37 protein-coding genes (1 of these 37 cut by a window edge) are annotated in these 57,671 nt (G+C 72.1%); 24 read left to right on the forward strand and 13 right to left on the reverse strand.

The features are described from left to right. Positions 1-61: 61 nt before the first annotated feature. Entirely contained in the window at positions 62-463 is a 402-nt protein-coding gene (locus tag ACFY1H_RS16460) for a hypothetical protein (RefSeq protein ID WP_366583151.1), read from the forward strand. On the opposite strand, the gene ACFY1H_RS16465 is transcribed toward ACFY1H_RS16460, so the two are convergent. Continuing rightward, entirely contained in the window at positions 464-934 is a 471-nt protein-coding gene (locus ACFY1H_RS16465) for a GNAT family N-acetyltransferase (RefSeq protein ID WP_366583152.1), read from the reverse strand. A gap of 100 nt (positions 935-1,034) precedes the next feature. Here ACFY1H_RS16465 and ACFY1H_RS16470 point away from each other — a divergent pair, with 100 nt between their 5' ends. Both ACFY1H_RS16470 and ACFY1H_RS16475 read left to right on the forward strand, forming a co-directional pair. Continuing rightward, the gene (locus tag ACFY1H_RS16470; protein WP_386947229.1) at positions 1,035-2,750 is read left to right on the forward strand and encodes a DUF6461 domain-containing protein; all 1,716 of its coding nucleotides are present in this window, start codon (positions 1,035-1,037) and stop codon (positions 2,748-2,750) included. A gap of 45 nt (positions 2,751-2,795) precedes the next feature. Then, the gene (locus ACFY1H_RS16475) at positions 2,796-3,740 is read left to right on the forward strand and encodes a LysR family transcriptional regulator (protein WP_366583154.1); all 945 of its coding nucleotides are present in this window, start codon (positions 2,796-2,798) and stop codon (positions 3,738-3,740) included. Here ACFY1H_RS16475 and ACFY1H_RS16480 read toward each other — a convergent pair. Continuing rightward, entirely contained in the window at positions 3,718-4,446 is a 729-nt protein-coding gene (locus ACFY1H_RS16480; RefSeq protein WP_366583155.1) for a VOC family protein, read from the reverse strand. The genes ACFY1H_RS16475 and ACFY1H_RS16480 overlap by 23 nt on opposite strands. 114 nt (positions 4,447-4,560) lie before the next feature. On the opposite strand from ACFY1H_RS16480, the gene ACFY1H_RS16485 reads away from it, so the two are divergent. The 3 genes from ACFY1H_RS16485 to ACFY1H_RS16495 all read left to right on the forward strand — a co-directional run bounded on the left by ACFY1H_RS16485 (position 4,561) and on the right by ACFY1H_RS16495 (position 6,395). Then, positions 4,561-5,040: an SRPBCC family protein gene (locus ACFY1H_RS16485; protein WP_366583156.1), complete on the forward strand. Its 480-nt coding sequence runs from the start codon at positions 4,561-4,563 to the stop codon at positions 5,038-5,040. A gap of 98 nt (positions 5,041-5,138) precedes the next feature. Beyond that, the gene (locus tag ACFY1H_RS16490; RefSeq protein ID WP_366583157.1) at positions 5,139-5,831 is read left to right on the forward strand and encodes a GNAT family N-acetyltransferase; all 693 of its coding nucleotides are present in this window, start codon (positions 5,139-5,141) and stop codon (positions 5,829-5,831) included. 84 nt (positions 5,832-5,915) lie between these two features. Beyond that, complete coding sequence (locus tag ACFY1H_RS16495) at positions 5,916-6,395, forward strand: hypothetical protein (RefSeq protein WP_386947232.1); 480 nt, start codon at positions 5,916-5,918, stop codon at positions 6,393-6,395. Here ACFY1H_RS16495 and ACFY1H_RS16500 read toward each other — a convergent pair. Continuing rightward, on the reverse strand, positions 6,382-7,218 hold the full coding sequence (locus ACFY1H_RS16500; protein WP_386947234.1) for an alpha/beta hydrolase: 837 nt from the start codon (positions 7,216-7,218) through the stop codon (positions 6,382-6,384). The two genes, ACFY1H_RS16495 and ACFY1H_RS16500, sit on opposite strands and share 14 nt — an antisense overlap. Before the next feature lie 62 nt (positions 7,219-7,280). Next, positions 7,281-7,985, reverse strand: a complete 705-nt coding sequence (locus ACFY1H_RS16505) for an SDR family oxidoreductase (RefSeq protein WP_366583160.1) — start codon at positions 7,983-7,985, stop codon at positions 7,281-7,283. Between the two features lie 128 nt (positions 7,986-8,113). On the opposite strand from ACFY1H_RS16505, the gene ACFY1H_RS16510 reads away from it, so the two are divergent. The 4 genes from ACFY1H_RS16510 (at position 8,114) to ACFY1H_RS16525 (ending at position 11,649) form a co-directional block, all read left to right on the forward strand. Beyond that, the gene (locus ACFY1H_RS16510; protein WP_386947912.1) at positions 8,114-8,968 is read left to right on the forward strand and encodes a LysR family transcriptional regulator; all 855 of its coding nucleotides are present in this window, start codon (positions 8,114-8,116) and stop codon (positions 8,966-8,968) included. A gap of 173 nt (positions 8,969-9,141) precedes the next feature. Then, on the forward strand, positions 9,142-9,903 hold the full coding sequence (locus ACFY1H_RS16515; protein WP_366583161.1) for an alpha/beta fold hydrolase: 762 nt from the start codon (positions 9,142-9,144) through the stop codon (positions 9,901-9,903). After that, entirely contained in the window at positions 9,869-11,470 is a 1,602-nt protein-coding gene (locus tag ACFY1H_RS16520; RefSeq protein WP_386947914.1) for an acyl-CoA carboxylase subunit beta, read from the forward strand. Before ACFY1H_RS16515 ends, ACFY1H_RS16520 begins: the two co-directional genes overlap by 35 nt. After that, complete coding sequence (locus tag ACFY1H_RS16525) at positions 11,470-11,649, forward strand: acyl-CoA carboxylase subunit epsilon (RefSeq protein ID WP_386947236.1); 180 nt, start codon at positions 11,470-11,472, stop codon at positions 11,647-11,649. The genes ACFY1H_RS16520 and ACFY1H_RS16525 overlap by 1 nt, the downstream gene beginning before the upstream one ends. Before the next feature lie 461 nt (positions 11,650-12,110). On the opposite strand, the gene ACFY1H_RS16530 is transcribed toward ACFY1H_RS16525, so the two are convergent. Genes ACFY1H_RS16530 through ACFY1H_RS16540 form a run of 3 tightly spaced genes read right to left on the reverse strand, consistent with a single transcriptional unit; the run spans position 12,111 to position 15,138 of the window. Further along, the gene (locus tag ACFY1H_RS16530) at positions 12,111-12,764 is read right to left on the reverse strand and encodes a response regulator transcription factor (RefSeq protein ID WP_366583163.1); all 654 of its coding nucleotides are present in this window, start codon (positions 12,762-12,764) and stop codon (positions 12,111-12,113) included. A gap of 17 nt (positions 12,765-12,781) precedes the next feature. Further along, a complete protein-coding gene (locus ACFY1H_RS16535; RefSeq protein WP_386947238.1) occupies positions 12,782-13,900 on the reverse strand; it encodes a sensor histidine kinase in 1,119 nt (372 codons plus the stop codon). Beyond that, on the reverse strand, positions 13,891-15,138 hold the full coding sequence (locus ACFY1H_RS16540) for a nucleotide disphospho-sugar-binding domain-containing protein (RefSeq protein WP_386947240.1): 1,248 nt from the start codon (positions 15,136-15,138) through the stop codon (positions 13,891-13,893). Before ACFY1H_RS16540 ends, ACFY1H_RS16535 begins: the two co-directional genes overlap by 10 nt. Before the next feature lie 271 nt (positions 15,139-15,409). Between ACFY1H_RS16540 and ACFY1H_RS16545 the strand changes: the two genes are divergently transcribed. Both ACFY1H_RS16545 and ACFY1H_RS16550 read left to right on the forward strand, forming a co-directional pair. Then, the gene (locus tag ACFY1H_RS16545; protein ID WP_386947241.1) at positions 15,410-16,348 is read left to right on the forward strand and encodes a proline iminopeptidase-family hydrolase; all 939 of its coding nucleotides are present in this window, start codon (positions 15,410-15,412) and stop codon (positions 16,346-16,348) included. Further along, positions 16,341-17,294, forward strand: a complete 954-nt coding sequence (locus ACFY1H_RS16550; protein WP_386947243.1) for an ACP S-malonyltransferase — start codon at positions 16,341-16,343, stop codon at positions 17,292-17,294. Before ACFY1H_RS16545 ends, ACFY1H_RS16550 begins: the two co-directional genes overlap by 8 nt. Here the strand turns inward: ACFY1H_RS16550 and ACFY1H_RS16555 are convergent. After that, entirely contained in the window at positions 17,287-17,532 is a 246-nt protein-coding gene (locus ACFY1H_RS16555) for a phosphopantetheine-binding protein (RefSeq protein WP_220243495.1), read from the reverse strand. The two genes, ACFY1H_RS16550 and ACFY1H_RS16555, sit on opposite strands and share 8 nt — an antisense overlap. Positions 17,533-17,663: 131 nt before the next feature. Here ACFY1H_RS16555 and ACFY1H_RS16560 point away from each other — a divergent pair, with 131 nt between their 5' ends. The 9 genes from ACFY1H_RS16560 (at position 17,664) to ACFY1H_RS16600 (ending at position 46,588) form a co-directional block, all read left to right on the forward strand. Beyond that, positions 17,664-19,163, forward strand: coding sequence for an AMP-binding protein (locus ACFY1H_RS16560; RefSeq protein ID WP_386947245.1), 1,500 nt, complete (start codon positions 17,664-17,666; stop codon positions 19,161-19,163). A gap of 5 nt (positions 19,164-19,168) precedes the next feature. Continuing rightward, positions 19,169-19,558 carry a type II toxin-antitoxin system VapC family toxin gene (locus ACFY1H_RS16565; RefSeq protein WP_386947247.1) on the forward strand — a complete coding sequence of 130 codons (390 nt, stop codon included), beginning with the start codon at positions 19,169-19,171 and terminating at the stop codon, positions 19,556-19,558. A 170-nt stretch (positions 19,559-19,728) separates the two neighbouring features. After that, a complete protein-coding gene (locus tag ACFY1H_RS16570; RefSeq protein ID WP_386947249.1) occupies positions 19,729-21,180 on the forward strand; it encodes an AMP-binding protein in 1,452 nt (483 codons plus the stop codon). Then, positions 21,177-22,391, forward strand: coding sequence for a type III PLP-dependent enzyme (locus ACFY1H_RS16575; RefSeq protein ID WP_386947251.1), 1,215 nt, complete (start codon positions 21,177-21,179; stop codon positions 22,389-22,391). The genes ACFY1H_RS16570 and ACFY1H_RS16575 overlap by 4 nt, the downstream gene beginning before the upstream one ends. Continuing rightward, positions 22,388-22,876, forward strand: coding sequence for a cobalamin B12-binding domain-containing protein (locus ACFY1H_RS16580; RefSeq protein ID WP_386947252.1), 489 nt, complete (start codon positions 22,388-22,390; stop codon positions 22,874-22,876). The genes ACFY1H_RS16575 and ACFY1H_RS16580 overlap by 4 nt, the downstream gene beginning before the upstream one ends. After that, a complete protein-coding gene (locus tag ACFY1H_RS16585) occupies positions 22,873-24,141 on the forward strand; it encodes a methylaspartate mutase (protein ID WP_366583173.1) in 1,269 nt (422 codons plus the stop codon). Before ACFY1H_RS16580 ends, ACFY1H_RS16585 begins: the two co-directional genes overlap by 4 nt. After that, a complete protein-coding gene (locus tag ACFY1H_RS16590) occupies positions 24,138-25,334 on the forward strand; it encodes a cytochrome P450 (protein ID WP_386947255.1) in 1,197 nt (398 codons plus the stop codon). Before ACFY1H_RS16585 ends, ACFY1H_RS16590 begins: the two co-directional genes overlap by 4 nt. Before the next feature lie 108 nt (positions 25,335-25,442). Next, positions 25,443-41,294 carry an SDR family NAD(P)-dependent oxidoreductase gene (locus ACFY1H_RS16595; RefSeq protein ID WP_386947257.1) on the forward strand — a complete coding sequence of 5,284 codons (15,852 nt, stop codon included), beginning with the start codon at positions 25,443-25,445 and terminating at the stop codon, positions 41,292-41,294. Beyond that, positions 41,291-46,588, forward strand: a complete 5,298-nt coding sequence (locus ACFY1H_RS16600; protein WP_386947258.1) for a type I polyketide synthase — start codon at positions 41,291-41,293, stop codon at positions 46,586-46,588. The genes ACFY1H_RS16595 and ACFY1H_RS16600 overlap by 4 nt, the downstream gene beginning before the upstream one ends. A gap of 160 nt (positions 46,589-46,748) precedes the next feature. On the opposite strand, the gene ACFY1H_RS16605 is transcribed toward ACFY1H_RS16600, so the two are convergent. Continuing rightward, complete coding sequence (locus ACFY1H_RS16605; RefSeq protein WP_366584097.1) at positions 46,749-47,015, reverse strand: hypothetical protein; 267 nt, start codon at positions 47,013-47,015, stop codon at positions 46,749-46,751. 119 nt (positions 47,016-47,134) lie between these two features. After that, the gene (locus ACFY1H_RS16610) at positions 47,135-47,917 is read right to left on the reverse strand and encodes a thioesterase II family protein (RefSeq protein ID WP_386947261.1); all 783 of its coding nucleotides are present in this window, start codon (positions 47,915-47,917) and stop codon (positions 47,135-47,137) included. Between the two features lie 211 nt (positions 47,918-48,128). Here ACFY1H_RS16610 and ACFY1H_RS16615 point away from each other — a divergent pair, with 211 nt between their 5' ends. Then, positions 48,129-50,726, forward strand: a complete 2,598-nt coding sequence (locus ACFY1H_RS16615) for a LuxR C-terminal-related transcriptional regulator (protein ID WP_386947262.1) — start codon at positions 48,129-48,131, stop codon at positions 50,724-50,726. Between the two features lie 14 nt (positions 50,727-50,740). Then, a complete protein-coding gene (locus ACFY1H_RS16620; RefSeq protein WP_366584100.1) occupies positions 50,741-50,884 on the forward strand; it encodes a LuxR C-terminal-related transcriptional regulator in 144 nt (47 codons plus the stop codon). Positions 50,885-50,961: 77 nt separating this feature from the next. Here the strand turns inward: ACFY1H_RS16620 and ACFY1H_RS16625 are convergent, their stop codons facing one another. Genes ACFY1H_RS16625 through ACFY1H_RS16635 form a run of 3 tightly spaced genes read right to left on the reverse strand, consistent with a single transcriptional unit; the run spans position 50,962 to position 53,960 of the window. Beyond that, positions 50,962-51,918 carry an NAD-dependent epimerase/dehydratase family protein gene (locus ACFY1H_RS16625; RefSeq protein WP_366584101.1) on the reverse strand — a complete coding sequence of 319 codons (957 nt, stop codon included), beginning with the start codon at positions 51,916-51,918 and terminating at the stop codon, positions 50,962-50,964. Positions 51,919-51,931: 13 nt separating this feature from the next. Beyond that, on the reverse strand, positions 51,932-53,224 hold the full coding sequence (locus tag ACFY1H_RS16630; RefSeq protein WP_386947264.1) for a nucleotide sugar dehydrogenase: 1,293 nt from the start codon (positions 53,222-53,224) through the stop codon (positions 51,932-51,934). 52 nt (positions 53,225-53,276) lie between these two features. After that, positions 53,277-53,960 (reverse strand): PIG-L family deacetylase, encoded by a 684-nt coding sequence (locus tag ACFY1H_RS16635; RefSeq protein WP_366584103.1) that lies wholly within the window; start codon positions 53,958-53,960, stop codon positions 53,277-53,279. A 246-nt stretch (positions 53,961-54,206) separates the two neighbouring features. On the opposite strand from ACFY1H_RS16635, the gene ACFY1H_RS16640 reads away from it, so the two are divergent. Further along, positions 54,207-57,671, forward strand: partial view of an SDR family NAD(P)-dependent oxidoreductase gene (locus ACFY1H_RS16640; protein WP_386947267.1) — the 5' portion only. The gene runs 7,428 nt beyond the window's last position; only the first 3,465 of its 10,893 coding nucleotides appear in the window; the start codon lies at positions 54,207-54,209; its stop codon lies off the right edge, out of view.

Genomic DNA, 57,671 nt, shown 5'->3' on the forward strand with positions numbered 1-57,671 from the left:
CAGTCGGGTTCGGCGCGGGCGTGGTTCACTCGGCGCCGGAACTCAGGAAGCGAGTCGAACCATGGTGCGCATCACGGCGCCGGGCTGGAGTGTTGACGTCGGGGACGACGAGGTGGTGTTCGGGCGTGCGCTGCGGCCCGGGGAGGGCGAGCCGGACCTGCCGCGGGTGTGGGCCGGGCGGGGGCTCGGGCTGCGCGACGAGGACGTGCCCGCGTTCGTGGGGGCGCTGGGTGAGGTGATGGCGACGGCGCAGTTCTGGCACGCGCCGCGGTCCGGAGCGGGGCGCGGCAGCGAGCAGATCTGGTCGGTTCCCCTGACGCGTAACGGGTTCACGTACGTCACCGGACCGTGTGGACGGTGGAACAACACCGCGGGGCACCGGCCGGCGGAGACGTTCTCGGTGGCACTGGCCGACGTGCGCGGGCTGCGGATCCGGCTGGCGGCGCACCTGCACACGGGGTGATCACGCCCGGCGTTTGACCAGGAAGACCGCGTGCTGGATGTGGCCGTCGACCGGGCCGGACTGGTCGGTCAAGCGGTAGCCCGCGCGTTCGTACATCGTGATGTTGCGCTTGCTCGCGGCGCCCGTGAAGAGCTCGAAGCGGTCCGCCGACGCGGGCGCCTGGCTCTCCACCTGCTCCAGCAGCCGCCGGCCCAGGCCGTGCCCGGCGAGGTCGGGCGCGACCATCAGCCGCCCGACTTCCCAGGCGCCGTCCTCGAGCCGCCCGCGCACCGCGCCCACCAGGCGCGGACCCTGCCGCAACACCCACACGCGCCACGTGCGGATCCACTCGCGGACCTCGTCGAGCGTCTCGTGGAGCGCGGGGATCTCCAGGGTGTTGTTGAGCAGGGCTTCCTGAACCCAGCAGCACCGCTGCAGCACCATCAGTTCGGCGGCGTCGTCGGCGGTCGCTTCGAGGAGGCGGAGGTTCACGATGCCTGTTTAGCGGTCGGGAGGCCGGCAGCGCAATCGAGTTCGAGCGGCGTTCGGGAACGGTCCCCGCGGCGGACGGTGATCGGGCAGGATGGGTGCCATGGGGGACAACGATTCCGACCGCACGCCCGGGACAGCTCGCGAAGACGAGGTGATGCCGGCTCTGGTCCAAGCCATCATCCGGGAGGCGCCGCGCGTGGCGGCCGCGGTGCCGGTGACGGCCGCGGCCGCGCTCGGCCGGTGGCGTGGCGGGCAGGAACACCGCGCGCGGCCCGGGGAGCCCGAAGCGATCCGGGCCTTGCGGGGGCTGCCGGTCTGGATCGTGGAACGCGTGCACGGGGCGCTGGAGCTCACCGTGCGCGCGTTGCCGCCGGTGGCGGGCGCCGCGGCGGGTCTGGGCGACCGCGCTACCGGGACGTTCGCCTTCGGGTCCTTGAACACCGAGGCCGAGGCGTTGCGCGAAGCCCGATTCTTCGATACTTCCCGGCCGGGTGCGGTGGAGGTGATCGCCGGCCTGGTGTCGCGGCTGGTCGAGCACGAGGCCGTGGCCGGGTCGCTGGGTGCGGACGCAGCGGGCGACGAAGAGGCGGTCGCCGCGGCGCACGGGGCGGCGTACCTCGCGGTGGCCGTGGTGACGGCGGCCGGCGTGCTGGGCGATGCCGCGTACGACAAGGTGGCCGCGCACATCGGGCTCGGGCTGGGCGTGGCGTCGGCTCTTCTGCCGAGCCGGAGCATGCCCGTGGTGTACGAGGAGGCGGTGCTTGCCAAAAAGCGCGCCGGGTACCGGTTGCCGGCCTTCGGCTCTATGCAGGTGGCCGTGCGCGACCACGTGTTCGCACTGGCCGAGGGACCGGTCGCCGAGCCAGGCGAATTCGCGGACAACGGACTGGTCGAAGTCGTCGACGGTGGAGTGCTCGTGCGGACCGGGCGGGAAACCGGCGTGCTGGAAGTCCGGATGCGGGTACTCGCCGAGCCACCGGCGAAGATCGACACGCAGGGCTGGCACGAGGTTGCGGAGGTCAGCTGGCCGGCTCGCCGCGGCGACGCGACCTTCGTGGGACCGAAGCACTACAACCACCGTCGGATCGCGACACCGCCGCGGCCGGGTGACCTGCGGGTGCGGGTGTACGCGTACGGCCGCGACGACGTCGAGACCGAGAACTACGAGCTGGTCGTGTGGGAAGCGCCGCCGGCACCGGCCGTGGTCCACGCGCGAGCCGACCGGCTGGGCCACCGGCTGCGCGGCGAGCCGGAGCCCCCAGGGGTCGACCTACCCGAGGCGGCGTACCGGTGGGTCAGCCAGAGTGCACTGTCGGAGGGGGCGACCGTGACTGTGGTCGTGGGGCTGACGCTGCGGGAGGTCTTGCAGGCGTTCGGCGCGGACATCCGGGAGCCGGAACCGATCGAGGACCTGCTCGACTCGGACCTCGAGTTCGGCCCCTGGGTGACGGCGTCCGAAGTGGACGGAATCGTGCTGGCCATCGAGGAGAACGGGATTCGTGGCGCGCAGCGCGAGGTGCTGGCCGAACTGTCGCGAGAAGGACGCGCCGCGAGCATGTTCTGGAACGTCAACGCCGTCAGCCGGCTCTCCTTCGCTCGCGACGGCGAACTCCTCGCCTCGGACGAACTCGGCCGCTCGCTCGGCGACGATCCGGAAGTGGCCGCCGCCGTCGAGGGGCTGGACTTCCACGATTGGCGGGACCGGTATGAGAAGGGCCTGGTGGCCGTCGAGCGGTTCACCGGCCGGGGGCTCACGGTGGAGGACTTCGACGAGATCCAGGAGGCCGGCATGGGTTATCCCTTGGCGGACCTGTGACGGCCGGGCGGGTCACGCCATCGGGGTGAGGTGACACTGGAGGGCATGAACTTCGAAGCACTCCGTGCCTTCGTCGCGGTCGCCGAGGAGGGGCAGTTCCGGCTGGCGGCCGGGCGGCTGGGGATCAGCCAGCAGGCCGTGTCGAAGCGCGTGGCGGGGCTGGAGGGCGAGCTGGGGGTCGTGCTGTTCGAGCGGGTCGCGGCCGGGGCGTCGCTGACGGCGGACGGGCGGACGTTCCTGCCGCGCGCGAAAGCCGTGCTGAGTGCGGTCGCCGAAGCGGTGGAGTCGGTGCAGCGGGAGACGCGGCCGTTGCGGGTCGACGTGCTCGGGCGGCGGCTGGCGGCGGCCGAGCTGTTCCGGGAGTTCCACCGCGACCACCGTGAGGTGCCGATGGAGATGCTCACGTCCGGCGGCGCGGCCGAGACGCTGCGGGAGCTGCGCGCGGGCGCGGTCGACGCCGGGTTCACGTACCTGCGTGAGCCGCCGGAGGGCCTGAAGCACGTGTACGCGTACCTAGAGCCGTTGCAGATCGTGGTCGGGCCGGAGCACCCGCTGGCCGGGCGGCGGGAGGTGCGCCTGGCCGAGGTCGCCGAGCACCGCGCGTGGGTGCCGGGGATCCGGCGCGGCAGCGAGTGGGAGGGCTTCTACGCCGAGCTGTCGGCGGAGTTCGGCGTGGACGTCGACCCGGCCGGGCCGAACTTCGGGCTCGAAGCGCTGCTCGACACGCTGGCGGAGTCGCGCACGCTGCTGACGTTCGTCGGCGAGAAGATCCGCATCGCGTGGCCCGAGCGGCACGAACTGCAGCGCATTCCGGTGGTCGAGCCGGTGCCGTGTTACCCGTGGTCACTGGTGTGGCGTCCGGGGACCGGTCACCGCGGGCTGGCCGAGCTGGTCGCGTTCGTGCGGCGCGGGTGGGCCGGCCCGGCCGGAGCGAGCTGGGTGCCCGGCCACGTCCGCCGTGATTTGGTCAAGGGCGCGCGATCATCGTGAAGCCGGCGCCGAACGGGTCGGTCACGGTCGCCATCCGCCCGTACGGCGTCCCCTCCACTGAAGCGACTTCGCCGCCCGCGGTGCGGACCTTGGTGGCTGCTGCGTCGGCGTCGGCGACTTCGAACGTGGTGGCCCAGGCCGAAGTGGTGGCGTCCCGGAGGGTGAAGATGCCGCCGACCTCGTGGCCGTCGGGCCGGCGCAGGAAGGTGAAGTCGGCGTCGGGCAGGTCGGCGTTGCCGTCGAGCGTGAAGCCGAAGACGGTGCAGTAGAACTTGCGGGCGTCGGTCGCGTCGGGAGTGACGAGGTCGTTGCGCACGAGGGTGTCGGGCTCGTTGACCAGGCGGGCGCCGGGGAAGGCGTGCCCCTCCCACAGACCGAACGGGGCGCCGGACGGATCCACGGCGAGCGCGGCTCGGCCGCGGTCCCCGACGTCGTGCGGTTCGCGCAGCAGCGTCCCGCCGGCCGCGGTGACGGCTTCGGCGGTGGCGGCGCAGTCGTCCGTCGCGAGGTGGACCTGCCAGCCGGGCAGGGGGTCGGCCGCGTGGTGCAGACCGGCGACGGGGAGGCCGCGCAGGAGGCAGTCGCCGCCGTCGAAGTCCCAGCCGAAGACGGCGCCGTAGAAGGCCCGCGCGCGATCGAGGTCGGGCACGGCCAGGTCGATCCAGGTCGGCGTGCCCAGCGGCTGGTTGGTCTCGACGGGGCTCATCGGAATCCTTTCGACGTCGTGGTTGCGAACGGTAGAACCCCATCCGGCCAGTTTCCGGCCTGATTTGCCCGGTTCGCGGCTACCCTGGCGTCCTCGACGCGGAAGGGGTCCCTCATGGCAGAGCTGGTACGCACCGACGGCGGCTTCGACCTCGTGCTGCGCCGCACGTTCGCGACGTCACCCGAAGACGTCTGGGCCGACGTGACGCAGCCGCACCGCACGGCGCTGTGGTTCGGGCCGTGGGAAGGCGAAGGCGCGCCCGGGAAAACCGTCCGGGTGCAGATGGTGTTCGAGGAGGGCAAGCCGTGGATCGACATGCGCGTCGACGCGTGTGAGGCACCGCGGCGGCTGGCGTTGCTGGGCATGGAGGACGCCGGCGGGTGGCCGATGGAGCTGCTCGTGTCCGAAGTGGAGGACGGGACCGAGCTGCGGCTGGTGCACCACCTGACGAGCACCGACGGGATCGGCGAGATCGGGCCCGGCTGGGAGTACTACCTCGACCTGCTGGTCGCCGCGCGCGACGACTCGGTGCGGCCGTCGTTCGACGAGTACTACCCGGCGCTGAAGGCGTCGTTCGAGGCGTTGCGCGCGTAGTTCGGGGAGTCACACCCCAGCATGTGGGATCGGGTGGCACAACGCCTGGCCGCCACCGCATTCTGGAGTGTCGCTCCGACTACGAAATGGCAGGCAGGATGAGCTCGTCGCCGCTCGACAACCCGGTGTGGGCAGCGCTGACCGGGCCGCACGCGCACTTGGCCGAGCAGAAGGGCCAGGTCCTGCGCTACCCCGCGGACGTCGCGCCCTTCGTCGCCCTGCCGGATCAGCCGGACGACCAAGTCTGGCGTGACATCGCCGACCTCGCCGGACCTGGTGCCACGGCTGTGATCGCCGGCGCGACGGGTCCCGCGCCCGCGGGCTGGACCGTGCTCGGCGAGACGCCGGGCGTGCAGCTCGAGGGCACCGGCCTGACCGTGGCTCCCGACGCGGAAGCCGTCCGCCTGACCGCAGCCGACGTGCCCGAGATGCTCGACCTCGTCGCCCGCACGCAGCCCGGCCCGTTCCTGCCGCGCACCATCGAACTGGGCACCTACCTGGGCATCCGGCGCGACGGCGCCCTCGTCGCGATGGCCGGCGAACGCTTCCACCCGCCGGGCTGGACGGAGATCAGCGCGGTCTGCACCGACCCGGCGTTGCGCGGCCAGGGCTTGGCGGCGCGGCTCATCCGCGCGGTCGCGGCGGGCATCCGCGAACGCGGGGAGCTGCCGTTCCTGCACGCCGCCGCGTCGAACGTCGGCGCGATCCGGCTGTACGAGCACCTGGGCTTCAAGCTGAACCGGACGTTGGTGTTCCTCGCGGTGCGGGTGCCCGAATCGGACAAGCGCTAGTTTCCGGCGACTGGCGTGAATCCGGCGGAAGACGGCGATCCAGCCGGTTCCGGGCGGTGAAACGCGAGGGCTAGCGTCAAGGCCGTGAGCAAAGTCTTCCTGTCGATCCACGTGCTGGCGGCGATCCTCGCCGTCGGGCCCGTGGCCGTGGCCGCCAGTATTTTCCCCGCCGCCCTGAAGCGGGGTGATCGCTCGACGTTGGCGCTGCTGCACCGCATCTGCCGCGTGTACGCGTGGGTGTCGATCGCCGTGCCGGTGTTCGGTTTCGCCGTCGCCGGGACGATGAAGGTGACGGGCCAGACGTGGGTGCTCGTCTCGATCGCCCTGACCGCGGTGGCCGCGGTGGTGCTGCTGGTGTTCGTGCTGCCGGGTCAGCGGGCCGCGCTGGCGGGACCTTCGGGTGACGGCGCGGTGCCGGCCGAGACAGCCGGGTCGTCTGTGGCGACCGCGTTGGACACCCGCGTCGCCGGCCGGCTGGCCATGACGACGGGGGTGTTCAACCTGCTGTGGGCCGTGGTCACGGTGCTGATGATCGTGCGGCCGGGTTCGTCTACCGGAGTGTGAGGCTCGCCAGCACGGAGGCGAGCTCCGCGGAGTGGATGAGCGGCCTGACGTGCGACGCTTCGAGCGAGTGGACGTCGAACGGGTTGTCGGGCGTGCGTGCGTCGGCCTCCTTGATGAAGGTGTCCTGCAGGGCCAACGGCATGCTCTCGTCCCGGGTGAAGCGCACGTAGGTGTGCGGCACCCGGCCCCAGGTGGCGGTGTCGATGACGTCGTCACCGCCGTCCAGGCTCTCGTCCGGATCCATGCCGGCCAGGAACGACAGCAGCTCGGCGTCGGTGCCGTCGGCCAGAATCGCCCGCTTCAACGCGGCGAGCTGCGTCGCGTCGGCGGTGCGCCAGTTCATGCGCAGCACACCGAGCTGCCCCGGATCACCGACCCTGACGGTGGCCGCTTCGAGAAGCGCTGTCGGAACGTGGGCCGGGTCCTGCAGGTAGTGGGCGGGGTTGCCGGTCACGCAGCACCACGCCGTCAGGTACACCGTGCGCGCCAGCAGGTCCGGCACGGCGTTCGCGACGCTCGTGACCGCCATCCCGCCCCGGCTGTGCCCCACGAGGATCACCGGACCGTGCTCGTGCACCCGCCGGACCACGTCCGTCAGCGCCGCCACCACCTCGGCGTGGGTCACGCCCGCCAGCGGCGAGGGCTCGGTGGCGAACGTCTCCAGGTCCTGTGCCTGGTACGCCGCCGAGAACCCCGCCGCGCCGTGGCCGGGCAGGTCGACCGCGAGCGAGCGGTGGCCGAGCAGCGCGAGCTCACGCTGCAGTGAGGTGAAGCAGCGCCCGGGGGCGTTCGAACCGTGGACGAGGACGAAAGTGGGTGCCATCTCGGCGATTCTGCCCGAATCGGGCGGGCCGCCGTGGCGGTTTTGTCGAGTCCGTGGCGGCCTCAGGCCGTGGCGATGCTCCCTCCGCCGTCGACGCGCAGGACCTGGCCGGTGATGAATCCGGCGTCGTCGGAAAGCAGGAAACAGATGGCGTGGGCGATCTCCGCCGGCCGCCCGAGCCGGCCGACCGGCAGCTTCTCCAGGAACCGGGCTTCGCCTTCGGACCCGGCGGGGGTGCCGCGGCGGAACAGCTCGGTCTCCGTCGGCCCGGGCGCGACGGCGTTCACGGTGATGCCGCTGGCCCCGAGCTCCCCGGCCCAGATGGCGGTGGCGGTCTCGAGCGCCGCCTTCGACCCCGCGTAGGTGGTGCGGTTCGCGGTGCCGAGGGTGACCATGCTCGTGACGTTCACGATCCGGCCGCGCCCGGCGGCGAGCATCCCGGGCAGCACGGCCTGGGTCACCTGCACCGCGGTGCGGAAGTTGAGGTCGTAGGCGTGGGCGATGTCGTCGAGGTCGATCGACCCGAGCGGCGCCAGCTTGGCGAAGCCGACGTTGTTCACCACCGCGTCGACGGGACCTTCCGCGAGGACCTTGTCGAGCGTCGCGGCGGTGGCGTCGCGGTCGCCGAGGTCGACGGCGTGGAAGCTGCCGGGGAATTCGGCCGGCGCGGTGCGCGCCAGGCCGATCGGGTGGTGGCCCTCGGCGGCCAGCCGGTCGACGACGGTCCGGCCGATGCCCTTCGACGCCCCGGTGATCAGCACTCGCATGACTAATGACTCCTCTTGTTTTGCTCGGTTGCTCCATGACGGTAATGTTCTGGACGAGCCGTGGGAAATGTCCTTCGCGTTATGACGGTATGCCGCGGCGATCATGGTGGGAGGTCCTCGTGACGACGATGCAGCAGCTCAAGGTGCTCCTGGCCGTGGCCGACCACGGCGGTTTCACGGCGGCGGGCGAGCGCCTCGGCATGGCGCAGCCCGCGGTGAGCCGCTCGATCGCCTCGCTCGAAGCCGAGCTCGGTGCGTCGCTGCTCACCCGCCAGCGCACCGGCGTCACCCTCACCGAAGCCGGCGAACGCGCCGTCCGGCGGGCGCGCGAGGCCGTGCGGCAGGTGGACCTGCTGCGCGCCGAGGTCGCCGAGGTCGCCGGCCAGATCACCGGGACGCTGCGGATCGCCAGCCTGCCCACCGCCACGGGCACGCGGCTGCCCGCCGAGCTGCGGGCGTTCACCGAACGCCACCCGCTCGTCGCGGTGCGCCTGATCGAGGGCAGCGACCAGGAGGTGCGCGACTGGCTCGACCTGGGGGTCGCCGACGCCGCCGTGGTCACGCTGCCCGCGCCCGGCCTGCGGACGGTGCTGCTCGACAGCCACGAGATGTGCGCCGTGCTGCCCGCCGGCCATCGGCTGGCGGAGCGCGAGGCCGTCTCCTACGCGGACCTCGCCGAGGAGCCGTTCGTCCGCCCGACGGGCGGCTGCGCGCAGGTGTTCTCGGCGGCCGCGGAGAAGGCCGGGGTTCACCTGGAGGCGACGTTCGAGGCGCGCGAGATGTCGGCCGTACTGGAGATGGTGCGGGCGCGCCTGGGCGTGAGCATCCTGCCGTCGGTCGGCGTGCCGCGGCTCGACGGCACCGTGCTGCGGCCCTTGGTGCCGCGCACGCCGCGGACCGTCGCGGTGGCCGTGAGCGCGAGCGCTTCGCCGGCCGCGCGGGCGTTCCTGGACCAGCTGCGGGGCGGGGCCGACCAGGTCTGAGGTCCATTGTGGAGGGTCTCATTTCAGGCTGCCTTTAGGGGCGCTTAGGGGTCGTTGGGCGGCTGCCGGGCGGGCTAGCTTGGTGCGTCGGGGGACCCGGTCGGCGTGACCTCGTCCCGTTGTGACAGACGTTCTGACAGACGTTGTGACAGACGGAAAGGCGGTGGGACGACATGGTCGCCCACGCGGAAGACGCCTGGTTTCGGCGGTTCCACGCGGCGCCGGAGGCTCGGGCGCGGTTGGTGTGCCTGCCGCACGCGGGCGGGTCGGCCAGCTTCTACTTCCCGGTTTCGCGAGCCCTGGCGCCGGATGTCGAGGTGCTCGCCGTGCAGTACCCCGGACGGCAGGACCGGCGGCACGAGCCGTTCCTGACCACGATCGACGCCATGGCCGACGCGGTCGCCGAGCTGCTGCGCGACAAGACGGACCGGCCGTTGGCGTTGTTCGGCCACAGCATGGGCGCGATGGTCGCCTACGAGGTGGCGCGGCGGCTGGAATCGTCGGGGGCCCCGGTGGACACGCTGTTCGTGTCCGGCCGGCGCGCGCCCTCGCGGCAGCGCGACGAGTCCGTGCACACGCGCACCGACGAAGGCGTGCTCGACGAGCTGCGCCGCCTGAGCGGGACCGAGATGGACCTGCTCGGCGACGAGGACGTCGTGCGCATGATCCTTCCCGTGGTGCGCAACGACTACCGCGCCGTGGAGACCTACCGGCACGTGCCGGGCCTTCCGCTCGCCACGCCGGTGGTCGCGTTCACCGGCACCGACGACCCGGTCGCCTCCGTGGCCGAGGTCCGCTCGTGGGCCGACCACACGGCGGCGGGCTTCGAGCTGGTGACGCTGCAGGGCGGGCACTTCTTCCTGACCCGCCACCAAGACGTGATTCTCCGGTATCTGGCTGATCGGCTCGTCGACAAGGGGCGTGTACATGTCTGAGGCACTGGCCGTAGAGGGAGCGTTCGGCAACCGGCTCGTGGAGCTGCGCGAGATCAAGGAGGCGGCGCGGCGCGGTCCCGACGACGCGGCGACCGTCCGGCAGCACGAGCGCGGAAAGCTGACCGCCCACGAGCGCATCGAGCTGCTGCTCGACCCCGGCAGCTTCACCGAGCTGGAGGCCCTGCGGCGCCACCGGGCGACGGGCTTCGGGCTCGAACACCGCCGCCCGTACTCGGACGGCGTGGTGTGCGGGTGGGGGACCGTGCACGGGCGCACGGTTTTCGTCTACGCCCACGACTTCCGCATCTTCGGCGGCGCGCTCGGCGAGGCGCACGCGCAGAAGATCCACAAGGTGATGGACCTCGCCGCGGCCGCGGGCGCGCCGCTCGTGTCGCTGAACGACGGCGCCGGCGCGCGGATCCAGGAGGGCGTGACCGCGCTCGCCGGCTACGGCGGCATCTTCCAGCGCAACACCCGGTGTTCGGGGGTGATCCCGCAGATCTCGGTGATGCTCGGCCCGTGTGCCGGTGGTGCGGCGTACTCGCCGGCCTTGACGGACTTCGTGTTCATGGTCCGCGAGACGTCGCAGATGTTCATCACCGGCCCCGACGTGGTGCAGGCCGTGACGGGCGAGGAGATCACGCAGAACGGCCTCGGCGGCGCCGACGTGCACGCCGGCATCTCGGGCGTGGCCGCGTTCGTGTACGACGACGAGCAGTCGTGCCTCGAGGACGTGCGGTACCTGCTGTCCTTGTTGCCCGCCAACAACAATGAGGCCCCGCCGGTCGAGCCGACCACCGACCCGGTCGACCGCCGGACGGACCGCCTGCTCGACCTGGTGCCGACCGACTCGGCGCGCGCGTACGACATGTGCGCCGTGATCGAGGAGATCGTGGACGACGGCGAGTTCCTCCAGGTGCACGCCGGCTGGGCGACGAACGTGGTGTGCGCGTTCGCCCGGCTCGACGGGCACGTGGTCGGCATCGTGGCCAACCAGCCGGCGACGCTCGCGGGCGTGCTCGACATCGAGGCCAGCGAGAAGGCCGCGCGGTTCGTGCAGACGTGCGACGCGTTCAACATCCCGCTCGTGACGCTGGTCGACGTGCCCGGCTTCCTGCCGGGCGTGGACCAGGAACACGGCGGCATCATCCGGCACGGCGCGAAGCTGCTGTATGCCTACTGCAACGCCACGGTGCCGCGCGTGCAGCTCATCCTGCGCAAGGCCTACGGCGGCGCGTACATCGTGATGGACTCGCGCTCGATCGGCACCGACGTGTCGCTCGCGTGGCCGACGAACGAGATCGCCGTGATGGGCGCCGAGGGCGCGGCCAACGTGATCTTCCGCCGCGAGATCAAGGCGGCCGACGACCCGGAGACCGTCCGGCGGCTCAAGATCAAGGAGTACCGGACCGAGCTCATGCACCCGTACTACGCCGCCGAGCGCGGCCTGGTCGACGACGTCATCGAACCCGCCCGGACGCGCGAGGTGCTGATCCGCGCGCTGACCATGCTGCGCACCAAGCACGCCGACATCCCGGCGCGCAAGCACGGAAACCCGCCGGTGTGATGAGCGGGCCAGTGGTGCGGATCGTGCGCGGGAACCCGACGGACGAGGAACTCGCGGCTTTGGTGGCGGTGCTGACCGCGCTTCAGGCGCCGCCCGTGCCGGTGGTCGAGGTGCAGGTGCCACGGCCACGCCGGCCGGTGCGGTTCGTACCGGCGACGAGTTGGCAAGGGGTTCGCTGAGGGTAGTGCTGGGAGCCGCATCTGCGCCACGGATTGGTGGCGCGGGTGCGGCTCTTTTCTTTGCAGCGGATGGGTGTGCGCGCACGGTCGCGGCGACCTGGCGCGAACGGACTGCGTGTTCCCCGGGCGGCGCGGGTGCGGCTCTTCTCTTTGATGCGCGGGAATTCAAGGAACCAAGCGCCCCGCTTCTCTCCCGGCAAGGCGAGGTTTCGTCATTCCCCGCTGACTCACCGGAGGAAAACAGCTGCTGCGAGGCCAGTGCGGTTTTGCGGCTCACTGCACCAAAGCAGCACCGAGCCGCACCCGTCTTCGGGGGCGCGTCGAAGCGACGTGTGCTCTCCACAGCGTGGCGAGCACACCGTCCACAATGGTCGAGATCCGAACCGGGCCGGCAGGCGAAAGCTCCATACCCCCAAGCTACCGACTCCACTCGAACATCCGCACGATATCGATCGAGTGAATCAAGCGCGCACGGCGGTGCTGTCCAAATAGGTCAGCACGGCGCGGATGCGGCGGTTCTCGTCGCGGCTCGCTTCCAGGCCGAGTTTCGCGAAGATGTTGCTGATGTGGTTTTCCACGGCGCCCTGGGTCACCACCAGGGTCTTGGCGATGGCGGCGTTCGACAGACCCTGCGCCATCAGGCCGAGGACCTCGGTTTCGCGCGCGGTCAGGCCCTCCAGGGGATCGCGGCTTCGGGAGAGCATCTGGGCCACCACGTCGGGGTCGATGGCCGAGCCGCCGCCGGCGACGCGGCGGACGGCTTCCAGGAAGTCGGCGACGTCGGCGACGCGCTCCTTCAGCAGGTAGCCCACGCCGGACGTGCCTTCGGCGATGAGGTCGACCGCGTAGCTGCCTTCGACGTACTGCGAGACCACCAGGACCGGCAACCCGGGAATCTCCTGGCGGGCGGCGATCGCCGCGCGGATGCCCTCGTCGGTGAAGGTGGGGGGCATGCGGACGTCGGCGATGACGAGGTCGGGGCGGTGCTCGCGGATGGCGACGAGCATGGCGTCCGGATTGTCGACGGCGGCGGCCGTGGTGATGCCGACGTCGGCGAGCAGGCTTTGCACACCCGCGCGCAGGAGCACGGAATCCTCGGCGATCACGACACGCATGGAACAGCTCCTCAAAATCACCAGCGGACAGGGAGATCGGCACGCACGACGGTCGGCCCGCCCATCGGGCTGACCACCGTGAGCACGCCGTCGATCGTGGCGGCGCGGTCGGCGAGGCCGGCCAGCCCGCCGCCGGGGCGCACCGAGGCGCCGCCGCGGCCGTTGTCCATGATTTCGACGACCACGGTGTCGTCGTCGCGGGTCACGCGCACCGAGGCGCGGTCGGCGCCGGCGTGTTTGGTGATGTTCGTGAGCACCTCGCTCACGATGAAGTACGTCGTGGTCTCCACCGGCGCCGGCGGGCGCGGATCCACGGCGACCTCGACGTCGACCGGGATCGGCATGCGGGCGGTCAGCGACGACAAAGCCGCGTCGAGACCGCGGTCCTGCAGCACCGGCGGGTAGATCCCGCGGGCGAGGTCGCGCAGCTCGGACACGGCCAGCTTGGCGTCGGCGTGCGCGGCGCCGATGAGCTCGCGTACGGCGGCGGAATCGTCGGAGTCGAGCTTCAGCTGCGCGCGCCCCAGGCTCATCGCGACGGCCACCAGCCGTTGCTGCGCACCGTCGTGCAGGTCGCGTTCGATGCGCTTGCGCTCGGCCTCCACGGCGTCGACGCCGCGCGCCCGCGAGTGCTGCAGGTGCTGCGTGCGCTCCTCCAGCTGCGCCGTGCGGTCCGGACCCAGCATCGACAGCGTGAACTCGGCGTGCAGCGCCCCGATCCGCGGCGCCACGAAGATCCCGAACGGCGGCACCGCCACCGAGACGATCCCGGCCACGAACTCGACGATCCCCAGCGGCATCGCCACGAGCACGAACACGAGCTCGCGCCACGTCACCGGGTCCACCAGCCGCGCCTGCCACGCCGCCAGCAGGCCGTTGCCGTTGGGCTGTTTCCGCCGCGGCTGGGCCACTTCGACACCGAGCAACGTCCGCACCGACCGCCGCTCCAAGTCCGCGAAGCCGCGCATCACGCCCGTCGCGATCAGCGACAGGGGGATGCCCACCCACAGCATCGTCGTGGCGACCCCGACGATCATCGACACGAGGACGACCACGAACGCGAAGATCCGGACCGGGAAGTTCCCGATGAGGAACCCGATCGTGCGGATCGCGTGGGGCCGCCGTGTCACCGGCATCGCGCGATCCGTTCGAACTCGGGCACGAGGTCGTCGAGCGTCGGCGTCGTGAGCATCTCGTCGCGGACCTCCAGGGCGCAGCTGCGGAACGACGGTTCCTCCAGGAGTCTCAGCAGTCCTGTTCGGACACTCCCCGGTGTGACGTCCTCCAGGTCCACCAGCAACCCGTTGCCCCGCTTGACCTGCGCGACGGCCGAACCGCGCTCGCTCCACGTGGTGCCGGGGATCACGAGCTGCGGCACGCCGTTGACCACGGCGTTGCCGATCGTCGCACCGCCACCCTGGTGGATGATGGCCGAACAGCTCGCGAGCAGTTCGTTCATGGGCACGAAGTCGACCGCGCGCACGTTGTCCGGCACCTTCCGCACGGACGCCAGCTGGCCGGCGTTGAGCGTCGCGATCACCTCGACGTCGAGGTCGGCGAGGGCGTCGAGCAGGTCGGACACCGACGTCTCCTCGACGCCCAGCACCTGCCGGTTGGAGATCCCCAGCGTCAGCATCACCCGCGGGCGCGCCGGCTTCTCGAGCACCCAGCGCGGGATCGCCATCGGCTTGTTCTGCGGGATGAACCGCGCCGGCAGGTAGTCGACGTCGACGCCGTCGTAGCGCAGATAGGACGGGTGGCAGTCGATGGTCTTCAGGCCGTGGCGCAGGGTTTCGTCGTAGACCGCGCCGAACCGCGCGACCGCGCCCGACATCCAGTCCACGAAGGGATCCGGCGCGTCGGACCGCAGGTCGCGGTACTGCGCGTTGATGCGGGCCGTCTGGTCCATCGCGTACATCATCCGCAGGTGCGGCACCCCGATGGCGTGCGCGACGATCGGCGCGGCGTAGATCATCGGGTCCCACACCACGAGGTCCGGCTGCCACTGCCGCGCGAAGCGCACGAGCTCGTCGAGCAGCGAATCGGGCGTGGTCCAGCGGAACACGTCCACCCAGTGCTCGTAGACGTTGCGCACGTACTCCTCGGTGTACCGCTCGGGCCGGCTCTCGGAGATGCGGAACTCGCCCTGCATGGCGTTGTTGCCCTCGACCTGCAGCTGCCGGTGGCGCGCGATGTCGAGCTCGGTGTCGAACCACATCGCGTCGAGACCGGTCTCGGCGAACGAGGCCACCTCGCGCGGGTTGCACTGGCCGACGAACCGCACCTCGTGGCCGGCGGCCGCGAGCGCCCAGGCGACCGGCGCCATGCTGTAGACGTGCGTCCTCGTCGGGAAGACCATCAACATGACTCGCATGGGACGCACTCTCCGAACTGGCTCGACCTGCTGGCGGGAAAAACGTTAGTGCGGACGCCGCGCGCGGCCGACCCGGCAACGCGCCGCTAGGGGTCGCGCACCCCTACCGCCCTTGCCTCGAAAAGTCCTTGTGGACTAAGGAGAACGAAGACTTAGACCGGCTTTAGACGCCCCTTAGGGGCTGGTGACGACGACGCCGGTGCGGCTAGACATGAACGTGGGTCCGGCGGCAACCACCCGCCGGCCGAGGGAAACGAACGAGGTGATGAGCATGGCCGTGGCGCCCACCGCGAAGGGCTGGGTTCCCTTCGGCGAGCACCGCACGTGGTACCGGGTCACCGGCGTCGTCGGCGGCGAGCTGCCCGCCGTCGTCGTGGTCCACGGGGGACCGGGCAGCACGCACGACTACCTGCTGAACCTCTGCTCGCTCGCCGAGCACGGGTTTCCGGTGGTGCACTACGACCAGCTCGGCAGCGGCGGTTCCACGCGGCTGCCGGACGAGGGCGCGGACTTCTGGACGCCCGAGCTGTTCGGCGACGAGCTCGACAACCTCGTGCACCGGCTGGGCATCGAGGACAACTACGTCCTGTATGGACAATCGTGGGGTGGCCTGGTCGTCGCGCGCCACGCGGCGCAGCGGCCCGACGGGCTGCGCGGGCTCGTGATCGCCAACTCGCCCGCGTCGTACGAACTCTGGCGCTCCGAAATGGACGTGCTCCGGGCGCAGCTCCCGCCCGGCGTCGACGAGCAGCTGCGGGCGCACGAGGCCGCCGGTACCACGGACACGCAGGAGTACTTCGACGCCATGCGCGTGTTCTACGACCGCCACGTCTGCCGCGTGCTGCCGTGGCCGGACGACTACCTGGCCTCGTTCATGGAGATGGCGGACAACAACACCGTCTACTCCGTGATGAACGGGCCGAGCGAGTTCACCGTCACCGGCACGCTGAAGGACCACTCCGTGATCGACGAGCTCGACGACATCGAGGTGCCGACGCTGCTCATCTCCGGCCGGCACGACGAAGCCACCCCCAGGACCGTCCAGCCCTACTTCGACCGGATCCACGACGTGCGCTGGGAGATCTTCGAGGACTCCAGCCACGTTCCCCACCTCGAGGAACCCGGACGGTTCCACGAGGTCCTGCTGAGTTTCCTGCAGGAAGTCCACCCCGCCGCCAACGCCGAAAGTGAGGCAACCAGCCATGGATGAGGCCAGAGGATCGGCGGTGGTCTTCCCCGGGATGAGCCCCTGCCGCTTCGCCGACTTCGGCAAGTTCCTGCTCATCAACCCGTTCGCCCGCCGCCTGATCGGAGAGGCCAACGACCGGCTCGGCTACTCGCTGGTCGACCGGTTCCGCGAGACGGAGGGCGACTACTCCGAATACGCCCAGGTCGGGTTCATGCTCACGTGCCTCGCGCTCGCCGAGTGGGCCGAGCAGGAGTACGACATCAGCCCCGACTACTGCACCGGCCCGAGCTTCGGCGAGAAGCCGGCCAGTGTGTACGCCGGCGCGCTGACGTTCCCCGACGCCGTCTGGATGACCGCGGAGCTCGCGCGTTGCCTCACCGAGTTCTTCGCCACCGAGTACACCGACGTGGTCACGCACTCGTTCGTGCGCACGCCCGAGGAGAAGCTCCTGGACGCGCTCAACGACCTCGACGGGCGCGGCGAGTGGTCCGACATCTCGTGCTACATCGACCACGACTTCTACATGGTCTCGTTGCGCGAGCGGAACCTCGACTGGCTCAAGCAGACCGTGCGCAGCATGGGCGGGTTGTCGTTGTACACCATGCGTCCGCCGTTGCACTCCCGAGCTTTCGCGGCGCTGCGGCGGAAGGCGGAGGACGAGGTCATCGGCGACCTCGACTTCCACGACCCGCTGCTCCCGATCGTCGCCGACCAGGACGGCTCGATCCTGCGGTCGGGGGAGCAGGTGCGCACGATGCTGCTCGACAGCATCGTCAAGCCGTTGCGGTGGCCGCACGTCGTCTCCTCCCTGGAACAGCTGGGCGTGTGCAAGCTCTGGGTGGCCGGCCCGGACACGCTGTTCGGCCGCGTCCGCGCGACCACGAGCCGCTTCGAGGTGGTCACGGTGAACCCGCGCCTGGCCCTGCAACCCCGGAGGCGGGGCGCAGGACCTTCGCGGGTCAGCTAGCCGGCTGCAGCTCGGCGAGCGTGGCCCAGAGCCGGCCCGGGTTCTCGAAGGTCTCGAGGTTGAGGGCGTCGTCCTCGAAGCGCACGTTGTAGTTCTGCTCCAGCACGGCGAGCAGTTCCACGGTCGCGAGCGAGTCGAGGCCGTACTCCCGCAGCGGGGTCTCGGCGGTGAGTGCCTCCTCGGCGGGGAGGAACGGGAGGAACGTGCGAAGGGTCTCGTCGAAAGAGCTGTCCCACATGACTACTCCGGATGGCTAGATCGGTATCTACCAGGCAGGAAAACCGACCGCCCGGTTCGGTTTTGGACTCTACCTCGCGTCGCCGTTCCGGATCGACGCATCGGGACCCCTATTCAACGCGGAGGAAGACGATGGATACGAGCTTCACCGGCGGGCTGCACTCGCGCTTCCTGCGTGGCCTGGCGCTTTCCGAGAACGGCACCGCCGTCCGGGTCGGCGACCAGGAGCTGAGCTACGGCCGGCTCCACGAGCAGGCGCTGCTCTGGGCCGGCGCGCTGGCCGACGCGGGCGCGCGCACCGTAGGGGTGCTGGCGGGCAAGGGAATCAGCGCGTACGCGGGGATCCTGGCCGGGTTGTACGCGGGCGCCACCGTGGTGCCGCTGCGGCCCGACTTCCCGGCGGCCCGCACCGCGCAGATGGTAGAGGCGGCGGGGGTCGACGCGCTGGTGGTCGACGAACGCGGCCAGGCGCTGTCGGCGGACGTGCTCGGCGCGCGGCGGGTTCCCGTGCTCACCCTTCAGACGCGGGCGCAGGGTCTGGCCGCGCCGCGGGAGGTGCGGCCGGAGGATTCCGCGTACATCCTGTTCACGTCCGGCTCCACCGGCCGGCCCAAGGGTGTGCGGATCGGCCACGGTTCGACGGAGCACTACTTCGGCCTGCTCGACGCGCGTTACGACTTCGCCCCCGACGACGTGTTCTCCCAGACCTTCGACCTGAACTTCGACTGCGCGATGTTCGACCTGTTCTGCGCGTGGGGTGCGGGGGCGCCCGCGGTGGTGCTGCCCGGGCGCGCCTACCGCGACCTGCCGGCGTTCGCCGCGGAGAGCGGGCTGACGGTGTGGTTCTCCACGCCGAGTGCGATCGACCTGGTGCGCCGCACCGGTGGGCTCAAGCCGGGTGCGTTGCCCGGCCTGCGGTGGAGCTTCTTCGCCGGCGAAGCGCTCACCGTGCGCGACACGGCCGACTGGCGCGCCGCGGCCGTGAACTCGCTTGCGGAGAACCTCTACGGCCCCACCGAGCTCACCATCACCGTCGCCGGTTACCGCTGGGACGACGTGGAGACGCCGCGCGTCGCGGTCAACGGGGTGGTGCCGATCGGCGCCGTCCACGAGGGCCACGACCACCTGCTGCTCGGCGAGGGTGACGTCGAGGAAGCGGAAGAGGGTGAACTCGCCATCGCGGGTCCGCAGCTGACCCCGGGCTACCTCGACCCGGCCGACGAAAACGGCCGGTTCCTCGACCGCGGCGGCCGCCGCTTCTACCGCACGGGCGATCGCGTCCGGCGGCTCGGCGACGACCTGGCCTACCTCGGCCGCCTCGACTCCCAGGTGCAGGTGCTCGGCTGGCGGATCGAGCTGACGGAGGTCGAACACGCGTTGCGCGCGACCGGCGTCCGCGACGCCGTGGCCCTCGGCGTCTCCGGCGACGCCGGCACGGAACTGTTCGTCTTCTACACCGGCGGCGAGCGGCCGGTGATCGAGCTGGTGCGCGCGTTGCGCGAGGTCCTGCCGGAGGGCGTGATCCCGCGCCACTACCGCCACGTCGCCGAGTTCCCGCTGAACTCGAACCGGAAGATCGACCGGAAAGCCCTGGCAGCGGAGGCGGAAGGGCTGCTCACACCGGTAGCCTGACCGGCGTGGCGAAGTACGTGATCGGGCCGGAGGTCGCGCTGCGGCTGGCCGAGGAGCAGGGTGTGGTGGGGCACCGGTTGCTGGCGCCCACGCTCATCCGTTCGCACGCGTTGTCCGCGCTCTACGCGCAGGTGCGCCGCGGTGAGCTGACGAAGAAGGACGCGGCCGTGTGGCTCGATCGCGTGCGGGCGTTGAAGATCCGGCTGCTCGGTGACCGCGTCTTGCAGGCGACGGCGTGGCAGGTCGCCGAGGAGCTCGGCTGGGCGGACACGTACGTCGCCGAGTACGTCGCGTTGACGCGGTTGCACGGCGACGCGTTCGTGACGCTCGACGAGCAGCTCGCGCGTGACCTCGACGGCGTCGTGCCGGTCGCGGGGTTCGAAGCGCTGAGCTGAAGCCCGTCTGAAACGGCCTGCTACGCCTGGGTTTCCGGGCGCGGCAGGCCGTTTTGGCGTGCGCGCTTAGGGGCGGTTAGGGGTGTGGCCACGCGCGCCGCCGCGGCTAGTTTTCCCGGAGTCGAGGGGCGGATCGAGGCCCCGGTTCTCGAGTTCTGGTGGGAGCAGTCGTGAACGGTACTTCGCTCGTCCATTCCCTGCTCGACGAGGCGGTGGCCGACGCACCCGGGTCGACGGCCGTGCGCGACCGGGCCGGCGCGTGGACCTACGCCGAGCTGGCCGCGTGGAGCCACGCGGTGGAGGTGGTGCTCGCCCGGCGCGGGGTGGGGCGCGGTGACCGGGTGGTCGTGCAGCTGCCCACCACGCGTGAGCTGGTCGCGTTGTTCTTCGGCACCACGCGCCGCGGCGCGGTGTTCGTGCCGGTGAACCCGGCGATGAAGGCGTTCCACTTCGACTCGGTGGTGGCGAACGCCGAACCGGTGCTGACCATCACCAACGACAACTACGGTCCACTGTGGACCGAGGTCGAAGCCGCCTACGGCGAACACGTGGAGGCGACCGACGTCGATCCCGACGACGTCGCCGTGCTCATCTACACCTCCGGCAGCACCGCCGCGCCCAAGGGCGTGATCGGCCCGCATCGCCAGGTCACCTTCGCGGCCGGCGCGATCCAGGCCGTGCTGGGCTACCGCGGCGACGACGTGGTGTTCTGCCGCTTCCCGATGTCCTGGGACTACGGCCTCTACAAGGTCCTGCTCTCGACGCTCGGCCGCAGCGAGATCGTGCTCGCCGACGCGGAGTCCGACCTGCGGCTGCTGCAGCGGATGCGCGAGGTCGGCGCGACGATCGTGCCCATCGTGCCGTCACTCGCCACGATGATCGCCACCCTCGCCGGCCGTGAGACGGAGCCGGCCGCGCCCGTGCGGCTGTTCACCAACACCGGCGCCGCGCTGCCCGAGAGCACGATCGCGCAGCTGCGCGCCGCGTTCCCCGGTGCCCGCGTGGTGCGCCAGTTCGGCCAGACCGAGTGCAAGCGCATCACGATCATGCCGCCTGAGGAGGACGACCAGCGGCCCGGCGCGTCCGGGCTGCCGCTGCCGGGCACGTCCGTGCTCATCCTCGCCGCCGATGGAACGGAGCTGCCCGCCGGAGACATCGGCGAGATCGTGGCCGCCGGACCGCACGTGATGCCGGGTTACTGGCGAGCGCCGGAGCTGTCCGCGCGCGCGTTCCGCCGCGACGAGGCGACCGGCGAGCTGCGCCTGCACACCGGCGACTACGGCCGTCTCGACGCCGACGGTTACCTCTACTTCGAAGGCCGGCGCGACGACATGTTCAAGCGCAAGGGCATCCGGATGTCCACTTTGGAGATCGAGGCGGCCGCCATGGACATCCCGGGCGTCCGGGCGGCCGGCGCGATCCCGCCGAGCGACACGCGTGACCTCGCGATCTGCGTCGAGACCGACCTGCCGCCCACGACCGTGTTGCGGGAGCTGGCGAAGCGCCTCGAACCGCAGAAGGTCCCGTCCCTGTGTCACGTCGTCGACGAGTTCCCGCTCACGGCGCACGGCAAGAACGCCACGAAGGAACTGGCCCTGCTCGTGGAAGGCGCGCGCAAATGACCGAGTCCCTGGCCGAACGCTTCGGCACCCCCACCTACGTCTACGACCTCGACGTGGTCGCCCGATCGCGCGACCAGCTGCTCAGCCTGCTGCCCGAGGGTTTCCAGGTCTTTTACGCGCTGAAGGCCAACCCGCACCCCGAAATCGCGCGAGAGCTGCACGACGGTGGTTGCCGCGCGGAGATCAGCTCCACCGGCGAGCTGGCCAACGCGCTGCAGGCGGGCTTCGCCCCGAGCGAGATCCTCTACACCGGCCCGGGCAAGACCGACGCCGAGCTGGAGCAGGCGATCGCGACCGGCGTGCGGCTGTTCTCCGTGGAGTCTCTCACCGACCTGCAGCACGTCGGCGTGGCAGCCGAGAAGCACGATGTGGTCGCCTCGTGCCTGCTGCGCGTGAACACCACGCAGGGCAGCGCGTCGACCGGCATCCGCATGATGGGCCGGCCCTCGCAGTTCGGCATCGACGCCGAGACGCTGCCGTCGCTGATGCCCGCGTTCAAGGCTGTGCCCGGCACCCGCTTGGCCGGCGCGCACTTCTTCACCATGAGCAACGCCAAGGACGAGGACAGCCTGCTCGGCGAGTACGAGTTCGTGCTGCAGTCGGCCGCGCAGCTGCACCAGGAGGCTGGCCTGCCGCTGGAGCTGCTCGACATCGGCGGCGGCTTCTCCTCGCCGTACGCGGTGCCGGGACCGCGCACCGACTACCCGAAGCTGCGCGCGGGGCTGGAGCAACTGCTTGACCTGTACCTGCCGGAATGGCGGACGGGGGAGGTCGAGCTGGCCTGCGAGTCGGGCCGGTACCTGTCCGGGAGCTGCGGCTCGCTGCTCGCCGGGGTCGTGAACGTCAAGGAGAGCCGCGGCAGCAGGTTCGTGATCCTCGACGCGGGCATCAACGTCGTCGGCGGGCTGTCCGGCATCGGCCGGCTGCTGCCCGCGGCCGTCGGCATCGAGGACACCGATCCGAACGGCGAGACCGGCAGCCTCGTCGGTCCACTGTGTACTCCCGGTGACTCGCTCGCGAAGGCCGCGAAGCTGCCCGAGCTGGCGCCCGGCGACGTGGTGACGGTGCCGAACGTCGGTGCATACGGTGTGACAGCGAGCCTGATCAGCTTCCTCGGCCGGCCCGCGCCGACGGAGGTCGTGGTGCGCGGCGACGAGGTCGTGTCCGTGTCGCGGCTGGACTACCAGCGCGCGTACGAGGTTTCGCCGTGAGCGAGGAGATGAACGCCTACCGCGGCGGCGTGGTCACGGAACCGCCGCGCACGGTGATCGTGAGCAGCATGGCGTCGGACTCGCACACGTGGAACCTCGTGTACCTGGAGCTGCTGGTCGGCGAGCTCGGCTTCGACGTGGTGAACCTCGGCGCGTGCGTGCCCGACGAGCTGCTGGAGTCCGAATGCCTCAGCCGGCTCCCGACGATGCTCGTGCTCAGCAGCGTCAACGGCCACGGCTACCAGGACGGCCTGCGCGTGATCCAGCGCCTGCGGTCCTTCCCCGAGCTGCGGGCCTTGCCCGTGGTGATCGGCGGCAAGCTCGGCGTCGGCGGTCCGCTCACCGAAGAGGAGACGGCGCGGCTGCTGCTCGCCGGCTTCGACGGGGTCTTCGACGACCAGCAGAACAACGCGTCCTTCCGCCGGTTCGCCGCGACGTTGACCGCCGGCTCCGCCCAGTTCCCCGTGCGGGTGGAGGGGGTGTGAGCTTCGAAGAGTTCGTGGCGAGCAGGCACGCGGCCGGGCAGCTGGTCGTGCAACCCCGCATGGGGTTCGCCGACCCGGTGGCGATGCGCGCCGGGCTCGCGGCGACCAGGAACGCGGCCGCCACGACCGTCGGCACCGTCACGCTCGACAGCTACACCCGCGTCGGCGACACCGATTCCGTCGCGCACGCGCTGGCCCACGGCATCGCACTCAACGGTTACCCCATCGTCAACCACCCGGCCGAGGTCACCCGAGCGATGCTCGACGGCCTCGAAGGCCCGGACTTCCCGGTGCAGGTGCGCCACGGCTCGGCCCGCCCGGCGGACATCTTCCGCGCGATGCTCGCCGCCGGCCTGCACGCCACCGAGGGCGGGCCGGTGTCCTACTGCCTGCCCTACAGCCGCACGCCACTGGACGAGTCCGTGCGCAACTGGTCGTACTGCTGTGAACTGCTGGCCGACGCCGAGCTGCCGGGCGGCCGTGCGCACCTGGAGACGTTCGGCGGCTGCATGATGGGCCAGCTCTGCCCGCCGAGCGAGCTCGTGGCACTCAGTGCGCTGGAGGCGTTGTTCTTCTACCGCAAGGGGTTGCGCAGCATCTCGGTGAGCTACGCGCAGCAGACCAACCTGCGCCAGGACCAGGAAGCCGTCGCGGCACTGCGCCGGCTGTGCACCGAGTTGCTCCCCGGCGCGTCGTGGCACGTGGTGATCTACGCGTACATGGGCTTGTTCCCGCGCACGCCGGAAGGCTCGCTGAGCCTGCTCGGCACGGCGGCCGAGCTGGCGCTGAGCACCGGCTCGGAGCGGCTGATCGTGAAGACCGTCGCCGAGGCGCACCGGATCCCGACCGTCGCGGAGAACGTGCAGGCGCTCGAACACGCGGGCGCCGTGCGAGGCACCAGGAAGGTCGCCGTGGAGGCGGACAACCAGGTCTACCGCGAGGCCTACGCGCTGGTCGACGCCGTGCTCAACAGCCACGAAGACCTCGGCCGGGCGATCGTGGTCGCGTTCAAACGCGGCCTGCTCGACGTGCCGTTCTGCCTGCACCCGGACAACGCCGGGCAGGCCCGCAGTTACCTCGACCCGGCCGGCCGGCTCTGCTGGTCCGACCTCGGTTCCCTGCCGCTGCGCCGCGTGGTCGAGCGCGGTCCCGGCGGCGCGATCACCTCGTCGACTTTGATGTCGGCGCTCTCGTACGTCCAGCACACCCACGACGCCCAGGCATTGGAGCAGCCGATGACCGCGATTGGAGGGGATTCGCGATGAGTACGCGCCGGACTGTCCGGGCCTACCCGTTCGACATGCAGGAGATCTCCGTTTCCGAGCTGTACCACACGTTGCAGCGCGAAGAGCCGATGAGCCGGGTGCAGATGCCCTTCGGCGAACCGGCGTGGCTCGCCACCAAGTACGCCGACGTGAAGCTCGTGATGACCGACCAGCGCTTCAGCCGTGAGCTGGCGCAGGGTCTCGACCAGCCGCGGATGCGCCGCCAGCAGATGGGCGACGGCATCATGGGCATGGACCCGCCCGACCACTCGCGCCTGCGCCGCCTGGTGTCGAAGGCGTTCACCGCGCGCCGGCTCGAGCAGATGCGCGAAGGCGTGCAAACGCTCGTGAACGACCTGCTCGACGGCATGGTCGCGCGCGGCGACTCGGCCGACGTCGTCGAGGAGCTCGCGCGCCCGCTGCCCGTGACCGTGATCTGCGACCTGCTCGGCGTGCCGCAGGAGGACCACGAGATCTTCCGCGAGTGGACCCAAGCGCTGGTCAGCGACGCCACGGCCAAGGGCGACGTGCTCGACGTCTACGGTGACCAGCTCGACAGCTACGTCGCCGGGCTCGTGGCGCAGCGGCGCGAGGAGCCGACCGACGACCTGCTCGGCGCGCTGGTCTATGCGCGCGACGCCGGCGACAAGCTCACCGAGAACGAGCTGATCTCCATCGCCGGCGCGGGCCTGCTCACCGGTGGCGTGGAGACGGTGTCCACGGCTCTGCCGAGCTTCCTGTTCACCCTCCTGACCCAGCCGGAACTGCTCGCGCAGCTGCGTGCGGACCCGGAGCTGATGCCGACCGCCGTCGAGGAACTGCTGCGGTTCGTGCCGATCAACACCGCGGCGATGTTCGCCCGCTACGCCACCGAAGACGTGCGCTTCGGCGACGTCGTGGTGCGCGCGGGCGACCCGGTGCTGCCGGCGCTGCACGCGGCCAACCGCGACCCGGAGGTGTTCGCGAACCCGGACACCGTCGACCTCACCCGCAGCCCCAACCCGCACGTGGCGTTCGGGCACGGCCCGCACCACTGCATCGGCGCGCAGCTCGCGCGCCTGGAACTGCAGGAAGCGCTCAAGGCGATTCTCGCGCGCTTCCCGGAACTGCGGCTCGCGGACGGGCGGGAAGGCGTGAAGTGGGAATACGGCGTGATCGTGCGCGGGCCTTCGCTCCTGCGCATCGCGTGGTGATTTCCCTGCCCCTAGCGGCTTTTTCTGGGGATCCGGGCCGGCACTGAGCCGACTTACGATCCCTCCGACGACCATGAATGCTGCCTTGCTACAGCGGTGGAGTGCGTTATGCGTGAGTTAGACAAGAATCCGGAATCCGGTTTCGGCCAGCGGCTGACGCACTTGCCGCCGGGCGATCGGGCGGCGTTCGTCGCGGACGTGGTGCACAGCGCCACCAGGGCCGCGCTCCGGGCCGTGCTCCCGGAGGTGCCGGCCGTCCTCGACCCGGAGAAGGCGTTCTCCGACCACGGGTTCGACTCGCTGGCGGCGGTGGAGCTGCACGCGCAGCTCACCGACGCCACCGGGCTCGACCTGCCCGTGACGCTCGCGTTCGACCACCCGACCCCGGCCGCCGTCGCGCGGTTCCTGCACGCGCAGGTGTTCGGGGAGGAGACCGTCGACAGTGGACTGAGCGCGCGCAGCGGCAACGACGACGAGCCGGTGGCCATCGTCGGCATCGGCTGCCGGTACCCGGGTGGCGCGGCTTCGCCCGAGCAGCTGTGGCAGCTGGTCGCGGACGAAGTGCACACGATCAGCGGCTTCCCGACCGACCGCGGCTGGGACCTCGGCAAGCTCTACGACCCGGACCCAGACCGGCCCGGCAGCAGCTACGTCGCGTCCGGCGGCTTCCTGCCCGACGCCGGTGAGTTCGACGCCGGCTTCTTCGGCATCGCGCCGCGTGAGGCGTCGGCGATGGACCCGCAGCAGCGGCTCGTCCTGGAGACGGCGTGGGAAGCGCTGGAGCGGGCGAAGATCGACCCGACCACGCTGCGCGGCACGCCCGCCGGCGTGTTCATCGGCGCCGAGGCCCAGGAGTACGGTCCGCGTCTGCACGAAGCTCCCGACGGCCTCGACGGCTACCTCCTCACCGGCAACGCGCCGAGCGTCGTCTCCGGGCGCGTCGCCTACTCGCTGGGTCTCGAAGGCCCGACGCTGACGGTCGACACCGCGTGCTCGGGTTCCCTGGTGGCCCTGCACCTCGCCGTGCAGGCGCTGCGGCGCGGCGAGACGTACCTCGCGCTCGCCGGCGGTGTCGCCGTGATGGGCGCACCCGGCACGTTCACCGCGTTCAGCCGTCAGCGTGGCCTCGCCGAGGACGGTCGGTGCAAGGCGTTCGCCGCGGCGGCCGACGGCACGGGGTTCGCCGAGGGCGTGGGTGTGCTCGTGCTGGAGCGGCTGTCCGACGCCGTGGCGAACGGGCACACCGTGCTCGCCGTGGTCCGCGGTTCGGCCATCAACTCCGACGGCGCCTCCAACGGCCTCACCGCGCCCAACGGTCCTTCGCAGCAGCGCGTGATCACGCGAGCGCTGGCGGATGCCGGACTTGATCCGTCCGAAGTGGACGCCGTCGAGGCGCACGGCACCGGCACGCGGCTCGGGGACCCGATCGAGGCGCAGGCGCTGCTCGCCACCTACGGGCGGGAGCGCGAGACGCCGCTGCTGCTGGGCTCGATCAAGTCCAACATCGGCCACACGCAGGCCGCCGCCGGTGTCGCCGGCGTGATCAAGATGGTCGAGGCCATGCGCCGCGGCGTGCTGCCGAAGACGCTGCACGTCGACGTGCCGACCCCGCACGTCGACTGGACGGCCGGTGCCGTCGAGCTGCTGACCGAGGCGCGCGAGTGGCCGCCGGTCGAGCGGCCGCGGCGCGCGGGGGTGTCGTCGTTCGGGGTCAGCGGCACCAACGCCCACGTGATCATCGAGCAGGCCCCGGCCGTCGAAGCTGAGGAAACGCCGGCCGAGAAGCTGCCGGTGGTGCCTCTGGTGGTGTCCGCTCGGGACGAGGACGCCTTGCGTGCGCAGGCCGCCAAGCTGGTGTCCACTGTGGAGACCGAGAACCTTGCGGACCTCGGGTTTTCCCTCGCCACCACGCGTGCCGCGCACGACCACCGCGCCGTGGTGGTCGCCGAGAACACCGCCGACGCCGTCCGCGGGCTCGCCGCGCTGGCCGCCGGGGAGCAGGACGCCACCGTGGTCACCGGCGAGCGCACGCCGGGCAAGCTCGCGATGTTGTTCACCGGCCAGGGTTCGCAGCGCCTGGCCATGGGCCGGGAGCTCTACCTCGCCTACCCGGTGTTCGCCGAGGTCTTCGACGAGGCCCTCGACAACCTCGACGTGCAGATGGACCAGCCGCTGCGCGACGTACTCTTCGGGGACAACGCCGACGAACTCAACCACACGCAGTACGCGCAGTGCGCCCTGTTCGCAGTCGAGGTCGCGCTCGCGCGGCTGCTGGAGTCGTGGGGCGTCAAGCCCGACGTGCTGCTCGGCCACTCGATCGGTGAGCTCGCCGCCGCGCACATCGCCGGCGTCTGGTCGCTGGCCGACGCGTGCCTGGTCGTCGCCGCCCGGGGTCGCCTGATGCAGGCGCTGCCGGAGGGAGGCGCGATGGTCGCGCTGGCCGCGACCGAAGACGAGGTGCAGCCGCTGCTCAACGACCGCGTGAGCATCGCGGCCGTCAACGGACCGTCGTCCGTCGTGGTCTCGGGTGAGCGCGACGCGGTCGAGGACGTCGCCACCGTGTTCCGGCTGCAGGGCCGCAAGACGAGTGAGCTGCGCGTGTCGCACGCGTTCCACTCGCCGCTGATGGAGCCGATGCTGGCGGAGTTCCGCGAGATCCTCGAGGTCGTGGACTACGCGCCGCCGGCGATTCCGGTGGTGTCCAACGTGACCGGCCGCCTCGCGAAGCCCGAGGAGCTGTGCTCACCGGGCTACTGGCTGTGGCACGTCCGCCGCGCGGTGCGCTTCGCCGACGGCGTGGCGACGCTGGCCGAAGCCGGCGTGACGACCGCGATCGAGGTCGGCCCCGACGCCGTCCTTTCGGCGATGGCCGCCACCGGCCCGCACGCCGACACCATCACCTTCACCGCCGCGCAGCGCCGCGACCACGCCGAGGTCACCACCCTCGCCGGTGCGCTGGGCAAGCTGCACACGCGCGGCGTGCCGGTCGACTGGACCGCGTTCTTCGGCCCGGCCCGCCGCGTGGATCTGCCGACGTACGCCTTCCAGCGCAAGCACTTCTGGCTCACCGCTCCCGTTTCGCACGGCGACGCCGCCGATCTCGGCCAGCTCGCGTCGAGCCACCCGCTGCTGGCCGCGGAGATCGGCCTCGCGGGCGACGGGCTCGTGTTCACCGGCCGCGTCGGGCTGAGGACGCACCCGTGGCTGGCCGACCACACCATCGCCGGCTCCGCGGTGCTGCCCGGCACGGCGTTCGTCGAGATGGCGCTGCACGCCGGCGAGCAGGCCGGCTGCGGCGTGCTCGACGAGCTGACGCTGCAGGCGCCGCTCGCGCTGCCGGAGACCGGCGGGGTCGCGCTGCAGGCCGTGGTCGGTCCGGAGGAGGACGGCCGCCGCACCATCGAGTTCCACTCGCGTCCTGACCACGACGCCGACGCCGCCTGGACCCGCCACGCCGTGGGTGTCCTCGCGACCGGTCCCTTCGTGGAGCCGGCGAGCCTGACCGAGTGGCCGCCCGCCGGGGCCGAGGTCGTCGCCACCGCCGAGCTGTACGGCGAGCTGGCCGAGCAGGGTTACGGCTACGGCCCGCTGTTCCAGGGCCTGCGCACGGCGTGGCGGCGAGACGACGTCGTGTACGCCGAGGTCGCACTGCCCGCCGAGAAGGACGCCGCGTTCGGCATTCACCCGGCGCTGCTCGACGCCGTGCTGCACGCCACCGACTTCGCCCCGGGCGAAGCGCGGGAGGCCGACGAGATCCGGCTGCCGTTCGCGTGGACCGGCGTGCGGCTGCATGCATCCGGCGCGACGGAGGTGCGCGTGCGGATCACGTCGCCCGCCACCGGCGGGGTCACGCTGGAGATCACCGACCCGGCCGGCGCGCCGGTGCTGTCGGTCGAGTCGTTCCGCTCGCGGGCCGTGCGCGGTGCCGATCTCGGCACGCAGGCGCGGGACCTGCTCTACACCGTGGAGTGGACGCCGGTCACGTCCGGCGCCGAACTGCCGACGCTCGCCGCGCTCGGCTCGGTCGCCGGCCTCGACGTGCCGGTCGCCGACGCGCTGGTGTCGCTGGTGGACGTTCCGCAGGCCGTGCTGCTGCCCGTTTCGGTGCGGGGCAAGAACGTCGCCACCGCCGCGAAGCAGGCCGCGCACCGCGTGCTGGCCGTGCTGCGGCAGTGGCTGGAGAACGAGCGTTACGAGTATTCGCGGCTGGTCGTGCTGACTCGCGGTGAGCTGGCCGACTCCGCGGTGCGGGGCCTCGTGCGTTCGGCTCAGGCCGAGCACCCGGGCCGCGTGGTGCTGATCGAAGGCGCGGTCACGGCGGCGACGCTCGCCACCGCGCTCGGCTCGGGGGAGCCGGAGCTGCGCATCGAAGGCAACGCGGTGCACGCGGCCCGCCTGGTGCGGCTCACCGGCGACGCCGAGCGGCCGGCGTGGTCCGCCGAGGGCACCGTGCTCATCACCGGCGGCACGGGTGGCCTGGGCGCGCAGGTCGCGCGCCACCTCGTGACGAACCACGGCGTGCGCAGCCTCCTGCTGGTCAGCCGCCGCGGTGCCGGCGCCCCGGGCGCGGCCGAGCTGGTCGCGGACCTGCGCGAGCTGGGCGCGAGCGTGACCGTGGCCGCCGCCGACGTGAGCAAGAAGCGTTCGCTGTCCGCCGCGCTGAAGAAGGCCGAGCAGCCGCTGTCCGCCGTCGTGCACACCGCCGGTGTGCTGGACAACGCCATGATCGGCTCCCTGACCGAAGAGCGGCTCGACGCCGTGCTGGCGCCGAAGGTCGACGCGGCCTGGCACCTGCACGAGCTGGTCGGTGACGTCTCCGCGTTCGTCCTGTTCTCGTCCTCGGCGGGCCTCGCCGACGGCGCGGGCCAGGCGAACTACGCGGCCGGCAACACCTTCCTCGACGCGCTGGCCGAGCACCGCTGCACCGAAGGCAAGATGGCCACGTCGCTCGCGTGGGGCCTGTGGGACGGCGACCTCGGCATGGGGACCACGCTGTCCGAAGCGGACCGAAGCCGCATCGCGCGGCTCGGCCTCGCGCCGCTGACGGTCGCCGAAAGCCTGGCCGCGCTCGACGCGGCGCTGGTCTCGGGCGCGCCGGCCGTGGTGCCGACGCGCATCGACCGGTCCGCGCTGCGGGGCCGGGGCGAGGACGTCCCGGCCGTGCTGCGGGGACTCGCCCCCGCCGGTCGTCGCCGGGCCGCCGCCGCGGTCGTCTCCGGTGAGCTGACGCCGGAGCAGCAGTTCGCCGGCCGCTTCGCCCACCTCGGTGAGGCCGACCGCGACCGCGCGGTGCTCGACCTGGTGCGCACGCACGTCGCGGCCGTACTCGGCCACGAGAGCGCCGACGCCATCAACCCGGCCCGCCCGTTCGGCGAGATCGGGTTCGACTCGCTGGCCGCGGTCGAGCTGCGCAACATCCTCGACTCCGTCACCGGCATGCGCCTGCCCGCCACGCTCGTCTTCGACTACCCGACGCCGCGGGCGCTGGCCGAGTACCTCGTCGGCCGGCTGGCCGGGCTCGCGCCGGCGCAGCCGATCGCGCCGGTCACGACCGCCGACCCGGAGGAGCCGATCGCGATCGTCGGCATCGCCTGCCGCTACCCGGGTGGTGTGACCACGCCGGAGGACCTGTGGCGGCTGGTCGCCGACGGCGAGGAGGCGCTGACGCCGTTCCCGGCCGACCGCGGCTGGAACGTCGACGCGCTGTACGACCCGGAGCCCGGCAAGCCCGGCCACTCCTACGTCAAGCACGGCGCCTTCCTGCACGACGCCGCCGAGTTCGACGCCGACTTCTTCGAGATCAGCCCGCGTGAGGCCGCCGCCATGGACCCGCAGCAGCGGTTGCTGCTGGAGGTGTCTTGGGAGGCGTTCGAACGCGCCGGCATCGACCCGGTTTCCTTGCGCGGCAGCGCGACCGGTGTCTTCGCCGGTGTGATGTACCACGACTGGGGCACGCGGCTCGGCACGGTGTCCGACGACATCGCCGGCTACCTCGGCAACGGCAGCCTCGCCAGCGTCGTCTCCGGCCGCGTGTCCTACGCGCTGGGCTTGGAAGGCCCGACGGTCACGGTCGACACGGCCTGCTCGTCGTCGCTGGTCGCCCTCCACTGGGCGGCGCAGGCGCTGCGCCGCGGCGAGTGCACGCTCGCCCTCGCCGGCGGGGTCACGGTGATGTCCACTCCGGACACCTTCGTCGACTTCTCCCGCCAGCGCGGCCTTTCCGCCGACGGTCGCTGCCGCTCGTTCGCCGACGCGGCCGACGGCACGGGCTGGGGCGAGGGCGCGGGCATGCTGCTCGTCGAGCGCCTGTCCGACGCCCGCCGCAACGGTCACCCGGTCCTCGCGCTGCTGCGCGGCTCCGCGGTGAACCACGACGGCGCGTCCAACGGCCTCACCGCCCCCAACGGTCCCTCGCAGCAGCGGGTGATCACTCGCGCGCTGGCCGACGCCGGGCTCACGCCGTCCGAAGTGGACGCCGTCGAAGGCCACGGCACCGGCACCACGCTGGGTGACCCGATCGAGGCTCAGGCGTTGCTGGCCACCTACGGCCAGGAGCGCGAAGAGCCGCTGTGGCTGGGTTCGATCAAGTCCAACATCGGCCACACGCAGGCCGCCGCCGGTGTCGCGGGCATCATCAAGATGGTCCTGGCGATGCAGCACGAGCAGCTGCCGCGCACGCTGCACGTCGACCGTCCGTCCACAGTGGTCGACTGGGCGGCGGGTTCGGTGCGGCTGCTCACTCAGCAGCAGGACTGGTCGGCCGACGGCCACCCGCGGCGTGCGGCCGTGTCGTCGTTCGGCATCAGCGGCACCAACGCCCACGTGATCCTGGAGCAGGCTCCCGAGATCGAGCGCGCGCAGCCGGCGGAGACGCAGGCCGTGGTGCCGGTCGCGCTGTCCGGCCGGTCCGCCGCCGCGGTGCGCGGGCAGGCGGTGCGGCTGCGGTCGTGGCTGGCCGAGCACGAGAACGCCGCGGTTGCGGAGATCGCGCGTTCGGTGGCCGCGACGCGGGCTTCGCTGGAGCATCGCGCGGTGGTCGTCGCCGGGACGGTGGCCGAGCTGGCCGACGGGCTCGACGCCGTCGCCACCGGTGAGGCCGCATCCGACCAGGTCACCGACGGGAAGCTCGCCTTCCTGTTCTCGGGCCAGGGCGCGCAGCGCGTGGGCATGGGCCGCGAGCTGTCCGAGGCCTACCCGGTGTTCGCCGAGGCCTTCGACGCGGTGTGCGCGGCCGTCGACCGGCACACCGACGTGCCGCTGCGCGACGTCGTCTTCGGCACCACTGCGCTCGCCGACCGTGGGCTGCTGGATCAGACGCAGTACACGCAGACCGGGCTCTTCGCGGTCGAGGTCGCCCTCTTCCGGCTCGCCGAGTCGTGGGGGATCGTCCCCGACGCGCTCGCCGGCCACTCCATCGGTGAGCTGGCCGCCGCGCACGTCGCCGGGGTGCTCTCGCTCGACGACGCCGCCAAGCTGGTCGCCGCCCGCGGCCGCCTGATGGGGGCCCTTTCGGAGCGGCCGGGCGCGATGGTCGCGTTCGCGGCGCCGGAGGCGACCGTGCGCGAGCTGCTGGCTGGGCACGACGACGTGAGCATCGCCGCCGTCAACGGGCCCGCCGCCGTGGTGGTCTCGGGTGCCGCCGACGTGGTCGCGGAGATCGAGCGCCTGGCCGGCGACATCCAGACGCGCCGGCTGCGCGTGAGCCACGCGTTCCACTCGCCGCTGATGGACCCGATGCTCGACGAGTTCGCCGCGGTCGCCGCCGGGCTCACGTACGCGGCGCCGCGGATCCCGATCGTCTCCACCGTCACCGGCCGCGTGGCCACCGACGAGGAGCTGCGCTCGCCGGAGTACTGGGTCACGCACGTCCGCGAGACCGTGCGCTTCGGCGCGGCGGTCGAGACGCTGGCACAGAGCGGCGTCCGGACGTTCCTCGAGCTCGGGCCCGACAGCGTGCTGTCGGTGCTCGGGCCGCAGAGCGCCGAAGACAGCGACGGCAACACAGTGTTCGTCCCGCTCGGCCGGCGCGACCAGGACGAGGTCCGCACGGCGCTGGCCGCCGTCGGCCGCCTCCACGCGCGGGGTGCGGCCAAGCTCGGCCTGCTGCTCGGCGACGGTCCGGTGCGCCTCGACCTGCCGACGTACGCCTTCCAGCACAAGCGTTACTGGCTCGACGCCACGCCGTCCGGCGACGTCACGGCCGTCGGCCAGCAGCCGCTGGCGCACCCGATGCTGGGTGCGGTGGTGCCGCTGTCCGGTTCGGACACCACGGTGCTCACCGGCCGGCTGTCGGCCGCGTCGGTGCCGTGGCTGGCCGACCACGTGGTGAAGGGCGCGATCCTCGTGCCCGGCACCGGTCTGCTGGAGCTGGCCGTCGCGGCCGGCGACCAGGTCGGCCTGCCGGTGGTGGAGGAGCTGACGCTGCAGGCACCGCTCGTCCTGCCGCCCGACGGTGCGGTCGCGCTGCAGGTCGTGGTCGGCCCGGCCGCCGACGACCGTCGTCCGGTCACCGTGTTCTCCCGCCCGGCCGACACCGAGGGCGAGTGGACGCAGCACGCGCTCGGCACGCTGTCCGCCGTCGCCCGGCCCGAGCCCGCCGGGCTCACCGAATGGCCGCCGCCGGGGGCGAGCGTGATCCCGGTGGAGGGCGCCTACGAGCTGCTCGCCGACCGCGGTTACGGCTACGGTCCGGCGTTCCAGGGCCTCAAGGCCGCGTGGCGCCGGGGCAACGAGGTGTTCGCCGAGGTCGCGCTGCCGGAACCGGCCGCGGCCACGGCCGGCGCCTACGGCCTGCACCCCGCACTGCTCGACACCGCCATGCACGCCGACCTCCTCGGCGACCCGAGCGGCGCGACGCTGCTTCCGTTCGTGTGGAACGGCGTGACGCTGCACGCGGTCGGCGCCGCGGTCCTGCGGGTGCGCATCGTGCGGCTGGACGGCGACGAGCTCTCGGCCATCGAGGTGGCCGACAGCGAGGGCCGGCCGGTCGCGACGATCGAGTCGCTGGTCTCGCGGCCGGTGCAGAAGGAGCTCTCGGCCGCACCGGACACTGTGGACGGTTCGCTGCTGAAGATCGCCTGGCAGCCCGGCACCGCACCGGCGGCCGCCACTGCCGTCGTGGCCGTCGGCCGCGGCCGGGTCGGGGTGGCCGCCACCTACGCCGGGTTCGCGGACCTGATCGGGGCCGTCGATCGAGGTGAGCCGGTGCCGGAGCTGGTCACGCTCTCGGTCCCGGAACGCGAAGGTGCGGTGCCGGAGGTCTCCCGCGAGCACGCGGCCTGGCTGCTGGCGGAAATCCAGGCCTGGCTGGCGGAGCCGCGGTTCGCGGGCACGAAACTCGCGGTCGTCACGCACTCCGCGACGGCGGCCGGCGGCGCGGGAGTGGACGTCACCGAAGGCGCCCTCTGGGGTCTGGCGCGCGCCGCGCAGGCCGAGCACCCGGGCCGGGTGTTCCTCGTGGACGCCGACACCGCCACCACGCCCGGCGACATCGCGTCCGCGGTCGCGTCGGGGGAGCCGGAGTCCGCGGTCCGCGCGGGTTCGGTGCTCGTGCCGCGGTACGCCCGCACCGAGACCACCGGGGTCTCGCCGTTCGGCGAAGGAACGGTGCTGGTCACCGGCGGTACCGGCGGGCTCGGCAGCCTGCTGGCGCGATACCTCGTGGCCGAGCACGGCGTGCGCGACCTCGTGCTGACGAGCCGCCGCGGCCTCGATGCCCCGGGTGCCGCGCAGCTGGCCGACGACCTCACGGACCTCGGCGCCACGGTCACCGTCGCGGCGTGCGACGTCGCCGACCGCGCCGCCATCGCGGAGCTGCTCGAGGCGTTGCCGCGGCTGTCCGCTGTGGTTCACGCCGCCGGCACGGCTGACAGCGGGGTCTTCGACTCGCTGACCGCGGACCAACTGCACTCCGTGCTCAAGCCCAAGGTCGACGCCGCTTGGCACTTGCACGAGCTGACCGCTTCGCGTGAGCTGTCCGCGTTCGTGCTGTTCTCCTCCGCCGGCGGCCAGGTCCTGCCCGCCGGCCAGGCGAACTACGCCGCGGCCAACGCGTTCCTCGACGGCCTCGCACAGCACCGCCACGCGGCGGGCCTGCCGGCGACGGCGCTGGCGTGGGGGCTGTGGGCCGAGAACACCGGCCTCGGCGGCGACCTCGCCGAGGCCGACCTCGCCCGGATGGCTCGGCTGGGCCTGCCCGCGGTCACCGCGGAGCAGGGACTCGCGTTGTTCGACGCCGCGGTGGCCACGGAAGACGCTGTGGTCGCGCCGCTGCGGGTCGACGTGCCCGCGCTGAAGGCGCGCACGGACGAGCTGCCGGCTCTGCTGCGCGGCTTCGTGCCGCCGAAGGCCCGCCGTGTCGCCAAAACCAAGGCCGCCAGCGCGGACAACGCGTTGGCGAACGAGCTGGCCGCCCTGGTCGAGAGCGAGCGCGACCGTGTGCTGCTGGATCTCGTCCGCACGCAGGTGGCCACCGTGCTCGGCTACGCGGACAAGTCCGAAGTGGACGGCACCCGGGCGTTCAAGGAGCTCGGGTTCGACTCCCTGGCGGCGGTGGAGCTGCGCAACCTGCTTGGCACCGCCACCGGGCTCTCGCTCCCGGCGACGCTCATCTTCGACCACCCGACCGCCAAGGCCGTCGCCGACTTCGTGAAGGGCAAGCTGCTCGGCGCGGTCACCAAGAAGTCGACCACGCGCACCAACGCCGCCGGTGTTTCGATGCAGGAACCGATCGCGATCGTCGGCATGGCCTGCCGCTACCCCGGCGGCGTGCGGTCGCCCGAGGACCTGTGGCGGCTGCTCGTCGACGAGGTCGACGCGGTCAGCGGCTTCCCGACCAACCGCGGCTGGGACACCGAGGGCATCTACGACCCCGAACGCGGCAAGCGTGGCAAGACCTACGCCAACCAGGGCGGGTTTCTGCACGACGCCGCCGAGTTCGACCCGGCGTTCTTCGGCATCGGCCCGCGCGAGGCCATGGCGATGGACCCGCAACAGCGGCTGCTGCTGGAGACGGCGTGGGAGGCCATCGAACGCGCCGGCATCGACCCGACCGCGCTGCGCGGCAGCCTGACCGGCGTCTTCACCGGCGCCATGTACGACGACTACGGCAGCCGGGCCCCGGGCGCGCCCGCCGACGTCGCCGCCTACATCCCCAACGGCAGCTCCGGCGCGGTCGTCTCCGGTCGCATCTCCTACCTGCTGGGGCTCGAAGGTCCGTGCATGACGGTGGACACGGCGTGCTCGTCTTCGCTGGTCACGCTGCACCTCGCGGTGCAGGCACTGCGGGCCGGCGAGTGCGGGCTGGCGCTGGCCGGCGGCGTGACGGTGCTTTCGCAGTCGGACCTGTTCGTCGACTCCAGCCGCCAGGGGGTGCTTTCGCCCAACGGCCGCTCGAAGTCCTTCTCCGCCGCGTCCGACGGCGTCGGCTGGGCCGAGGGCGCGGGCCTGCTCCTGCTGGAGCGGCTGTCCGACGCGCAGCGCAACGGCCACGAGGTGCTCGCCGTCGTGCGCTCCAGCGCGGTGAACCAGGACGGCGCGTCCAACGGGCTCACCGCCCCGAACGGCCCCTCGCAGGAACGCGTGATCCACGCGGCGCTGGCCGCCGGTGGGCTGCGTCCGTCCGAAGTGGACGCGGTCGAGGCGCACGGTTCGGGCACGAAACTCGGTGACCCCATCGAGGCGCAGGCCCTGCTCGCGACCTACGGCCAGGACCGGCCCGAGGGACACCCGCTGTACCTGGGCTCCGTGAAGTCGAACATCGGTCACGCGCAGGCGTCCGGTGGTGCGGCCGGCGTGATGAAGGTGGTGCAGGCGCTGCGGCACAACCTGCTGCCGCGGACGCTGCACGTCGACGCGCCGTCGCCGGTCGTCGACTGGACGACGGGCGACATCGAGCTGCTGACCGAGGCCCGGCCGTGGCTGCCGAACGGGCGGCCGCGCCGTGCCGGGGTCTCGTCCTTCGGCATCAGCGGGACCAACGCGCACATCATCATCGAGGAGGCGCCGCCGTCCACTGTGGAGGCGCCGCGCGCCAGTGCTCCGGCGCTGCCGGTGGTGCCGCTGCCGCTCGCGGGATCGGTGGGCCAGGCGCTGGCCGACCAGGCCGCCCGGCTCGCCGAGCACCTGCGGGCCAACCCGGAACTGGACCCGATCGACGTCGGGTACTCGCTCGCCACCGGTCGCGCGGCGCTCGACCACCGCGCGGTGGTGCTGGCCGCAGACCGCGAGGCCGCGTTGAAGGCGCTCGACGGGCTCGCCACCGGCGGAACCCCGGCGAGCACCGTGACCGGCACGATCAGTGCGGCCGACCTGACCGCGTTCCTCTTCACCGGCCAGGGCGCGCAGCAGCCGGGCATGGGCCGCGGGCTGTACGAGGCCTTCCCGGTGTTCGCCGGCGCGTTCGACGAGATCTGCGGCCTGTTCGACGGCGATATTCGCGGTCTCTCCGAGACGGACGTGCCGCTCAAGCGGGCTATCTGGGCCGAGAAGGGCTCCGACGACGGGAAGCTGCTCAACCAGACCGCCTACACGCAGTGCGCGCTGTTCGCGATCGAGGTCGCGCTCTACCGCCTGGTGGAGTCGTGGGGCGCCGCGCCCGACTACGTGGCCGGGCACTCGATCGGTGAGCTCGCCGCGGCCCACGTGGCCGGGGTGCTGTCGCTGGCCGATGCCTGCACGCTGGTCGCCGCTCGCGGCCGGTTGATGCAGGCGCTGCCGAGCGGGGGCGCCATGGCCGCGATCGCGGCCACGGAGGACGAGGTGCGGGCCGCGCTGCCGTCCGACGTCGACGTCGCCGCGGTCAACGGGCCGCGCTCGGTCGTGATCTCCGGGCCGGAAGCTTCGGTCCGGACGGCCATGGCCACGTTCTCCGACGCCGGGCGCCGCACGAAGCAGCTGGTCGTGTCGCACGCGTTCCACTCGGCGCTGATGGAGCCGATGCTGGCGGAGTTCGGCGCGGTTGCCGAAAGCCTCAGCTATTCCGCCCCGGCGATTCCGGTGGTGTCCAACGTGACCGGGCGGATCGCCACGGCCGCCGAGCTGTGCTCGCCCGCCTACTGGGTGGGGCACGTTCGCGAGGCCGTGCGGTTCGCCGACGGGGTCACGACTTTGCTGGGCGCCGGCGTCACGCGGTTCGTGGAGCTGGGCCCGGACGCGGTCCTCACAGGCATGGCGCGCGAAAGCGACACCGCGGCCGCCGAACGGCCGGACCGCGTGGTGCAGGTGCCGGCGATGCGGCGCGGCCGCGACGAGGTGACCACGCTGTTCACCGCGCTCGGCACGCTGTACTCGCGGGGCACGGCCCTCGACTGGCGGGCGCTGTTCGCCGGCCGCGGTGCGTCCACTGTGGACCTGCCGACGTACGCGTTCCAGAACAAGTCCTACTGGCTCGACGGGACCAAGGGCACCGGCGACGTCGGTTCGCTGGGCGCCAAGTCCGCCGCGCACCCGCTGCTGGGTGCGCTGGTGGAGCTGCCCGACGGCGGCGCGGTGCTCACCGGCCGGCTGTCCACGGCGACGCAGCCGTGGCTGGCCGACCACGTGGTGATGGGCCGCACGATGCTGCCCGGCACCGCGTACGTCGAGCTGGCCGCGCACGCCGGCGACCAGGTCGGGGCGGGCCTGCTCGAGGAGCTGACCCAGCAGGCACCGCTGCTGCTGCCCGAGGACGGCGTGGACCTGCGCGTGGTCGTCGGGGCTCCGGACGCCAGTGGCCGCCGGGAGTTCTCGGTGCACTCGCGGGCCGCCGAGCGCGGGGCTTGGACGCAGCACGCGGCGGGCACGCTCACTACGGGAACGACGGCGGCGGAGTTCGACCTGGCGGCCTGGCCGCCGGCGGGCGCCGAGGCCGTGGACCTGACCGGGCTCTACGACGACCTCGCGGACCTCGGCTTCGGCTACGGCCCGACGTTCCGGAACCTGCGCGCGGTCTGGCTGCACGAGGGTGAGGTGTTCGCCGAGGTGGCGCTGCCCGAGGGCACGGCGGCCGGCGAGTTCGGCCTCCACCCGGGGCTGCTCGACTCCGCGCTGGGCGCGACGGACTTCCTCGTGCCGGGCGGCCCGAAGGCGCTGACCGAGACGACGATCCCGTTCGCCTGGAACGCGGTCTCACTGTTCGCGGCGGGTGCCACGGCGCTGCGGGTGCGGGTGCGCAAGACGGAGAACGGGGCCGAGCTGGCGCTCGCCGACGCGGCCGGTGCGCCGGTCGCGTGGATCGAGTCGCTGGTCACGCGGCCGGTGTCGGAGAGCCAGCTCGGCGCGAAGGTGCCGGACTCGCTCTACCGCATCGACTGGTCGCCCGCGTCGGGTGTGCGGCTGGCGCCGTCGATCGACGGCTGGGCCGTGCTCGGTGCCGACGATCTCGGGTTGGGCCTGCCCGTCCACGCCGAGCCGGTGGCGGCCGACGTGCTGGTGCTGCCGGTCGCGACCGAGGACGGCGACGTGCCGGCCCGCGTCCACGCGACCGTGCAGAAGACGTTGGCGCTGCTGCAGAACTGGCTCGGCCGGTTCGACGACGGCAAGCTCCTGGTCGTCACCCGCGGTGCGGTCGAGGCGGACACGCCGGACCTGGCGCAGGCGCCGGTCTGGGGTCTGGTGCGGGCCGCGCAGGCCGAGAACCCGGGCCGGATCCAGCTGGTCGACGTGGACGGCAAGGCCGAGTCCGCGCAGGCGCTGCCCGCGGTGGCGGCTTCGGGTGAGCCCGAGGCGGTCGTCCGTGCCGGTGAGGTGCGCGTGCCGCGGCTGGTGCGCGTGACCGAAATCGGCGAGCCGGTCGAGTGGAACCCCGACGGCACGGTGCTGATCACCGGGGGCGCCGGTCTGCTCGGCGGGCTGCTGGCCCGGCACCTGGTCGCCCGCGGCGCCCGCGACCTCGTCCTCACGAGCCGGCGGGGCCTCGACGCCCCGGGTGCGCGGGAGCTGGTCGAGGAACTCGCCGGGCAAGGCGCGAAGGTCACCGTGGCCGCGTGCGACGTCACCGACCGCGCCGACCTGGCGGGGCTGCTGGAGACGCTGCCGAAACTCACCGCCGTGGTCCACGCGGCGGGGCAGATGGACAGCGCGGTGCTGGGCGCCCTCACTCCGGAGCAGGTCGAGACCGTGCTGCGGCCGAAGGTCGACGCGGCCTGGCACCTGCACGAGCTCACGGAGTCGCGGGACCTGGCGGCGTTCGTCCTCTACTCGTCGGCAGGCGGCCTGTTGCTGGCCGCGGGGCAGGCCAACTACGCGGCGGGCAACGTGTTCCTCGACGCGCTGGCCGAGCACCGGGCCGCACAGGGCCTGCCGGCGACCGCCCTGGCCTGGGGTCCGTGGGAAGGCACCGACGGCGAGGTCGACCTGGCGCACATCGCCCGGTACGGCGTCGCGGAGCTGACCGCGGAAGACGGGCTGGCGTTGTTCGACGCCGCGCTCGCGGCGCGGCGGCCGGCACTCGTGCCGGTGGAGCTGGCCGACCTGAAGGAAGCCGACCGCGTGGCCCCGCTCCTGCGTGGCCTCCTGACGGCTCCGTCCCGGCGGGCGGCGACGGCCGCGGTGACCGCCGCACCCGAGGCCGGTTTCGCCGATCGGGTCACCGCGCTGGCGGCGAGCGAGCGGGAAGCGGCGGCGCTGCAGCTGGTGTGCGAGCACGCGGCGGCGGTCCTGGGTTACGACGACGCTTCGGCCGTCGGGGTCGAGAAGGGCTTCACAGACCTCGGCATCGACTCACTGGCGGCGTTGGAACTGCGCAACCGGCTCGGGGCGGCGACGGGGCTGCGGCTGCCGGCGACGCTGATCTTCGACTACCCGAGCCCGCTCCCGCTGGCCCGCCACCTCCTGGCGGAACTGCTGCCGGAGTCCGAAGAGGACAGTGCGCTCGAAGAGAACGACGAAGCCGCGTCCGCAGTCGCGGCGATGGACCTGGCCGACCTGGTCCGCTCCGCGATGGGTGGCGACCAGACCGACGAACGAGGTGAGTCCCGGTGACCCAGTCCCCGTCGACCGAGCAGATCGTCGCCGCGCTGCGGCAGTCCATGACGGACAACGAACGGCTCAAGGCGGACAACAAGAAGCTCTCCGCCCGGCTGCACGAGCCGATCGCGATCATCGGCATGGGCTGCCGCTACCCCGGCGGCGTCACGACTCCGGACGAGCTGTGGCAGCTGGTCGCGGGCGGCGTCGACGCGATCGGCGAGTTCCCGGCCGACCGCGGCTGGGACACGGCGTCGATCCACGACCCCAGTGGTTCCCGGCCCGGCACGACGTACTCGAACGAAGGCGGTTTCCTGCCCGAAGCCGCCGACTTCGAGCCGGAGTTCTTCGGGATCTCGCCACGGGAGGCGCTCACGCTCGACCCGCAGCAGCGCGTGCTGCTGGAGACGGCGTGGGAAGCGGTGGAGCGCGCCGGGATCGTGCCGGCGACGCTGCGCGGCACCAGCACCGGCGTGTTCACCGGCGTGATGTACCACGACTACGGCGCGGGCAGCAGCGACGGCAGCCTCATCTCCGGGCGCGTCTCGTACACGCTCGGGCTCGAAGGTCCGTCGGTGTCGGTGGACACGGCGTGCTCCTCTTCGCTCGTCGCCATGCACCTCGCGGCGCAGGCGCTGCGGCGCGGCGAGTGTTCCCTGGCGCTGGCCGGCGGCGTGACGGTGATGGTGACGCCGGACATGTTCGTGTACTTCAGCGAGCAGCACGGGCTGTCCTCCGACGGGCGCTGCAAGGCGTTCGGCAGCGGCGCCGACGGCGTCGGCTGCTCGGAAGGCGCCGGGATGCTGCTGCTGGAGCGGCTTTCGGACGCTCGCCGAAACGGTCACCACGTGCTCGCCGTGCTGCGCGGCAGCGCGGTGAACTCCGACGGCGCATCGAGCGGCATCACGGTGCCCAACGGCCCGGCGCAGCAGCGCGTGATTCGCGCGGCGCTGGCCGACGGCGGGCTCGAACTGTCCGATGTGGACTTCGTCGAGGCGCACGGCACAGGCACGAAGCTGGGTGACCCGATCGAGGCACAGGCACTGATCGCGACCTACGGCAAGGTGACGACGCCCGAACGGCCGCTGTACGTCGGCTCGTTCAAGTCGAACGTCGGCCACACGCAGGCCGCGGCCGGCGTCGGCGGTGTGATCAAGGTGGTGGAGTCGCTGCGACGCGGTGTCCTGCCGCGCACGCTGCACGCCGAGGAGCCGTCGCCGCACGTCGACTGGTCCGGCGGCACGGTCGCGCTGCTCGCCGACGAGCGGGCGTGGCCGGAGACCGGGCGCGCGCGGCGGGCCGCGGTGTCTTCGTTCGGGATCAGCGGGACGAACGCGCACGTGATCGTGGAGCAGGGTGACCCGGCTCCCGAGCCTTCGGCCGAGGGCGGGCCCGTGACGTGGCTGTTCTCGGCCACTGGGCCCCAGGCGCTGCGGGCGCAGGCGGGCCGGCTGGCCGAGGTTTCGGGGTCGGCGGCGGACGTCGGGCTCTCGTTGGTGACCACGCGAACGTTGGCCGAGTACCGGGCCGGGGTCGTGGCGGCCGATCGCGCCGGTGCCGTGCGGGCGTTGACGGAGTATGCCGCCGGGCGCGCGCCGGCCGGAATTGTCGAAGGTGTTGCGGCGCCGGGGAAAACGGCGTTCCTGTTCACCGGCCAGGGCGCGCAGCGGGCGGGGATGGGCCTGGAGCTGGCTGCGGCCCATCCCGTCTTCGCCGCCGCGTTGGACGAGGTCGCCACCGAGCTGGATCCGCACCTGGACACGCCGCTGCGCGAACTGCTGGCGGACGCGGACAAGCTCGACGAGACCGGCTACACGCAGCCGGCGCTGTTCGCCGTCGAGGTCGCGGTGTTCCGGCTGCTGGAGACGTGGGGCGTGCGGGCGGGTCGGCTGGTCGGGCATTCGATCGGCGAGCTGGCGGCCGCGCACTGCGCGGGTGTGTTCTCACTGGCCGACGCGTGCCGGCTGGTGGCCGCGCGGGCGCGGCTGATGCAGGCGCTCCCACGTGGCGGCGCGATGGTCGCCGTGCAGGCGCGGGAGGACGAGATCCGGCTCATCGACGGCGTCGGGATCGCCGCGGTGAACGGACCCGATTCGGTCGTGTTGTCCGGGGTCGAGGACGCGGTGCTGGCGGTCGCGGAGAAGTTCGCGCGGACGTCGCGGTTGCGCGTGTCGCACGCGTTCCACTCGCCGCTGATGGAGCCGATGCTGGCGGAGTTCGCCACGGTGGCGGCGCAGGTGAACTACTCGGCGCCGGCGATTCCCATCGTGACCACGGCCGGTGGCGATCTGTCCACTCCGGACTACTGGGTCCGGCAGGTGCGCGAGGCCGTGCGGTTCGCCGACGCGATGCGCACGGTGCTGGCCGACGGAGTGACCACGTTCGTCGAGGTCGGACCGAGTGCGGTGCTCACCGCGATGGGGCAGAGCTGCCTGGCCGGCGACGAACGGGCGACGTTCGTGCCGGTGCTGCGCAAGGACCGGCCGGAGGCCGAGAGTGCGGCCACGGCGGTCGCGACGCTGTTCACGGCCGGGGTGCCCGTCGACTTCGAGGCGTTCTACGCCGGCGCGCACCGGGTGGAGCTGCCGACGTATGCGTTCCAGCGCAAGCGCTACTGGCTCGACAACCCGACCGGCGCCCGCGTCCGGGGTGTGGCCGAGGTCGGTCAGCGCGAAGCGGGGCACCCGTTGCTGGGTGCCGTGGTGGTCGCGGCCGACTCGGGTGGTGTGGTGCTCACCGGCAAGCTTTCGCTGAGCGCGCAGCCGTGGCTGGCCGACCACGTGGTGCAGGGGGCGGCGTTGTTCCCGGGCACGGCGTTCGTGGAGCTGGCCGTGCGGGCCGGCGACGAGGTCGGCTGCGCGCGGCTCGACGAGCTGACGTTGGCCGCGCCGCTGATCCTGCCCGCGCAGGGTGGGGTGCGGCTGCAGGTCACGGTCGGCTCCCAGGACGAGGACGGCACCCGAACGCTGGGCATCTACTCGCAGGCCGAAGGCGCTGACGAGTGGGTTCAGCACGGCAGCGGCCGCCTTTCGTCCACTGTGGACGCACGGCCGGAAGCCGCCGAGTGGCCGCCCGCGGGCGCGGCCGAGATCGACGTGACCGGCCGCTACGACGACCTCGCCGCCCAGGGCTTCGACTACGGCCCGGTGTTCGCCGGGCTGCGCCGCGTCTGGCAGGTGGGTGACCGGCTGGCGGCCGAGGTCTCGGTACCCGAGCACGCGAACGCCGAAGCGTTCGGCCTGCACCCCGCGTTGCTCGACGCCGCGCTGCACACGATCGGCCTCGCCGGGCCGACGGAGGACAAGCCGGTGCTGCCGTTCGCGTGGTCCGGGGTGTCGCTGCACGCCGGCGGCGCGTCGAGCCTGCGGGTGTTGATCTCGTCGGACGTCGAGAACACGGTGTCGCTCACGGCCACCGACCCGAGCGGGTCGCCGGTCCTGAGCGTGGAATCGCTGGCGCTGCGGCCGATCGCGGACGACGCGTTCGCGGCGGCCGAGCGTTCGGCGGTGGACGACTCGCTGTTCCGCGTCGAATGGCCGGCGTGGTCCGGTGAGCCGGCCGCGGCCGTGACGTCGGCGGTGCTCGGCGAGGACGTCTTCGGTCTCGGTGGGAAGACCTTCGCGGACTTCGAAGCACTGGTCGCGGGGATCCACGGTGGCGACGCCGTGCCGGATGTGGTGTTCGTGCCGTTCGCCGCGCCCGAGGTCGCCACGCCGGCCGGAGCGCGCGAAGCCGTGCACCGGCTGCTGGCCCTCGCCCAGGCGTGGGTCGGCGAGGACGTGCTGGCTGCGTCACGGCTGGTTGTAGTGGCGCGGCGTGCGATCGGCACCCGGCCGGACGAGGCGGTGGCCGACCTGACGCACGCGGCCCTCTGGGGTGTCGTGCGGACGGCGCAACTGGAGTACCCGGACCGCTTCCTGGTCGTGGACCTCGACGACGGCCCGGTGCCGGTCGCCGAGGTGCTCGGGGCGATGTACGCGGACGAGCCCGGCGTCGCCGTGCGTGCCGGCCAGGTGCTCGTGCACCGGCTGGCCAAGTTCGTGCCGGATGAAAAGCCGGTGCAGCTCGGCGGAACCGTGCTGGTCACCGGCGCGACCGGCGTGCTGGGCAAGCTGATCGCGCGGCACCTGGTGACGTCGTACGGCGTGCGGGACCTGCTCCTGACCAGCCGGCGCGGCCTCGACGCGCCGGGCGCGCCCGAGTTCGTGGCGTCGCTGGAAGAGCTGGGAGCTTCCGTTTCGCTGGTCGCGTGCGATCTGGCTTCGCGTGACGCGGTGGTTTCGTTGCTGGACGGGGTTTCCCTGTCCGCGGTGATCCACACGGCCGGGGTGGTCGACGACGGTGTGCTGCTGTCACTGACGCCGGAGCGGATGGACGCGGTGCTGCGGCCCAAGGTCGACGCCGCGTGGCACCTGTCCGAGCTGACGGCGTCGATGGACCTGGCGGCCTTCGTGCTGTACTCGTCGGCCGGCGGCACGCTGGGCGCGGCCGGCCAGGCGAACTACTCGGCGGCGAACGTGTTCCTCGACGCGCTGGCGCAGCACCGCGTCGCAGCCGGGCTACCGGGCGTTTCGCTGGCCTGGGGCCTGTGGTCCGAGGGCGGCATGTCCGGCGAGCTCGGCGACACCGACCTCATCCGCATGGCCCGCTCCGGCGTCTTCGGGCTGTCCTTTGCGGACGGTCTGGAGCTGTTCGACGCCGTTTTCGGGACCACGGAACCGGCGCTGGTGCCGGTGCGGCTGGACCTGTCCGGGCTGCGGGCCGACGCGCACAGCGTGCCGGCGATGCTGCGGGGGCTGGTCAAACGGTCGACGCGACGCCGGGCCGAGGTGGTCGACGACTCGTGGGGCCGGATTTCCTCGCTGCCCGCGGGAGAACGCCCGCGGGCCGTCGTGGACCTGGTGTGTGGCACGGCCGCGGTGGTGCTGGGCCACGAGAACGCCGGTGCGGTGGACCCGCGCAAGGGGTTCATCGAGCTGGGCTTCGATTCGCTGACGGCGATCGAGCTGCGCAACCGCCTCGACGTGGTGACCGGGCTGCGGCTGCCGGCCACGCTGATCTTCGACTACCCCTCGGTGGAGGTGCTGGCCGAGTTCCTCGCGGAGTCCGTGGCGGACGGCCCGTCCGACGTCGAGGTGCGCGTGGAGGAGCTGGTGGCGGCGCTGCGGAGCGCGGACGCCGACGTGCGGGGCAAGGTCGTGGACCGGCTGAAGTCCGTCGTGGGCGAGTTCTCCGGGGACGACGAGGTCGAAGACGCCAGCGCGGACGAGCTGTTCGCGATGCTGGACGAGGAGCTCGGCGCGCACTAGCGAGAACGAGAAGCGGGCCGTCCACAGTGGAAACTGTGGGCGGCCCGTCGTCGTGTCCGGGGGAGCGGAGCGGGCGGCGCTCGACGCTCGGGGGAAAGACGCGGATCGCGAACCTGGGACCGTGGTGCCCCAGGGCGTTCTGGACGCGTCGGGTGGGTTCTCAGGCCTCGGTGAGCAGACCCAGGGAGCACAGCGAGCCGGCCAGCGCGATGATGTCGTAGCGCGTGTCCTCCTCGTCGGTGCCCCACAGACCGGACAGGACGGCCGCGGCGCGGTCGACGTCACCGTTCTGCTGCTTCAGCGCGATCCACATCGCCGCGGCGACGGGCTCGCACTCGATCTGGCGGCGGGTGGCGCGGCAGGTGAGCTCGAGGTGGCCGTTCGGGAGCATCCGCTGGGTGACACCGGGAGCGGTCTGGATGGCCATCATGACTACCTCCGAGGGAAGTGGTTCCGGGGTGTTTCCTTGATGTACTTAGTTTCGCGGAACCGGGCCCGCCGGACCATGGGGTCGGCACCTGAACGCCAGGTGGGGTTTACCCACCCCTACCGCGGCGCCTGATCCGGGGTTGCGCGCTGCCACCGAGCCAGGGTCGTGGCGACCGTGCCCACGACGCCGTCCAGCTGGCTGTTCAGGTAGAAGTGCCCGCCGCCGAACACGGCGACGTCGCACGTCGCGGTGGTGTGGGCGCGCCAGGCGCCGGCCTCGTCGAGGTCGGTCACCGGGTCGGTGTCGCCGACGAGGACCTGGATGGGGCACCGCAGCTCGGCATCGGCGTCGTGGCGGTAGGTCTCCACGGCCGTGTAGTCGCCGCGGACGGCGGGCAGCACCATGCGCAGCAGTTCGTCGTCGCCCAGCACGGCGGTGTCGGTGCCGCTGAGCTCCTTCAACGCGGCGATGAGACCGTCGTCGTCGCGCTGGTGGACGTATTCGATGCGCTGGGCCGAAGGGGCACGGCAGGCGGAGGCGAACAGGCCGATCAGCTCCGCGCCGCGGGCCCCGAGCCGGCGGGCGACCTCGTAGCCCAGCGTCGCGCCCATGCTGTGGCCGAACAGCGCCACCGGGCGGTCGAACCACGGGCCGAGGTCGTCGGCGAGGGCGTCGGCCATGGCGGCGAGGTCGTCGAAACAGCGTTCGCCACGGCGGTCCTGGCGGCCCGGGTACTGCACGGCGACGACGTCGGCGGGCAGCCCGGCCGCGAGGGCCGCGCGGGAGAACGGGAAGTAGGCGGTCGCCGAGCCGCCGGCGTGCGGCAGGCACACCAGCCGCACGCGAGCGTCCTCGACCGGGTGGAAGCGCCGGACCCAACGACTGGTTCTTTCGTTCACGGCAGTCACAGTTCAGGAAGTGTTCGGGCCGCTGCTCGCGCGGGCAACCCCTACCGGCCCGGGAAGTGCCTGGGGCGCAAGGAAATCCGCAGCAACAGAACGTGACGTGATCACCCCTTCGGGTGACTTTAGGTCGGGGTTGGTTGCCCTTAGGGGGTCGCTGCGAGTCTCGGAGTCGCAGGAAGATGACCAGTGGGTCGAGGAGCTTGCGATGGGCGTGAACTGGGGGCAGAACCGCCGAACCGATCCGCAGGAGGCAGTGGGGTTTCTGGAAGGCCTGCTGATCGAATGCGACGCCGGTGCGGGGGAGACCGTGCTGGTGGGCGGCGGTCCGGCCAGCGGCAAGACACAGGTGCTGAACCAGGTGGTGGCACGGGCGAAGGAGCTGGGCATCCTCACGCTCACCGCGACCGGCGCGGCCGACGAGCGCGAGGTGGACGGCGGCGTGATCGACCAGCTGCTGGCCGGTCCCGCGCTGCCGAAAGCCGTGGCACAGCACCAGGACAAGATCACCGAGCTGTGCGGCGCGCTGCACGGCGTGGCCCGCGAACGACCGGTGCTGGTGGCCGTGGACGACCTCCACCACGTGGACGAGACGTCGGCGCGGCTGCTGCTGAGGTTGCAGCGGCGCACCCGTTCGGCCGCACTGCTGCTGGTGCTGACGCAGCCGGACACCTGGTACGCCGGCGGCGGTCTCGAGTTCGCGTCGCAGCCGCACCGGCACGTGCAGCTGACGCCGCTGTCGATCGCGGCGATCGCGGAACTGGTGGCGGAGGACGGGCCGGACGGGCTGCCCGAGCAGATCCACGAGCTCAGCGCCGGCAACCCGCTGCTGGTCAACGCGCTCGTGGACGCGTTCCGCAGCAGCACCGACTCCGGTTCGGCCTACTCGGAGGCCGTGCAACGGCTGCTGCACCGCTACGGCTCGCCGATGCGGGAGGTCGCGACGGCGATCGCGGTGCTGGACACCGACGTCACCACCGAGGCCGTGGCCGCCGTCGCCGGGGTGGACCCGCTCGACGCCGAGACGTCGGCCGGGCTGCTGGCCGAGTCGGGCCTGGTCGCCGGCGTGCGGTTCCGGCAGCAGCCGGCCGCGGCCGCCGTCGTGGGCGGGCTGCGCGGTTCGGAGAAGGTGCGGCTGCACGTCCGCGCGGCCGAGGTGAAGCACGCGCGGGGCCTGCCGGCCGCCGACGTCGCCCGCCACCTCGTGGCCGCCGACGAGGCGAAACCCGAGTGGGCGCTGCCCGTGCTGGTGGAAGCGGCGGAGCAGGTGATGCTCGGCGACGACGTCGAGTTCGCCACCCGCTGCCTCAAGCTCGCGGCATCCGTGACCACCGCCGCGTGGGAGCGGCAGGCGATTTCCCAGCTGCTGGCGAAGATCACCTGGCGCGTCAACCCGGCCGCCGCGGCGCCGCACCTGGCTTCGCTGCGTGCGGCGGGAGACTCGCTCGACCAGTCCGACCGGATCGCGCTCGCACGGCAGTCGCTGTGGTTCGGTGAGCGGGACACGTTCGAGCAGGCTTTCGCGGCGCTGGACGCCGACCTCGAGCCGCTCGACCCGCGCACGGCCGCCGAGCTGACGCTGGCCGGGCACTGGCACTACGGCGTCGCCCCGGCGGCCCCGAGCGGCGACGACCCGTGGCTGCACACCGCGAACACGCTCGCTTCCGTGTGGCACACGGGCGCGACCGAGGCGACGTCGGCGTGCGCGGAGCGGATCCTGCAGAACTGCCGGCTTTCCGACACTTCGCTCGAAGCGCTGGGCACCGCGATCGTCGCGCTCGCGTACGCCGACAAGGCCGACCGCGCCGAAGGCTGGTGCACGTCGCTGAGCGAAGAAGCCGAATACCGCGGCGCGGTGACGTGGAAGGCGATGCTCGACGCGTTGGGCGCGAGCCTGGTGCTGCGCCGGGGTGACGTCGCGGCGGCGACGGACCGGGCGAACCGCGCGTTGGCCCTGCTCGACGCGCCCAACTGGGGTGTCGCGATCAGCTACCCGCTCGCCACGCTGCTCTCGGCGCACACCGCGGCCGGCGCGTTCAAAGCCGCCGCCGCGGTGCTGCGGCAGCCGTTGCCGGAGGCGGTGTTCACCACGCTCGGCGGCGTGCGCTACCTGCGGGCCCGGGGCCAGTTCCACCTGGCGACCAACCGCGGTCTGGCCGCGGTGAGCGATTTCCAGCAGTGCCAACGGATCCTGCGGGAGCAGGAGCTGGACCTGCCGACGGTCGTGCCGTGGCGCACCGATCTCGCCGAGGCCAACCTGAAGCTGGGGAACCCGACGCTCGCCGTCGAGCTGGCCAAGCAGCAGCTCGCGAGCGCGGCGCCGACCGATGCGTACTCGCGTGGTTCGGCCTTGCGGGTGCTGGCTTTCGCCGGCGATTCCGCCGGGCGGGCGGGGCTGCTCAACCGGGCCGCCGAAGCGTTCAAAGCCTCGGGCGATCGGCTGGAGCTGGCGCGCACCACACGGGCGCTCAACCAGCTCGGCCAGCGCGCGGAACGCTCCGCGGGCCTGGTCAAGCCGGTGCACGTGCCGCGCCAGGCGACGCGGGCGGTCACGTCGAGACCCGTGCCGCCCCGGCCCGTCGCCCCGCGCACGGAGGTGACGCCTGCGCAGACGACGCTCAGCGAGGCCGAGCTGCGCGTGGCCGAGCTGGCGGCCCACGGGCGCACCAACCGCCAGATCGCGGAGACGCTCTACATCACCGTGAGCACGGTCGAACAGCACCTGACCCGGGTCTACCGCAAACTGGGCGTGGCCGGGCGCGCCGCTCTGGCCGGCGAGCTCGCCGGCGCCGACAGCGGGCAGTGAGGGAGAGGGATCCGGTGGTACTGACCGAGATCGAGCTGCGCGTGGCCGACCTCGCCGCGCACGGCACGAGCGTCCCCGCGATCGCGGAGCTGCTGGGCGTCGCCCCGAACACGGTGGCCGACCACCTCACGGCCGTGTACCTCAAGCTCGGCCCCTGACCACGCGGGCGCACCCCAATGTGGCGTTGGGTGCGTCGAGCGCACCGAACGCCACATTGGGGTGGTCTGGGCGGGGGTCAGCGGCGGTCGGCGATGACGGCCGCGATGATGTCGTCCAGCGTGCGGGTGGGGACGAAGCCGATCTGGTTGTACGCGCGGGTGCAGTCGGGGATGCGGCGCTGCATGTCCTCGTAGCCCTCGCCGTAGGCCTGCTCGTACGGGACCTTCGCGATGGTGCTGGTGGAGCCCGTCGCGGAGATCACGCGTTCGGCCAGCTGCGCGATCGTGGTCTGCTCGTTGCTGCCGAGGTTGAACACCTTGCCGTACGCGGTTTCGTCGGCGAGCAGGTCGACGAGCGCGGGCACGACGTCGTGCACGTGGCAGAAGCAGCGGGTCTGCTGGCCGTCGCCGAAGACGGTGATGGGCTCGCCCGCCAGGGCCTGCGTGACGAAGCGCGGGATGACCATGCCGTAGCGGCCGGTCTGGCGCGGGCCGACGGTGTTGAACGGACGCACGATCACCGTGCGCAGGCCGTGCTCCTTGGCATACAGGTAGGCGAACGTCTCGTCCAGCGCCTTGGCCTCGGCATAGGACCAGCGGTTCTTCAGTGGCGAGCCGATGATGCGGTCGTCCTCTTCGGACAGTCCGTCGGCGGTGTTCTTGCCGTAGATCTCGCTCGTGGACGCCACCAGGATCGGGACGTCGTGGCGCAGCGCGGCGTCGAGCAGGTTCTCGGTGCCGTGCAGGTTGGTGCGCAGGCTCTCGAGCGTCTTGTCGAGGATGGTGAACACGCCGACCGCGGCGGCGAGGTGGAACACCGCGTCGACGCCGGCCATGCACGACTCGACGGCCGACGGGTCGGTCACGGAGCCGCGGACGAAGCGGAAACCGGGGTGCCCGGCCACGGCGGTGAGGTTGTCGAGGGTGCCGGTGCTGAGGTTGTCCAGGGCGACGACCTCGTCACCGCGGGCCAGCAGGTGCTCGGTGAGGTGGGAGCCGATGAAACCGGCACCGCCGGTGATCAGGTAACGCACGTCAGGAGTCCTCTCAGTTCGCGAACAGCGTGCGGTCGAAGCGGTAGGTGGCGTCGATGACCGTGCCGCACTGGGCGAGCCACTCATACGAGTGCCCGGGCTGGATCGTGTGGATCAGGGCGACGTCCCAGTCGCCGCCGGCCGGGTCGACCACGTTGTCGAGCGAGCCGCCGGTCACGCGCACGTTGGGCACCAGCGGGTCGTGGTAGCCGACCTTGGCGCCCTTCGCGGCGAGCAGGTCCAGGATGTCGAGCGCGGACGACGAGCGCACGTCCTGCACGCCGGGCTTGTAGGTCACGCCGACGACGAGCACGCGGGTGCCCGCCATGCCCTTGCCGTCGCGGGAAAGCGTGTTGAGCACGCGGTCCACGACCTGCTTCGGGCGCTCGGCGATCGCGTGCATGGCCTGCGTGACGAGCGGCGCGTTGCTCTGCGTTGCGCGCAGCTGCCACAGCAGGTAGTGCGGGTCGCACGGGATGCAGTGACCGCCGACGCCGGGGCCGGGGTGGAAGGCCATGAACCCGTACGGCTTGCTGGCGGCCGCGTCGATGACCTCGATGGGGTCGATGGCGAAGCCGTCGCTGATCTCCGCGAACTCGTTGGCCAGCGCGATGTTCACCGCGCGGAAGGTGTTCTCGAACAGCTTGGTCATCTCGGCCGCCTCCGGCGAGCTGACGCAGTGCACGGCCGGGGTCAGCACGTTGATCACACGCTGCGCCATCGCGGTGCACACCGGTGTGACCCCGCCCAGCACGCGCGGCGTCTCGGCCTGCGTGTGTGTGACGTTGCCGGGGTCGATGCGCTCGGGGCTCGACGCCACGAAGATGTCCCGCCCGACCGTGAAACCCTTGGCGGTCAACGGCTTCACCAGCAGCCGCTCGGACGTGCCGACGTAGCTGGTGGAGGTGAGGATCAGCGTCTGGCCGGGCCGCGCGTGGGAGATCAGGGCGGCGCACGCGCTCTCCAGCGGGCCCAGGTCGGGCATCAGGTACTCGTCGAGCCCGGTCGGCACGCACACCAGCACCGCGTCGGCCTCGGCCATGCGCGCGGAGTCGGTGGTGAGCTGGAAGTCCTCCTGGTGCACGGCCTTCTCGAGGCGGCGGTGGTCGGACTCGATGAGGTCGACCTCGCACGAGCGGATCGCGTCGAGGCGGTTCTGCGACAGGTCGATGCCGATCACCTCGACGCCGCCGGCGTGCAGGCCGAGTGCCGTCGGCAGGCCGACGTACCCCATGCCGATCACGGCGACCGAAGTCAGTTTGGTGAGCTCGGTGGTGGTCCGGAATTCAGCGACAGTACTGGTCATTTCTCGTCACCCGTTTCTTGCTGGGCAGATAAAAGACAGAAAGGAAACGCGCTCAATGCACGATCCGCACGATTTCGAACGCCTCGGCGAGCCCCGCCGAGACCTGCGAGCCGCGGTATTCGGCCAGGGCGCGCACGCCGCGTTCGCTGCGGGGGCTGGGCCACGGCTCGAGCTCCTTGCCGTAGGCGCGCAGCGCGTCGATCTTGCGATCGAGGTGCGACTCGTCGAGCAGCTGCCAGTAGTTCGGGCGGAACGCGTTGGGCAGCCCCGAAGCTTCTCCGACGTCGGTGGCGGAGCGGATCTCGAACGTGCGAACCTCCTTGACCGGGCCGCGGCCGGGCCGGCCCGCGACGCGAGCCGCGCGGCTCACCAGCGCGTGGTCGGTGGACAGGTCGCACATGCTGGTGGCGAACACCGTGTCCGGCTCGAACTCCCGGACCTCCTGCTCGACGACGCGGTTGAGGTCCAGGTGCCGTTCGGTGTCGAGGCGGTTGTCGCCGAACTCGTGGACGCGCACGCGCTCGATGCCGAGCGTCTTCGCGGCCAGCTCGATCGCGGCGGTGCGGTTGACGACACCGGTGCCGCTCACCGACCGCGAACCGTCGTCGTTGGTCAGGATGCAGAGCGACACGACGACGCCTTCGTCGGCGAGGCGGGCGATGGTGCCGCCGGCGCCGAGCGTCTCGTCGTCGCCGTGGGCCCCCACGACCAGAAGCTTCCGAATCTTCCTGTGCATAACCGATCCCCAGTCTCAGTCCAGCGGGCGAACCTCGGGCGAAAACGAGCGAGAGAATTGCTGCGAACGTGGGGAAAATCTGTCATCCGGCCGCCGCGACCGACAACCCCTAAAGACCGTCTAAAGCGGACCTTGGTGCCGCTTCGAGCGCGCTGGTGCAGGGGCTCTTAGGGGTGGGTCCGGCCGCGCTCGCGCTTCTATCGTCGGCCTGTCCGGCGTTACGTGACGGGGAAGGAACGAGGACACGTGGGCAACTCCGAAGAAAAACTGGTCGGTGCGCTCCGAGCCTCGGTGAAGGAAACCGAGCGGCTGCGCGAGAAGAACCGCCGGCTCACCGAGGCCGCGCGCGAGCCGATCGCGATCATCGGCATGGCCTGCCGCCTCCCGGGTGGCGCGAACACCCCCGAGCAGCTGTGGCGGCTGCTGGCCGGCGGCGTCGACGCCATCGGTGAGTTCCCGAACAACCGCGGCTGGGACCTCGAGCGCCTCTACGACCCCAGCGGTGAACGCCCCGGCTCCAGCTACGTGCGCGAAGGCGGCTTCCTCCACGACGCACTGGACTTCGACGCCGACCTCTTCGGCATCAGCCCCCGCGAGGCCCTGCTGATGGACCCGCAGCAGCGGCTGCTGCTCGAGACGTCGTGGGAGGCCTTCGAACGCGCCGGCATCGCGCCGCACTCGGTGAAGGGCAGCGCCACAGGTGTCTTCGCCGGCACGATGTACCACAACTACCAGGGCAGCTACGGCTCGTCGGGCGTGATCTCCGGGCGGCTCGCCTACACCTTCGGGCTCGAAGGACCCGCGGTCACGATCGACACCGCGTGCTCGTCCTCGCTCGTCGCACTGCACCTGGCGGTTCAGGCCTTGCGCAGCGGCGAGTGCTCGCTCGCGCTGGCCGGCGGCGTGTCGGTGATGTCGACGCCGCGCACCTTCGTGGAGTTCTCCCTCGACGGCACGCTCGCCCGCAGCGCGCGCTGCCGCACGTTCGCCGACTCCGCCGACGGCACCGGCTGGTCCGAGGGCTGCGGCATGCTGCTCGTCGAGAAGCTCTCCGATGCGCGCCGCAACGGTCACCCCGTGCTCGCCGTCGTGCGCGGCACCGCGATCAACCAGGACGGCGCCTCCAACGGCATGACCGCGCCCAACGGCCCGGCCCAGCAGCGCGTGATCCGCCAGGCCCTGGCCAACGCCCGGGTGACGCCCGACGAGGTCGACGTGGTCGAGGCGCACGGCACGGCCACCAAGCTCGGTGACCCGATCGAGGCGCAGGCCCTGTTGGCGACGTACGGCCAGGACCGTGCCGAGCCGCTGTGGCTGGGGTCGATCAAGTCGAACGTCGGGCACACGCAGGCCGCCTCCGGCGTCGCCGGCGTGCTGAAGCTGGTGCTGGCGCTCAACAACGGCGTGCTGCCGAAGACGCTGCACGTCGACAAACCGACCCGGCACGTCGACTGGAGCGCCGGGAACGTCGAGCTGCTGACCGAGTCGCGCCCGTGGGCACGAGGGGACCGGCCGCGCCGCGGTGCGGTGTCGTGCTTCGGGCTCAGCGGCACCAACGCGCACGTGATCCTGGAGGAAGCTCCGGAGCCCGAGGCGACGGAGCCGGCGCGGGACGACGCGGCGGTCCCGTTCGTGCTGTCCGGGCGGACGCCGCAGTCGCTGCGGGACCAGGCCGCGCGGCTGGCGGAGCACCTCGTGGAGAACCCCGCCCCGCCGCTCGACGTGGCGCGCACGCTGGCCGTCGGCCGGACGCACCTCGACCACCGCGCCGCCGTGACCGGGCACACGCAGGACGAGCTGCTGGCGGCGTTGACCGCGCTGGCGAACGGCGAGCCCGGTGGCGTCAGCGGTCTGGCGCGCGGTGAGGCGACGCTCGGATTCCTGTTCTCCGGTCAGGGTTCCCAGCGTGTCGGCATGGGCACTGAGCTGGCGGCGAAGTTCCCCGTCTTCGCCGAGGCTTACGCCGCCGCGTGCGACGAGCTGGACCGGCACCTGGACCGGCCGATCCGCGAGGTCGTGGCCGGCGACGCCGAGACGCTGGCACAGACGGGGTACACGCAGGCCGCGTTGTTCGCGTTCGAGGTGGCGTTGTTCCGGCTGGTCGAGTCGTGGGGTCTGGCACCGTACGCGGTGTGCGGGCACTCGATCGGCGAGCTGGCGGCCGCGCACTGCGCCGGGGTGTTCTCGCTGGCCGACGCGGCGAAGCTCGTCGCCGCACGGGGCAAGCTGATGCAGGCGCTGCCCGCCGGCGGCGCGATGGTGGCGATCGAAGGCACGGCCGAGGAAGTCGCGGAACACGATCCCGAAGGGACGGTCGACGTCGCCGCCGTGAACGGGCCGAGGTCCGTGGTCATCTCCGGTGCCGAAGACGCCGTGCTCGCCGTGGCGGAGAAGTTCGCCGGGCGCCGCACCACTCGATTGAAGGTCTCGCACGCGTTCCACTCGCGGCTGATGGACCCGATGCTGGCCGAGTTCCGCGCGGTGGCGCAGAGCATCACTTACACCGAGCCGACGTTGTCGGTCGTCTCCAGCGTCACCGGCGGCGAGGTGTTCACCGAGCTGACCGATCCCGAGTACTGGGTCCGCAACGTGCGCCGGCCGGTGCGGTTCGCCGAGGCCGTGCGGGGGCTCTCGGCCGAGGGCGTGAACCGGTTCCTGGAGCTGGGCCCGGACGCGCCGCTGACTGCCGTCGTGCCGCAGTCCTCTTCGGACGGTTCGGTCGCCGTCGCCGCGCAGCGCCGGGAGATCGCCGAGGACGTCGCCCTGGTCACGGCACTCGCGACTCTGCACGTCCGTGGGATCTCGCCCGACTGGGCCGCGCACTTCACCGCCCGCGGTGCTGCCCGCGCCGACCTGCCCACCTACGTCTTCCAGCACCAGCGTTACTGGCTGGAGGTCTCGTCCGACTCCGGTGACGTGACGTCGATGGGTCTCGACCCGGTCGACCACCCGCTGCTCGGCGCGGCGACGCTGCTCGCCGACGCCGAGGGCCTCGTGCTGTCCGGCCGGATCTCCGCGACCACGCACCCGTGGCTGAACGACCACGTCGTCGGCGGTGCGATCCTGTTGCCCGGCACGGCCTTCGTGGAGCTCGCGGTGCGCGCGGGCGACGAGGTCGGCTGCGGTCGAGTCCGCGACCTCACGTTGCACGCGCCGCTCGTTCTGCCGGAGAAGGGTGCCGCGCGGATCCAGCTCCGGGTCGGCTCGCCCGCCGCGGACGGCACGCGGCCGATCAGTGTCCACTCGCGCCCCGACGACCTGTCCACGGCGAGCGCGTGGACCCGTCACGCCGACGGCACGCTCGCCCCGGCTTCTGCGGCCACCGCGTTCGACCTCAGCGCGTGGCCGCCCGCCGGCGCCGAGGCCATCGACCTCGACGGCATGTACGACCTGCTCGCCGAACACGGCATGGCCTACGGCCCGGTCTTCCGCGGCCTGCGGGCCGCGTGGCGCAGCGGCGACGACGTGTTCGCCGAGGTCGCGCTGCCCGAGCAGGACCGCATGAGCGCGGAGGCGTTCGGCCTGCACCCTGCGGCGTTCGACGCGACCCTGCACGCCGTGGGCCTCAGCAATGCGGCCGGTGAGGGCACGACGCTGCCCTACGCGTGGTCCGATGTGGAGCTTCACGCGGCCGGCGCGTCCTCGCTGCGCGTGCAGGTCCACCCGACGGGCGAGCAGACCGTGGAGCTCCGGCTCGCGGACACCAGCGGT

It is taken from the genome of Amycolatopsis sp. NPDC001319, from assembly GCF_042896185.1.
In the GTDB taxonomy this organism is placed as follows: domain Bacteria; phylum Actinomycetota; class Actinomycetes; order Mycobacteriales; family Pseudonocardiaceae; genus Amycolatopsis.

What these genes read in the sequence shown, in the direction of transcription:
- ACFY1H_RS16460 (WP_366583151.1), top strand. Translation starts at nt 62, where the DNA reads ATGGTGCGCATCACGGCGCCGGGCTGGAGTGTTGACGTCGGGGACGAC.
- ACFY1H_RS16470 (WP_386947229.1), top strand. Translation starts at nt 1,035, where the DNA reads ATGGGGGACAACGATTCCGACCGCACGCCCGGGACAGCTCGCGAAGAC.
- ACFY1H_RS16475 (WP_366583154.1), top strand. Translation starts at nt 2,796, where the DNA reads ATGAACTTCGAAGCACTCCGTGCCTTCGTCGCGGTCGCCGAGGAGGGG.
- ACFY1H_RS16480 (WP_366583155.1), bottom strand. Translation starts at nt 4,446, where the DNA reads ATGAGCCCCGTCGAGACCAACCAGCCGCTGGGCACGCCGACCTGGATC.
- ACFY1H_RS16485 (WP_366583156.1), top strand. Translation starts at nt 4,561, where the DNA reads ATGGCAGAGCTGGTACGCACCGACGGCGGCTTCGACCTCGTGCTGCGC.
- ACFY1H_RS16490 (WP_366583157.1), top strand. Translation starts at nt 5,139, where the DNA reads ATGAGCTCGTCGCCGCTCGACAACCCGGTGTGGGCAGCGCTGACCGGG.
- ACFY1H_RS16500 (WP_386947234.1), bottom strand. Translation starts at nt 7,218, where the DNA reads ATGGCACCCACTTTCGTCCTCGTCCACGGTTCGAACGCCCCCGGGCGC.
- ACFY1H_RS16505 (WP_366583160.1), bottom strand. Translation starts at nt 7,985, where the DNA reads ATGCGAGTGCTGATCACCGGGGCGTCGAAGGGCATCGGCCGGACCGTC.
- ACFY1H_RS16510 (WP_386947912.1), top strand. Translation starts at nt 8,114, where the DNA reads ATGCAGCAGCTCAAGGTGCTCCTGGCCGTGGCCGACCACGGCGGTTTC.
- ACFY1H_RS16515 (WP_366583161.1), top strand. Translation starts at nt 9,142, where the DNA reads ATGGTCGCCCACGCGGAAGACGCCTGGTTTCGGCGGTTCCACGCGGCG.
- ACFY1H_RS16525 (WP_386947236.1), top strand. Translation starts at nt 11,470, where the DNA reads ATGAGCGGGCCAGTGGTGCGGATCGTGCGCGGGAACCCGACGGACGAG.
- ACFY1H_RS16530 (WP_366583163.1), bottom strand. Translation starts at nt 12,764, where the DNA reads ATGCGTGTCGTGATCGCCGAGGATTCCGTGCTCCTGCGCGCGGGTGTG.
- ACFY1H_RS16535 (WP_386947238.1), bottom strand. Translation starts at nt 13,900, where the DNA reads ATGCCGGTGACACGGCGGCCCCACGCGATCCGCACGATCGGGTTCCTC.
- ACFY1H_RS16540 (WP_386947240.1), bottom strand. Translation starts at nt 15,138, where the DNA reads ATGCGAGTCATGTTGATGGTCTTCCCGACGAGGACGCACGTCTACAGC.
- ACFY1H_RS16545 (WP_386947241.1), top strand. Translation starts at nt 15,410, where the DNA reads ATGGCCGTGGCGCCCACCGCGAAGGGCTGGGTTCCCTTCGGCGAGCAC.
- ACFY1H_RS16550 (WP_386947243.1), top strand. Translation starts at nt 16,341, where the DNA reads ATGGATGAGGCCAGAGGATCGGCGGTGGTCTTCCCCGGGATGAGCCCC.
- ACFY1H_RS16555 (WP_220243495.1), bottom strand. Translation starts at nt 17,532, where the DNA reads ATGTGGGACAGCTCTTTCGACGAGACCCTTCGCACGTTCCTCCCGTTC.
- ACFY1H_RS16560 (WP_386947245.1), top strand. Translation starts at nt 17,664, where the DNA reads ATGGATACGAGCTTCACCGGCGGGCTGCACTCGCGCTTCCTGCGTGGC.
- ACFY1H_RS16575 (WP_386947251.1), top strand. Translation starts at nt 21,177, where the DNA reads ATGACCGAGTCCCTGGCCGAACGCTTCGGCACCCCCACCTACGTCTAC.
- ACFY1H_RS16590 (WP_386947255.1), top strand. Translation starts at nt 24,138, where the DNA reads ATGAGTACGCGCCGGACTGTCCGGGCCTACCCGTTCGACATGCAGGAG.
- ACFY1H_RS16595 (WP_386947257.1), top strand. Translation starts at nt 25,443, where the DNA reads ATGCGTGAGTTAGACAAGAATCCGGAATCCGGTTTCGGCCAGCGGCTG.
- ACFY1H_RS16605 (WP_366584097.1), bottom strand. Translation starts at nt 47,015, where the DNA reads ATGGCCATCCAGACCGCTCCCGGTGTCACCCAGCGGATGCTCCCGAAC.
- ACFY1H_RS16615 (WP_386947262.1), top strand. Translation starts at nt 48,129, where the DNA reads ATGGGCGTGAACTGGGGGCAGAACCGCCGAACCGATCCGCAGGAGGCA.
- ACFY1H_RS16630 (WP_386947264.1), bottom strand. Translation starts at nt 53,224, where the DNA reads ATGACCAGTACTGTCGCTGAATTCCGGACCACCACCGAGCTCACCAAA.
- ACFY1H_RS16635 (WP_366584103.1), bottom strand. Translation starts at nt 53,960, where the DNA reads ATGCACAGGAAGATTCGGAAGCTTCTGGTCGTGGGGGCCCACGGCGAC.